At 59.2% G+C, this 56819-nt stretch carries 60 protein-coding genes (2 of these 60 cut by a window edge); 57 read left to right on the top strand and 3 right to left on the bottom strand.

Annotated elements, in window-relative coordinates:
* The 15 genes from bamA to ispD all read left to right on the top strand — a co-directional run.
* Window positions 1–372: the end of an outer membrane protein assembly factor BamA gene (gene bamA, locus AC5SEM_RS02245; RefSeq protein ID WP_495472088.1), read on the top strand. It extends 2004 nt beyond the left edge of the window; the window shows 372 of its 2376 coding nt (coding positions 2005–2376); its start codon lies off the left edge, out of view; it ends in the stop codon at window positions 370–372.
* 45 nt (window positions 373–417) lie between these two features.
* Window positions 418–921 (top strand): OmpH/Skp family outer membrane protein, encoded by a 504-nt coding sequence (locus tag AC5SEM_RS02250; RefSeq protein WP_007908849.1) that lies wholly within the window; start codon window positions 418–420, stop codon window positions 919–921.
* A gap of 3 nt (window positions 922–924) precedes the next feature.
* Window positions 925–1980 (top strand): UDP-3-O-(3-hydroxymyristoyl)glucosamine N-acyltransferase, encoded by a 1056-nt coding sequence (gene lpxD / locus AC5SEM_RS02255; RefSeq protein ID WP_077571322.1) that lies wholly within the window; start codon window positions 925–927, stop codon window positions 1978–1980.
* A 106-nt stretch (window positions 1981–2086) separates the two neighbouring features.
* On the top strand, window positions 2087–2527 hold the full coding sequence (gene fabZ, locus AC5SEM_RS02260) for a 3-hydroxyacyl-ACP dehydratase FabZ (RefSeq protein ID WP_003222142.1): 441 nt from the start codon (window positions 2087–2089) through the stop codon (window positions 2525–2527).
* Window positions 2524–3300, top strand: a complete 777-nt coding sequence (gene lpxA / locus AC5SEM_RS02265; RefSeq protein WP_007908847.1) for an acyl-ACP--UDP-N-acetylglucosamine O-acyltransferase — start codon at window positions 2524–2526, stop codon at window positions 3298–3300. Before fabZ ends, lpxA begins: the two co-directional genes overlap by 4 nt.
* Window positions 3301–3302: 2 nt before the next feature.
* Window positions 3303–4433 carry a lipid-A-disaccharide synthase gene (lpxB, locus tag AC5SEM_RS02270; protein WP_077571323.1) on the top strand — a complete coding sequence of 377 codons (1131 nt, stop codon included), beginning with the start codon at window positions 3303–3305 and terminating at the stop codon, window positions 4431–4433.
* An 11-nt stretch (window positions 4434–4444) separates the two neighbouring features.
* The gene (gene rnhB, locus AC5SEM_RS02275) at window positions 4445–5071 is read left to right on the top strand and encodes a ribonuclease HII (RefSeq protein WP_007908845.1); all 627 of its coding nucleotides are present in this window, start codon (window positions 4445–4447) and stop codon (window positions 5069–5071) included.
* 76 nt (window positions 5072–5147) lie between these two features.
* Complete coding sequence (gene dnaE / locus AC5SEM_RS02280) at window positions 5148–8669, top strand: DNA polymerase III subunit alpha (protein ID WP_077571324.1); 3522 nt, start codon at window positions 5148–5150, stop codon at window positions 8667–8669.
* A gap of 139 nt (window positions 8670–8808) precedes the next feature.
* Complete coding sequence (locus AC5SEM_RS02285; protein WP_038357918.1) at window positions 8809–9756, top strand: acetyl-CoA carboxylase carboxyltransferase subunit alpha; 948 nt, start codon at window positions 8809–8811, stop codon at window positions 9754–9756.
* Between the two features lie 132 nt (window positions 9757–9888).
* Window positions 9889–11217: a tRNA lysidine(34) synthetase TilS gene (gene tilS, locus AC5SEM_RS02290; RefSeq protein ID WP_495472089.1), complete on the top strand. Its 1329-nt coding sequence runs from the start codon at window positions 9889–9891 to the stop codon at window positions 11215–11217.
* Window positions 11218–11491: 274 nt separating this feature from the next.
* Window positions 11492–13123, top strand: coding sequence for a CTP synthase (gene pyrG / locus AC5SEM_RS02295; RefSeq protein WP_007908841.1), 1632 nt, complete (start codon window positions 11492–11494; stop codon window positions 13121–13123).
* Between the two features lie 5 nt (window positions 13124–13128).
* On the top strand, window positions 13129–13974 hold the full coding sequence (gene kdsA, locus AC5SEM_RS02300) for a 3-deoxy-8-phosphooctulonate synthase (RefSeq protein WP_008081720.1): 846 nt from the start codon (window positions 13129–13131) through the stop codon (window positions 13972–13974).
* A 156-nt stretch (window positions 13975–14130) separates the two neighbouring features.
* Complete coding sequence (gene eno, locus AC5SEM_RS02305; RefSeq protein ID WP_007908839.1) at window positions 14131–15420, top strand: phosphopyruvate hydratase; 1290 nt, start codon at window positions 14131–14133, stop codon at window positions 15418–15420.
* Window positions 15421–15591: 171 nt separating this feature from the next.
* Entirely contained in the window at window positions 15592–15870 is a 279-nt protein-coding gene (ftsB, locus tag AC5SEM_RS02310; RefSeq protein WP_007908838.1) for a cell division protein FtsB, read from the top strand.
* Complete coding sequence (gene ispD / locus AC5SEM_RS02315) at window positions 15867–16574, top strand: 2-C-methyl-D-erythritol 4-phosphate cytidylyltransferase (RefSeq protein ID WP_116028749.1); 708 nt, start codon at window positions 15867–15869, stop codon at window positions 16572–16574. The genes ftsB and ispD overlap by 4 nt, the downstream gene beginning before the upstream one ends.
* Window positions 16575–16717: 143 nt before the next feature.
* On the opposite strand, the gene AC5SEM_RS02320 is transcribed toward ispD, so the two are convergent.
* Complete coding sequence (locus AC5SEM_RS02320) at window positions 16718–17614, bottom strand: LysR family transcriptional regulator (protein WP_495472090.1); 897 nt, start codon at window positions 17612–17614, stop codon at window positions 16718–16720.
* Window positions 17615–17730: 116 nt separating this feature from the next.
* Between AC5SEM_RS02320 and AC5SEM_RS02325 the strand changes: the two genes are divergently transcribed.
* The 8 genes from AC5SEM_RS02325 (at window position 17731) to rpoS (ending at window position 24983) form a co-directional block, all read left to right on the top strand.
* Window positions 17731–18843 carry an S-(hydroxymethyl)glutathione dehydrogenase/class III alcohol dehydrogenase gene (locus AC5SEM_RS02325; protein ID WP_007908835.1) on the top strand — a complete coding sequence of 371 codons (1113 nt, stop codon included), beginning with the start codon at window positions 17731–17733 and terminating at the stop codon, window positions 18841–18843.
* Between the two features lie 90 nt (window positions 18844–18933).
* On the top strand, window positions 18934–19785 hold the full coding sequence (fghA, locus tag AC5SEM_RS02330) for an S-formylglutathione hydrolase (protein WP_495473437.1): 852 nt from the start codon (window positions 18934–18936) through the stop codon (window positions 19783–19785).
* A gap of 44 nt (window positions 19786–19829) precedes the next feature.
* Window positions 19830–20303: a 2-C-methyl-D-erythritol 2,4-cyclodiphosphate synthase gene (gene ispF / locus AC5SEM_RS02335; protein WP_038979164.1), complete on the top strand. Its 474-nt coding sequence runs from the start codon at window positions 19830–19832 to the stop codon at window positions 20301–20303.
* Window positions 20300–21358 (top strand): tRNA pseudouridine(13) synthase TruD, encoded by a 1059-nt coding sequence (truD, locus tag AC5SEM_RS02340; protein ID WP_495472091.1) that lies wholly within the window; start codon window positions 20300–20302, stop codon window positions 21356–21358. The genes ispF and truD overlap by 4 nt, the downstream gene beginning before the upstream one ends.
* The gene (gene surE, locus AC5SEM_RS02345) at window positions 21346–22095 is read left to right on the top strand and encodes a 5'/3'-nucleotidase SurE (protein WP_007908831.1); all 750 of its coding nucleotides are present in this window, start codon (window positions 21346–21348) and stop codon (window positions 22093–22095) included. The genes truD and surE overlap by 13 nt, the downstream gene beginning before the upstream one ends.
* A gap of 41 nt (window positions 22096–22136) precedes the next feature.
* Window positions 22137–22772 (top strand): protein-L-isoaspartate(D-aspartate) O-methyltransferase, encoded by a 636-nt coding sequence (locus AC5SEM_RS02350; RefSeq protein ID WP_171057346.1) that lies wholly within the window; start codon window positions 22137–22139, stop codon window positions 22770–22772.
* A gap of 212 nt (window positions 22773–22984) precedes the next feature.
* Entirely contained in the window at window positions 22985–23866 is an 882-nt protein-coding gene (locus tag AC5SEM_RS02355; RefSeq protein ID WP_495473438.1) for a peptidoglycan DD-metalloendopeptidase family protein, read from the top strand.
* A gap of 106 nt (window positions 23867–23972) precedes the next feature.
* Window positions 23973–24983: an RNA polymerase sigma factor RpoS gene (rpoS, locus tag AC5SEM_RS02360; RefSeq protein ID WP_016985073.1), complete on the top strand. Its 1011-nt coding sequence runs from the start codon at window positions 23973–23975 to the stop codon at window positions 24981–24983.
* 527 nt (window positions 24984–25510) lie between these two features.
* On the opposite strand, the gene fdxA is transcribed toward rpoS, so the two are convergent.
* Both fdxA and mutS read right to left on the bottom strand, forming a co-directional pair.
* Entirely contained in the window at window positions 25511–25834 is a 324-nt protein-coding gene (gene fdxA / locus AC5SEM_RS02365; protein WP_007908827.1) for a ferredoxin FdxA, read from the bottom strand.
* A 163-nt stretch (window positions 25835–25997) separates the two neighbouring features.
* A complete protein-coding gene (mutS, locus tag AC5SEM_RS02370; protein ID WP_495472092.1) occupies window positions 25998–28580 on the bottom strand; it encodes a DNA mismatch repair protein MutS in 2583 nt (860 codons plus the stop codon).
* Window positions 28581–28790: 210 nt separating this feature from the next.
* Here mutS and AC5SEM_RS02375 point away from each other — a divergent pair, with 210 nt between their 5' ends.
* From AC5SEM_RS02375 to AC5SEM_RS02540, 34 genes are all read left to right on the top strand, one after another.
* Complete coding sequence (locus AC5SEM_RS02375; RefSeq protein WP_007908821.1) at window positions 28791–29525, top strand: XRE family transcriptional regulator; 735 nt, start codon at window positions 28791–28793, stop codon at window positions 29523–29525.
* Between the two features lie 601 nt (window positions 29526–30126).
* Window positions 30127–30555, top strand: coding sequence for a tail fiber assembly protein (locus AC5SEM_RS02380; RefSeq protein WP_116028755.1), 429 nt, complete (start codon window positions 30127–30129; stop codon window positions 30553–30555).
* Between the two features lie 134 nt (window positions 30556–30689).
* On the top strand, window positions 30690–31028 hold the full coding sequence (locus tag AC5SEM_RS02385) for a phage holin family protein (protein ID WP_077571337.1): 339 nt from the start codon (window positions 30690–30692) through the stop codon (window positions 31026–31028).
* A 71-nt stretch (window positions 31029–31099) separates the two neighbouring features.
* Entirely contained in the window at window positions 31100–31621 is a 522-nt protein-coding gene (locus tag AC5SEM_RS02390; RefSeq protein ID WP_116028756.1) for a hypothetical protein, read from the top strand.
* A gap of 3 nt (window positions 31622–31624) precedes the next feature.
* A complete protein-coding gene (locus tag AC5SEM_RS02395; protein WP_116028757.1) occupies window positions 31625–32233 on the top strand; it encodes a phage baseplate assembly protein V in 609 nt (202 codons plus the stop codon).
* Between the two features lie 14 nt (window positions 32234–32247).
* Window positions 32248–32580, top strand: coding sequence for a GPW/gp25 family protein (locus AC5SEM_RS02400; protein ID WP_116028758.1), 333 nt, complete (start codon window positions 32248–32250; stop codon window positions 32578–32580).
* Window positions 32577–33572: a baseplate J/gp47 family protein gene (locus tag AC5SEM_RS02405; RefSeq protein ID WP_116028759.1), complete on the top strand. Its 996-nt coding sequence runs from the start codon at window positions 32577–32579 to the stop codon at window positions 33570–33572. The genes AC5SEM_RS02400 and AC5SEM_RS02405 overlap by 4 nt, the downstream gene beginning before the upstream one ends.
* On the top strand, window positions 33569–34204 hold the full coding sequence (locus AC5SEM_RS02410; RefSeq protein ID WP_116028760.1) for a phage tail protein I: 636 nt from the start codon (window positions 33569–33571) through the stop codon (window positions 34202–34204). Before AC5SEM_RS02405 ends, AC5SEM_RS02410 begins: the two co-directional genes overlap by 4 nt.
* Window positions 34205–36979, top strand: coding sequence for a phage tail-collar fiber domain-containing protein (locus tag AC5SEM_RS02415; protein ID WP_495472093.1), 2775 nt, complete (start codon window positions 34205–34207; stop codon window positions 36977–36979).
* 9 nt (window positions 36980–36988) lie between these two features.
* Complete coding sequence (locus AC5SEM_RS02420) at window positions 36989–37498, top strand: DUF4376 domain-containing protein (RefSeq protein ID WP_116028762.1); 510 nt, start codon at window positions 36989–36991, stop codon at window positions 37496–37498.
* 85 nt (window positions 37499–37583) lie between these two features.
* Window positions 37584–38006: a phage tail protein gene (locus AC5SEM_RS02425; RefSeq protein ID WP_495472094.1), complete on the top strand. Its 423-nt coding sequence runs from the start codon at window positions 37584–37586 to the stop codon at window positions 38004–38006.
* A 101-nt stretch (window positions 38007–38107) separates the two neighbouring features.
* Complete coding sequence (locus AC5SEM_RS02430; RefSeq protein ID WP_495472095.1) at window positions 38108–38293, top strand: hypothetical protein; 186 nt, start codon at window positions 38108–38110, stop codon at window positions 38291–38293.
* A 2-nt stretch (window positions 38294–38295) separates the two neighbouring features.
* A complete protein-coding gene (locus tag AC5SEM_RS02435; RefSeq protein ID WP_495472096.1) occupies window positions 38296–39462 on the top strand; it encodes a phage tail sheath protein in 1167 nt (388 codons plus the stop codon).
* Window positions 39462–39968, top strand: coding sequence for a phage major tail tube protein (locus tag AC5SEM_RS02440; protein WP_016985055.1), 507 nt, complete (start codon window positions 39462–39464; stop codon window positions 39966–39968). Before AC5SEM_RS02435 ends, AC5SEM_RS02440 begins: the two co-directional genes overlap by 1 nt.
* A 158-nt stretch (window positions 39969–40126) precedes the next feature.
* On the top strand, window positions 40127–40708 hold the full coding sequence (locus AC5SEM_RS02445; RefSeq protein ID WP_471894723.1) for a phage tail assembly protein: 582 nt from the start codon (window positions 40127–40129) through the stop codon (window positions 40706–40708).
* Window positions 40709–40837: 129 nt separating this feature from the next.
* The gene (locus tag AC5SEM_RS02450; protein ID WP_495472097.1) at window positions 40838–43099 is read left to right on the top strand and encodes a phage tail tape measure protein; all 2262 of its coding nucleotides are present in this window, start codon (window positions 40838–40840) and stop codon (window positions 43097–43099) included.
* A complete protein-coding gene (locus AC5SEM_RS02455; RefSeq protein ID WP_495472098.1) occupies window positions 43099–43482 on the top strand; it encodes a phage tail protein in 384 nt (127 codons plus the stop codon). Before AC5SEM_RS02450 ends, AC5SEM_RS02455 begins: the two co-directional genes overlap by 1 nt.
* Window positions 43475–43687: a tail protein X gene (locus AC5SEM_RS02460; protein ID WP_495472099.1), complete on the top strand. Its 213-nt coding sequence runs from the start codon at window positions 43475–43477 to the stop codon at window positions 43685–43687. Before AC5SEM_RS02455 ends, AC5SEM_RS02460 begins: the two co-directional genes overlap by 8 nt.
* Before the next feature lie 9 nt (window positions 43688–43696).
* Window positions 43697–44722 (top strand): phage late control D family protein, encoded by a 1026-nt coding sequence (locus tag AC5SEM_RS02465; protein WP_137217536.1) that lies wholly within the window; start codon window positions 43697–43699, stop codon window positions 44720–44722.
* A gap of 150 nt (window positions 44723–44872) precedes the next feature.
* Window positions 44873–45457 carry a phage tail terminator protein gene (locus AC5SEM_RS02470; RefSeq protein WP_495472100.1) on the top strand — a complete coding sequence of 195 codons (585 nt, stop codon included), beginning with the start codon at window positions 44873–44875 and terminating at the stop codon, window positions 45455–45457.
* The gene (locus AC5SEM_RS02475; RefSeq protein ID WP_034154909.1) at window positions 45454–45633 is read left to right on the top strand and encodes a DUF2635 domain-containing protein; all 180 of its coding nucleotides are present in this window, start codon (window positions 45454–45456) and stop codon (window positions 45631–45633) included. Before AC5SEM_RS02470 ends, AC5SEM_RS02475 begins: the two co-directional genes overlap by 4 nt.
* Window positions 45633–47129 (top strand): phage tail sheath subtilisin-like domain-containing protein, encoded by a 1497-nt coding sequence (locus AC5SEM_RS02480; RefSeq protein ID WP_495472101.1) that lies wholly within the window; start codon window positions 45633–45635, stop codon window positions 47127–47129. Before AC5SEM_RS02475 ends, AC5SEM_RS02480 begins: the two co-directional genes overlap by 1 nt.
* Window positions 47130–47196: 67 nt before the next feature.
* A complete protein-coding gene (locus AC5SEM_RS02485; protein WP_007908779.1) occupies window positions 47197–47544 on the top strand; it encodes a phage tail tube protein in 348 nt (115 codons plus the stop codon).
* Window positions 47541–47837: a phage tail assembly protein gene (locus tag AC5SEM_RS02490; RefSeq protein WP_007908778.1), complete on the top strand. Its 297-nt coding sequence runs from the start codon at window positions 47541–47543 to the stop codon at window positions 47835–47837. The genes AC5SEM_RS02485 and AC5SEM_RS02490 overlap by 4 nt, the downstream gene beginning before the upstream one ends.
* Before the next feature lie 130 nt (window positions 47838–47967).
* Window positions 47968–49743, top strand: a complete 1776-nt coding sequence (locus AC5SEM_RS02495) for a phage tail tape measure protein (RefSeq protein WP_495472102.1) — start codon at window positions 47968–47970, stop codon at window positions 49741–49743.
* A complete protein-coding gene (locus AC5SEM_RS02500) occupies window positions 49730–50965 on the top strand; it encodes a DNA circularization protein (RefSeq protein ID WP_495472103.1) in 1236 nt (411 codons plus the stop codon). The genes AC5SEM_RS02495 and AC5SEM_RS02500 overlap by 14 nt, the downstream gene beginning before the upstream one ends.
* Window positions 50966–50968: 3 nt before the next feature.
* Window positions 50969–52018 (top strand): phage baseplate assembly protein, encoded by a 1050-nt coding sequence (locus AC5SEM_RS02505; RefSeq protein ID WP_077571353.1) that lies wholly within the window; start codon window positions 50969–50971, stop codon window positions 52016–52018.
* Between the two features lie 137 nt (window positions 52019–52155).
* On the top strand, window positions 52156–52665 hold the full coding sequence (locus AC5SEM_RS02510) for a phage baseplate assembly protein V (protein ID WP_110720163.1): 510 nt from the start codon (window positions 52156–52158) through the stop codon (window positions 52663–52665).
* On the top strand, window positions 52665–53063 hold the full coding sequence (locus AC5SEM_RS02515; protein ID WP_003222234.1) for a phage GP46 family protein: 399 nt from the start codon (window positions 52665–52667) through the stop codon (window positions 53061–53063). Before AC5SEM_RS02510 ends, AC5SEM_RS02515 begins: the two co-directional genes overlap by 1 nt.
* A complete protein-coding gene (locus AC5SEM_RS02520; protein ID WP_495472104.1) occupies window positions 53053–54099 on the top strand; it encodes a baseplate J/gp47 family protein in 1047 nt (348 codons plus the stop codon). Before AC5SEM_RS02515 ends, AC5SEM_RS02520 begins: the two co-directional genes overlap by 11 nt.
* Entirely contained in the window at window positions 54087–54686 is a 600-nt protein-coding gene (locus AC5SEM_RS02525; protein ID WP_495472105.1) for a YmfQ family protein, read from the top strand. Before AC5SEM_RS02520 ends, AC5SEM_RS02525 begins: the two co-directional genes overlap by 13 nt.
* Before the next feature lie 13 nt (window positions 54687–54699).
* Window positions 54700–55851: a phage tail protein gene (locus AC5SEM_RS02530; RefSeq protein ID WP_495472106.1), complete on the top strand. Its 1152-nt coding sequence runs from the start codon at window positions 54700–54702 to the stop codon at window positions 55849–55851.
* On the top strand, window positions 55848–56363 hold the full coding sequence (locus AC5SEM_RS02535; RefSeq protein WP_495472107.1) for a phage tail protein: 516 nt from the start codon (window positions 55848–55850) through the stop codon (window positions 56361–56363). Before AC5SEM_RS02530 ends, AC5SEM_RS02535 begins: the two co-directional genes overlap by 4 nt.
* A gap of 138 nt (window positions 56364–56501) precedes the next feature.
* Window positions 56502–56819, top strand: the 5' portion of a protein-coding gene (locus AC5SEM_RS02540; protein ID WP_077571360.1) for a phage tail protein. Its footprint extends 780 nt past the window's final position; 318 of the gene's 1098 nt are visible here — the first part of the coding sequence; the start codon lies at window positions 56502–56504; the stop codon falls past the right edge of the window.

Here is a 56819-nt window from a genome sequence, read left to right on the forward strand (position 1 = left end):
AACCCGGGCACGCTGGCTGACCCGGACCAGGATCCACTGCCGTTCGGTGGTAACGTCCTGATCCAGGGTGGTGTCGAGGTTCTGTTCCCGCTGCCGTTCGTGAAAGATCAACGCTCCCTGCGTACCTCGGTATTCTGGGATGTGGGTAACGTATTTGACTCGCAGTGCAAGGACACTACCAATGCGAACGGCTCGACGTCGAACACCAAGTGTAACGACATCAGCCTGAGCAACATGGCCAGTTCCGTGGGTGTGGGCGTGACCTGGGTCACCGCACTGGGTCCTCTGAGCTTCGCGTTGGCCATGCCGATCAAGAAACCGGATGAGGCTGAAACTCAAGTGTTCCAATTCTCCCTCGGCCAGACGTTCTAAGTGTCTGACCCAAGATAACGACAATGGATTTTGTAGGAGTGCATCGTGCGTAAGTTGACTCAATTGGTTCTCCTGGCCTCCTTGATGGTGGCAGGCCCGGCATTTGCCGACATGAAAATTGCCGTTCTGAACTATCAGATGGCTTTGCTGGAATCCGACGCTGCGAAGAAATACGCCGTGGATGCCGAGAAGAAGTTCGGTCCGCAACTGACCAAGCTGAAAACGCTGGAAAGCAGCGCCAAGGGTATTCAGGATCGTCTGATGGCCGGTGGCGACAAAATGCAGCAAGGTGAGCGTGAGCGTCTGGAGCTGGAATTCAAGCAAAAGGCCCGCGACTTCCAGTTCCAGTCCAAAGAGCTGAACGAAGCCAAAGCTGTTGCCGACCGCGAAATGCTCAAGCAACTGAAGCCGAAGCTGGACAGCGCAGTGGAAGAAGTCATCAAGAAAGGTGGTTTTGACCTGGTGTTCGAGCGTGGCGCAGTCATCGATGTCAAACCTCAGTACGACATCACGCGCCAGGTAATCGAGCGCATGAATCAGCTGAAGTAACCCATGACCGTGACTATCAAGCTCGGCCAGTTGGCCGAGTTCCTCGGCGCCACCCTGCGTGGCGACCCTGAGACGAAAATTACTGGGCTAGCCACTTTGCAAGAGGCTGGCCCAGCTCAGTTGAGCTTTCTGGCAAACCCTCAATATCGCAAATATCTGGCCGGCTCGCAGGCAGCTGCATTGCTGCTCAAAGAAGCTGATGCCGAAGGTTTTGCCGGTAATGCGTTGGTGGTGCCGGATCCTTACCTGGCTTACGCGCGAATCTCGCATCTGTTCGATCCCAAGCCAAAAGCCACTGCGGGTATTCATCCGTCAGCGGTCATCGCGGCGGACGCGGTGGTTGATCCAACCGCCAGCATCGGCCCTTTTGTAGTGATCGAGGCCGGTGCGCGAATTGGTGCGCAAGTGACCTTGGGCGCGCATTGCGTTGTCGGTGCCCGCAGCGAAATCGGTGAAGGCGGCTGGCTTGCCCCGCGCGTGACGCTGTATCACGACGTGCGCATCGGCAAGCGTGTGGTGATTCAGTCCGGTGCCGTGCTCGGCGGTGAAGGCTTCGGCTTTGCCAACGAAAAAGGTATCTGGCAGAAAATCGCGCAGATCGGTGGCGTGACCATCGGCGACGATGTCGAGATTGGCGTGAATACCGCCATCGACCGCGGCGCTCTGGCCGATACCGTGATCGGCAATGGTGTGAAGCTCGACAACCAGATCCAGATCGCCCACAACGTTCAGGTTGGTGATCACACCGCCATGGCGGCGTGCGTCGGGATCTCCGGCAGCACCAAAATCGGCAAGCACTGCATGCTCGCTGGCGGTGTTGGCCTGGTCGGCCACATTGATATTTGCGACAACGTTTTCCTGACCGGGATGACCATGGTGACCCACTCGATTACCGAGCCAGGCGCCTATTCTTCCGGCACAGCCATGCAACCGGCGGCCGAATGGCGCAAAAGCGCGGCCCGCATCCGTCAGCTCGATGACATCGCGCGACGGTTGAAACAGCTGGAAAAGCGCGTAGGGGAAGTGACCCCTGACGGCAATGCTTCATCAGATGGCTGATACCATTTCCATATCAAGTGTGCACAGCCTCTAGACTGCCTCCTTGATTTGCTAGAGGAGTGCGCGTCAGTCGCGCTCCCAATCTTTACATAGGCTTCCCCCCGAAATGATGGACATCAACGAGATTCGCGAATACCTGCCTCACCGTTACCCGTTCCTGCTGGTGGACCGGGTGGTGGAACTGGACACTGAAGGCAAGCGCATTCGCGCCTACAAGAATGTCAGCATCAATGAACCGTTCTTCAATGGTCACTTCCCGGCGCATCCAATCATGCCGGGCGTACTGATCATCGAAGCGATGGCTCAGGCTGCCGGGATCCTCGGTTTCAAAATGCTCGATGTGAAGCCTGCCGATGGCACGCTTTATTACTTCGTCGGTTCCGACAAGCTGCGCTTCCGCCAGCCGGTGTTGCCGGGCGATCAACTGATTCTTGAAGCCAAGTTCATCAGCTGCAAGCGTCAGATCTGGAAGTTCGAATGCCAGGCTTCGGTCGATGGCAAGCCGGTCTGCTCGGCTGAAATCATCTGCGCGGAACGCAAGCTATGAGTTTGATTGACCCTCGCGCAATCATCGATCCATCGGCCGTCCTGGCTGATGGCGTCGAGGTCGGCCCGTGGTCGATCATCGGCGCAGGTGTGGAAATCGGCGAGGGTACCGTGATCGGGCCGCATGTAATCCTCAAAGGCCCGACCCGCATCGGCAAGCACAATCGCATCTACCAGTTTTCCTCGGTAGGCGAAGACACGCCCGATCTGAAATACAAAGGCGAAGAAACCCGTCTGGTGATCGGTGACCACAACGTCATCCGCGAAGGCGTGACGATCCACCGTGGCACCGTTCAGGACCGTTCGGAAACCACGCTGGGCGATCACAACCTGATCATGGCCTATGCCCATATCGGTCACGACAGCGTCATCGGCAACCACTGCATTCTGGTCAACAACACCGCGTTGGCCGGCCATGTGCACGTGGATGACTGGGCGATTCTCTCCGGGTTCACCCTGGTTCACCAGTATTGCCATATCGGCGCCCACAGCTTTTCCGGCATGGGCACCGCCATCGGCAAGGACGTTCCGGCGTTCGTCACCGTGTTCGGCAACCCTGCCGAAGCACGCAGCATGAACTTCGAAGGCATGCGCCGTCGCGGTTTCAGCGAGGACGCGATCCACACCCTGCGTCGCGCTTACAAAACCGTCTATCGCCAAGGCCTTACGGTTGAACAGGCATTGGCCGAGTTGGCCGAGCCTGCTGCGCAGTTCCCGGAAGTCGCGATATTCCGTGACTCCATTCAGTCGTCGACTCGCGGCATCACTCGCTGATCATGGCCAATCTGCGTATTGCGCTGGTGGCGGGTGAAGCTTCCGGTGACATTCTCGGCGCCGGCCTCATGCGCGCGCTCAAGGCACAGCATCCGGCGGTCGAGTTCATCGGCGTCGGCGGCCCGTTGATGCAGGCCGAAGGGCTGACGTCCTACTTTCCCATGGAGCGCTTGTCGGTCATGGGCCTGGTGGAAGTCCTCGGCCGTTTGCGTGAATTGCTCAAGCGCCGCAAGGACCTGATCGCCACGCTCATCGCCGAGAAGCCCGACGCGTTCATCGGTATCGACGCGCCGGACTTCAATCTCAACATTGAATTGAAGCTGCGTCAGGCCGGGATCAAAACCGTGCATTACGTCAGCCCTTCGGTGTGGGCGTGGCGGCAGAAGCGTGTGCTGAAGATCCGCGAAGGCTGTGACCTGATGCTGACGCTGCTGCCGTTCGAAGCAAAATTTTACGAAGAGAAGGGCGTGCCAGTGCGGTTCGTCGGTCACACCCTGGCCGATACCATTCCATTGGAGGCCGATCGTGCTGCGGCCCGTGCCGAGCTGGGCCTGCCCGACGGCCCGCTGGTGGCGTTGATGCCCGGCAGTCGCGGCGGCGAAGTGTCTCGACTGGGTGCGCTGTTCCTTGATACTGCCGAACGCCTGCGTGCGTTGCGCCCGGGTTTGCGCTTTGTCATCCCGTGCGCCAACCCGGAGCGCCGTGCGCAGCTTGAAGAGCTACTCGCCGGACGTGATCTGCCGGTGACCCTGCTCGATGGCAAATCGCATCTGGCCTTGGCGGCGTGCAATGCGGTGTTGATCGCCTCCGGCACGGCCACATTGGAAGCGCTGCTGTACAAGCGGCCGATGGTGGTGGCGTACCGCTTGGCACCGCTGACGTTCTGGATTCTCAAGCGCATGGTCAAGAGCCCGTACGTGTCCTTGCCGAACCTGCTGGCCCAGCGTCTGCTGGTCCCGGAATTGTTGCAGGATGATGCAACGGTCGAAGCACTGGCGCAGACCCTGTCGCCATTGATCGAAGGTGGCGAAGAACAGACGCGCGGCTTTGATGAGATTCACCGCACATTGCGGCTGGACGCCTCCAATCAGGCGGCGGACGCCGTCCTTAACCTGATCGGTCAGACACGATGAGCAAGACAAGCATGCAGATGGGCCTGGATTTCACCTTGGTCGCCGAAGTTGAAGAACTGGTGGCCGGCGTTGATGAAGTCGGTCGTGGCCCTTTGTGCGGTGCGGTGGTGACGGCGGCGGTGATCCTCGATCCGAACCGGCCGATCCTCGGTCTCAACGACTCGAAGAAACTCACCGAAGCCAAGCGCGAAAAGCTCTACGACGAAATCATCGAGAAGTCCCTGAGCTGGTGCATTGCCCGCGCCGAAGTCGAAGAAATCGACGAGCTGAACATTTTGCACGCAACCATGTTGGCCATGCAGCGCGCGGTGGCCGGCCTGCACATTCAGCCGAAGCTGGCGATGATCGACGGCAACCGCTGCCCGCAACTGCCGATGCGCGCCGAAGCGGTCGTGCAGGGCGACGGCAAGGTCCCGGCTATCGCTGCGGCGTCGATTCTGGCTAAAGTCAGTCGCGACCGTGAAATGGCTGCGTTCGAATTGATCTACCCGGGTTACGGCATCGGTGGTCACAAAGGCTATCCGACGCCCGTCCATCTGGAAGCGTTGGTGCGGCTTGGCCCGACGCCGATTCATCGGCGCTCGTTCGCTCCGGTGCGTCAGGCTTATGAAGCGCTGGAAGGTCTGACGCAGGTTTAGTCGCAAGGCTGATGTTTTGTTCGAGGCCCGGTACAATCCGGGCCTTGTTGTCTCTATGTAACTGGACAGGATCACTATGCCGGCTTCATTCGTTCATCTACGCCTGCACACTGAATACTCCCTGGTCGACGGGCTGGTACGGATCAAGCCGCTGGTCAAGGCGCTGACGGCCATGAACATGCCGGCGGTCGCGGTCACCGACCAGAACAACATGTGTTCTCTGGTCAAATTCTATAAAAACACCATGGGCGCAGGCATCAAGCCGATTTGCGGCGCCGACCTGTGGCTGTCGAACAAAGACCCGGACGCACCGCTGAGCCGGCTCAGCCTGTTGGTGATGAACGCCAAGGGCTATCGCAACCTCACCGAGTTGATCTCGCGCGGTTTCATCGAAGGTCAGCGCAACGGCATGATCATTGTCGAGCGTGAGTGGGTTGCTGAAGCCAACGAAGGCCTGATCATGCTGTCCGCCGCCAAAGAAGGCGAGATCGGCATGGCCATGATCGGCGGCAACCCGGCCGAAGCCGAAGTGCTGGCGCGTGAATGGATGGCGGTGTTCCCGGATCGTTTCTATCTGGAAATCCAGCGCACCAATCGTCCCAACGATGAAGAACAACTGCACGGTGCCGTCGCCCTCGCCGACAAACTCGGCGCGCCGCTGGTGGCGACCAACGATGTGCGCTTCATCAAGCAGGAAGACTTCGCCGCCCACGAAACCCGCGTCTGCATCGGTGAGGGCCGCGCCCTCGACGATCCGCGGCGTTCGAAGAATTACAGCGATCAGCAATACCTGAAAAGCGCCGAGGAGATGATCGAGCTGTTCAGCGATATTCCCGACGCCATCGAAAACACCGTCGAGATTGCCAAGCGCTGCAACATCGAAGTCAAACTGGGCACGCACTTTTTGCCCAACTTCCCGATTCCCGATGGCATGACCATCGATGAATATTTCCGCAAAGTCTCCTTCGACGGTCTCGAAGAACGCTTGTCGGTGCTGCTACCCAAAGACACCACCGAAGACTACGAAGCCAAGCGTCAGGTCTATGTCGACCGCTTGAATTTCGAGCTGGATATCATCATCCAGATGGGCTTCCCCGGTTACTTCCTGATCGTGATGGACTTTATCCAGTGGGCCAAGAACAACGGCGTACCGGTAGGTCCCGGCCGTGGGTCGGGTGCCGGATCGCTGGTGGCCTACGTGCAGAAGATCACCGACCTCGACCCGCTGGAATACGACCTGCTGTTCGAACGTTTCCTTAACCCGGAACGGGTCTCGATGCCCGACTTCGACGTCGACTTCTGCATGGACGGTCGTGACCGCGTGATCGACTACGTGGCCGAGAAGTACGGCCGCAACGCGGTCAGCCAGATCATCACCTTCGGTTCCATGGCCGCCAAGGCTGTGGTGCGCGACGTGGCGCGGGTGCAGGGCAAGTCCTATGGCCTGGCGGATCGTCTGTCGAAGATGATTCCGTTTGAAGTCGGCATGACCCTGGAAAAAGCCTACGAGCAGGAAGAGATCCTCCGTGACTTCATCAAAGTTGATGAAGAGGCTGCGGAAATCTGGGAGATGGCGCGCAAGCTCGAAGGCGTGGTGCGTAACGTCGGTAAACACGCCGGTGGTGTGGTAATCGCGCCGACCAAGCTGACTGACTTTTCGCCGATCTATTGCGACGAGGCCGGTGACGGTCTGGTAACCCAGTTCGACAAGGACGACGTTGAAGCCGCCGGTCTGGTGAAGTTCGACTTCCTCGGTCTGCGCACGCTGACGGTGATCGACTGGGCGCTGAAAACCATCAACCGCGACCGCGCCAAGGTCAACGAGCCGCCGTTGGACATTGCGTTCATCCCGCTCGACGACAAGCCTACGTATACGTTGTTGCAAAAAGCTGAAACCACAGCGGTGTTCCAGCTTGAGTCCCGAGGTATGAAAGAGCTGATCAAAAAGCTCAAGCCCGACTGCCTGGAAGACTTGATCGCACTGGTGGCCCTGTTCCGTCCGGGCCCACTTCAATCGGGCATGGTTGACGACTTTATCAACCGTAAGCACGGTCGCGCCGAGCTGGCGTATCCGCACTCCGATTACCAATACGAAGGCCTCAAGCCTGTGTTGGCGCCGACTTACGGCATCATCCTGTATCAGGAACAGGTGATGCAGATTGCCCAGGTCATGGCCGGTTACACACTAGGTGGTGCGGACATGCTCCGTCGCGCCATGGGTAAGAAAAAGCCCGAAGAAATGGCCAAGCAGCGCGGCGGCTTCATTGAAGGTTGCAAGACCAACAATATTGACGCTGATCTCGCGGGTAACATTTTTGACCTGGTGGAAAAATTCGCCGGTTACGGTTTCAACAAGTCTCACTCCGCCGCTTATGGTCTGGTTTCCTATCAGACCGCTTGGCTGAAAACGCACTACCCGGCGCCGTTCATGGCTGCGGTACTGTCGGCGGATATGCACAACACCGACAAGGTCGTGACCTTGATCGAAGAAATTCGCACCATGAAGCTGCGCCTCGACGCGCCGGATGTGAATACTTCGGAGTTCAAGTTCACGGTGAACGATGAGGGCCGGATCATTTATGGCCTGGGCGCGATCAAAGGCGTAGGCGAGGGGCCGGTTGAGGCGATCACTGAGGCGCGTCTGGCGGGGCCATTCAAGGACCTGTTCGATTTCTGCGCCCGGGTCGACCTCAAACGCATCAACAAACGCACGCTCGACGGCTTGATTCGCAGCGGCGCTCTGGATCGCCTTGGTCCGTACTTCCACGATGAGCAAAAAGCCTACCAGGCCAACATCGACCGCAACCGCGCGGTGCTGCTGACGGCCATGGAAGAGGCGATCAAGGCCGCCGAACAAACTGCACGCACTCAGGACAGCGGGCACTCGGACCTGTTCGGTGGACTGTTCGTCGAAGAAGACGCTGACGTTTACGCCAACCATCGCAAGGCCAAGGAGTTGACGCTCAAGGAGCGGCTCAAAGGAGAGAAAGATACCCTGGGCCTGTACCTGACCGGTCACCCGATTGATGAATACGAAGGTGAAATCCGTCGTTTCGCCCGCCAGCGCATCATTGATCTGAAACCGGCGCGTGATACCCAGACCGTCGCGGGCATGATCATTGCGCTGCGGGTCATGAAGAACAAGAAGGGCGACAAGATGGGGTTCATCACCCTGGATGACCGCTCTGGACGCATCGAGGCCTCGCTGTTTTCCGAGTCGTTCCATGCGGCGCAGTCGTTGTTGCAGACTGACGCGATGGTGGTCGTCGAAGGCGAGGTCAGCAATGACGACTTCTCCGGGGGGCTGAAGCTGCGGGTCAAGCGCGTGATGAGCATGGAAGACGCCCGGACCAACCTGGCCGAAAGCCTGCGTCTGAAGCTTCAGACTCAGGACTTGAAAGGCGATCAGCTACGCTGGTTGGGCGATCTGCTCAAGCGTCACCGCGGCGCTTGCCCGATCACCATGGAGTACACCAGTCCGGATGCGAAGACCTTGCTGCAGTTTGGCGAGACCTGGCGAATCGACCCGGCGGATGCCTTGATTCAGGCTCTGCGTGACCAGTTCGGGCGAGACAACGTCTTCCTCCAATACCGTTGACCGGCAAGTGCCATCATGGCGCTTGCCCGCAACCTGAATTTTTAATCTCGACCTCAGCGCGCCTCTCCCTTAAGGTAGGGCGCGAATAGACAACCGGCCGGCCCAAGCTCATTTGGGACACGACCCAAGACGGACGCCTATGAACCCGAATTTTCTAGATTTCGAACAGCCGATCGCCGACCTGCAAGCCAAGATCGAAGAGTTGCGCTTGGTCGGTAATGACAATTCGCTGAATATCGGCGATGAGATCTCCCGCCTGCAGGACAAAAGCAAAACGCTGACCGAAGACATCTTCGGCAAGCTGACCAGCTGGCAGATCGCACGCCTGGCGCGTCACCCGAAACGCCCGTACACCCTCGACTATATCGAGCACATCTTCACCGAGTTCGACGAACTGCACGGCGACCGTCACTTCTCTGACGACGCGGCAATCGTTGGCGGTATCGCCCGTCTGGAAGACCAGCCGGTGATGATCATCGGTCACCAGAAAGGCCGTGAAGTCCGTGAGAAGGTGCGCCGCAACTTCGGCATGCCGCGTCCGGAAGGCTACCGCAAGGCTTGCCGTCTGATGGAGATGGCCGAGCGTTTCAAAATGCCGATCCTGACCTTCATCGATACCCCGGGCGCCTATCCTGGTATCGACGCTGAAGAGCGTAACCAGAGCGAAGCGATTGCCTGGAACCTGCGTGTGATGTCGCGTCTGAAGACCCCGATCATTGCCACCGTTATCGGTGAAGGTGGTTCCGGCGGTGCACTGGCGATTGGTGTCTGCGATCAGCTGAACATGCTGCAATACTCGACCTACGCGGTGATCTCGCCGGAAGGTTGCGCTTCGATTCTGTGGAAAACCGCTGAAAAGGCGCCGGATGCTGCTGAAGCGATGGGTATCACCGCTGAGCGTCTGAAAGGCCTGGGCATTGTCGACAAGGTGATTGGCGAGCCTCTGGGCGGCGCGCACCGTGATCCGGCTGCCGCCGCTGCATCGATCCGTGCCGAGCTGAGCTCGCAACTGGCGATGCTGAAGAAGTTCGATAACGAAGCGCTGTTGAAGCGTCGTTATGATCGACTGATGAGCTACGGTCTCTAAGTCGAACGCAATACCTCTGTAGGAGTGAGCCTGCTCGCGATGAGGGCGTAACATTCAACCAATGTGTTGGCTGTCACACCGCTATCGCGAGCAGGCTCACTCCTACATTTGTTTTGGGGCAAAGAGTTAGATATGGGTCAGTCCATGATTGATTTGCCTTCCCGGCTTCTGCGCAACCTTGAGCCTTGGCGCAATGCCGCTCATTGGCGCATTGCCTTCTCTGGTGGTCTCGATTCCACCGTCCTGCTGCATCTGCTCGCCGATCTCGCAAAAACCGAATCTCTCCCCCCGTTAAGCGCTGTTCATATCCATCACGGTCTTCAGGCTGCGGCTGATGCGTGGCCACAACACTGCCAGTCTGTCTGTGATGCGCTGGGGGTGCCGTTGCTGATTGAGCGGGTGAAGGTGCAGCCGGGTGCGAGTCTGGAGCGAGCGGCGCGGGATGCGCGGTACGCCGTGTTCGGTTCACTGACGCAAGCCAATGATCTGTTGCTGACAGGTCAGCATCGCGATGATCAGGCGGAAACGCTGTTGTTTCGACTCATGCGTGGTGCGGGTGTGCGCGGATTGGCGGGGATACCTGCACAGCGGCCAGTGGGGCAGGGCATGCTGATTCGCCCGTTGCTGGACGTCTCTCGTTCCGAACTGGAGGCGTATGCGCAGGCTCATCAATTGCGCTGGATTGAGGACCCGTCGAATCAGGATCGACAGTTTTCGCGCAATTACCTGCGGCATCAGGTCATGCCGTTGCTGACCGAGCGCTGGCCGCAAGCGCAGGCGAGCATGGTCCGCAGCGCCGCGCATCTGCGTGAGGCCAAGGGACTGCTTGATGAGTTGGCGCAGATCGATCTGACAACCGCCGCCACCGCGCATGATTTCGAATGGCTGGGGCTGCCTTCGCTGGAACTGGCGCCGCTGGCTGCGCTGTCTGCTGCGCGTCAACGAAATGTAATCAGCCATTGGCTCGAACCGCTGACCCGTTTGCCCGACACTGACCATTGGTCGGGTTGGACCGATCTCTGCGAAGCCGGCCACGACGCTTCACCCGTTTGGCGCCTGGCCGACGGTGAGTTGCACCGAAGCGCCGGTCGTGTGTGGTGGCTCAGCGGTGACTGGCTGCGTTCACCAGTGATCGGGTGCGAGTGGCAGAGCCCGGCGTCAGCGCTACGCTTGGCCGATAACGGACGTGTCATGCTCAGCGGGCAGACTCCTTCCGTGCCGCTGCGCATTGCCTATCGTCAGGGCGGCGAAGTCATGCAGGTCGCGGATCGCGGTCACCGTGATCTCAAGCGCCTGCTCAATGAGCGCGCGGTGCCGGGCTTCGTCCGTGGCAGATTGCCGCTGCTGTTTCGCGGCGATGAATTGCTCGCGGTGGCGAACCTGCCGGGGCTTGATGGCAATGAGCTGGACGGCTGGAAATTGCATTGGCAGCCAACAGACGAAGATCAAGGTTTGAGCTGAAAGGAGCATTCCGGTAGACTACGCTCCCTTCTTGATACAACTTCTGTGGATTCGCCTGAATTGCAGGAGTTGCCGATTACCAAGCAGTCTTTGCTGGGCGATTCCAAAAAATGTGTAGCGAGCAACGTACCGGTGTTTCACCTGCCGGTCTGTCCCAACGCGGCGGTTTTTTTGAAAGGTGCACTGTGATTAATGCAGGTGATCGGGGGCTTCGGCCTTCCTTCGCTTTCCCCGGCGGCTCGTACCGCTTTAACGCAGACTTCTAGGGTTTTTCATGACGCGCTACATATTCGTCACGGGCGGTGTTGTTTCTTCATTGGGGAAAGGCATTGCATCGGCTTCATTGGCAGCCATCCTGGAGGCGCGGGGACTTAAGGTCACCATGCTGAAGCTGGATCCGTACATCAACGTCGATCCGGGCACCATGAGCCCGTTCCAGCACGGTGAAGTGTTCGTCACCCACGACGGCGCCGAAACCGACCTGGACCTGGGTCACTACGAGCGGTTCATCCGCACGACCATGACCCAGAACAACAACTTCACCACTGGCCGTGTCTACGAGCACGTGCTGCGCAAAGAGCGCCGTGGTGACTACCTGGGTGCGACCATCCAGGTGATCCCGCACATCACCGACGAAATCAAGCGCCGCATCATCAAAGGTGCCGGTGACGCTGACGTGGCGATGGTTGAAATCGGTGGCACTGTTGGTGACATCGAGTCGCAACCGTTCCTCGAAGCCATCCGCCAACTGCGTTTCGAAGTCGGCGCCAAGCGCGCGATGCTGATGCACCTGACGCTGGTGCCGTACATCGCCACCGCTGGCGAGACCAAGACCAAACCAACTCAGCACTCGGTAAAAGAGCTGCGTTCGATCGGCCTGCAGCCGGACGTGCTGGTATGCCGTTCCGATCACCCGATCGATATCTCGTCGCGTCGCAAGATCGCTCAGTTCACCAACGTTGAAGAACGTGCGGTGATCGCGCTGGAAGACGCCGATACCATCTACAAGATCCCGGGCATCCTGCATTCGCAAGGTCTGGACGATTTCGTCGTTGAGCGTTTCGGTCTGCAATGCGGCAGCGCTGATCTGTCCGAGTGGGAAGCGGTGGTTGACGCCAAGCTGAACCCGGAACACGAAGTGACCATCGCCATGGTCGGCAAGTACATGGAGCTGCTGGACGCCTACAAGTCGCTGATCGAAGCGATGAGTCACGCCGGCATCAGCAACCGCACCAAGGTCAACCTGCGTTACATCGATTCCGAAGACATCGAAAACCAGGGCACTGCGCTGCTCGAAGGTGTCGACGCGATCCTCGTACCGGGCGGCTTCGGTCTGCGCGGCGTGGAAGGCAAGATCACTGCGGTTCAGTACGCTCGCGAAAACAAGGTTCCGTACCTGGGTATCTGCCTCGGTATGCAAGTGGCGGTCATTGAGTTCGCCCGTAATGTGATGGGCTGGAAAGACGCCAACTCCACCGAGTTCGATCGCGCCAGCGGCCATCCGGTTGTCGGTCTGATCACCGAGTGGGAAGACGCGACCGGTGCCGTTGAAGTGCGTACCGAGTCGTCCGACCTGGGTGGCACCATGCGCCTCGGCGCTCAGGACTGCCTGCTCGAAGCCGGCTCCAAGGTGCACGACTGCTACGGCAAGGACGTGATCGTCGAGCGTCACCGTCACCGTTACGAAGTGAACAACAACCTGCTGCCACAACTGATCGAAGCCGGCCTGAAAATCTCTGGTCGCTCCGCTGATGCTGCGCTGGTTGAAGTGGTAGAAGCAGCCGATCACCCATGGTTCGTTGCTTGCCAGTTCCACCCAGAGTTCACCTCGACACCACGCGATGGCCACCCGCTGTTCAGCGGTTTCGTCAAAGCAGCGTTGGCTCAACACCAGAAGAAGGCGTAACCCCGATGGCACAGAAGATCATCCGCGTCGGCGACATCGAGATTGCCAACGACAAACCCATGGTGCTGTTCGGCGGCATGAACGTGCTGGAAAGCCGTGACATGGCCATGCAGGTTTGCGAAGAGTACGTAAAGGTCACCGAAAAACTCGGTATCCCTTACGTGTTCAAGGCCAGTTTCGACAAGGCCAACCGGTCTTCTGTGCATTCGTATCGTGGCCCTGGCCTGGAAGAGGGCATGCGCATCTTCCAGGACATCAAACAAGCCTTCGGCGTACCGATCATCACCGACGTCCACGAGCCTGATCAGGCCGCGGTCGTCGCTGAGGTCTGCGACATCATTCAACTGCCGGCCTTCCTGTCGCGCCAGACCGATCTGGTCGTCGCGATGGCCAAGACCAACGCAGTGATCAATATCAAGAAAGCCCAGTTCCTCGCGCCTCAGGAAATGAAACACATCCTGAGCAAGTGCGTGGAAGCGGGTAATGACCAACTGATCCTCTGCGAGCGTGGTTCGAGCTTCGGCTACAACAACCTCGTGGTCGATATGCTCGGCTTCGGCATCATGAAGCAGTTCGAGTACCCGGTTTTCTTCGACGTGACCCACGCGCTGCAAATGCCTGGCGGTCGTTCCGACTCCGCCGGCGGTCGCCGTGCGCAGGTTCTGGATTTGGCCAAGGCCGGCATGAGCCAGTCGCTGGCGGGTCTGTTCCTCGAAGCACATCCGGATCCGGACAACGCCAAATGCGACGGCCCTTGCGCCTTGCGTCTGGACAAACTGGAGCCATTTCTGGCCCAGCTCAAAGCTTTGGACGAACTGGTGAAGAGTTTTCCGACGGTAGAAACCGCGTAACACTCAATTCTCCGGTAAAGTACCGCACGATTTGTCGCACATGCCTTCGGGCATGTGCGTTGTCGTCTGCAAGCTGCCCGCTGCACACCACTTGCCGACGGTAAAAAGATTTCCTCTAGCTGCGTCGTTTTCGTCAACTTTGGAGTGTTTACAACAATGGCAAAAATCGTCGACATCAAAGGTCGTGAAGTTCTCGACTCCCGTGGCAATCCCACCGTGGAAGCGGACGTGCTTCTCGACAACGGCATCATCGGCAGCGCTTGCGCGCCGTCCGGTGCATCCACTGGCTCGCGTGAAGCGCTCGAGCTGCGTGATGGCGACAAGAGCCGTTATCTGGGCAAGGGCGTGCTCAAAGCGGTAGCCAACATCAACGGTCCGATCCGCGATCTGCTGCTGGGCACCGACCCAAGCGACCAGAAAGCCCTGGATCACGCGATGATCAAGCTCGACGGTACTGAAAACAAGGCAACTCTGGGCGCCAACGCCATCCTCGCGGTGTCCCTGGCTGCGGCCAAGGCTGCTGCACAGGACCAGGACCTGCCGCTGTACGCACACATCGCCAACCTCAACGGCACTCCGGGTGTCTACTCGATGCCGGTACCGATGATGAACATCATCAACGGTGGCGAGCACGCCGATAACAACGTCGACATCCAGGAATTCATGGTGCAGCCGGTTGGCGCCAAGTCTTTCTCGGAAGGTCTGCGCATGGGCACCGAGATTTTCCATCACTTGAAAGCTGTGTTGAAGGCCCGTGGCCTGAGCACTGCCGTTGGCGACGAAGGCGGTTTCGCACCGAACCTGGCGTCCAACGAAGACGCGTTGAAAGTGATCTCCGAAGCTGTGGCCAACGCCGGTTACAAGCTGGGCACCGACGTGACCCTGGCGCTGGACTGCGCGGCCAGCGAATTCTACGAAGACGGCAAGTACAACCTGTCTGGCGAAGGCCAGGTGTTCACCGCTGAAGGTTTCGCTGACTACCTGAAAGGTCTGACCGAACGTTATCCGATCATCTCGATCGAAGACGGTCTGGACGAGTCCGACTGGGCTGGCTGGAAAATCCTCACCGACAAGATCGGCGAGAAGGTTCAACTGGTAGGCGACGACCTGTTCGTGACCAACACCAAGATCCTGAAAGAGGGCATCGATAAAAACATCGCCAACTCGATCCTGATCAAGTTCAACCAGATCGGCACCCTGACCGAAACCCTGGAAGCCATCCAGATGGCCAAGGCTGCCGGTTACACCGCAGTGATCTCGCACCGTTCGGGCGAAACCGAAGATTCGACCATTGCCGACCTGGCTGTGGGCACCTCGGCTGGCCAGATCAAGACCGGTTCGCTGTGCCGTTCCGACCGCGTTTCCAAGTACAACCAACTGCTGCGTATCGAAGAGCAGTTGAATGGCAAGGCCAAGTACAACGGTCGCAGCGAGTTTCGCGGCTAAGTACAAATCGATGGAAGGACACCGGATTGTGTCGAAAAAGTCGTGACAGCGATGGATTTGCCACTAATCTGATGCCTTAACAGCACAAGCCTGGGTCTTCCAGGCTTCGTGCTATCAGATGCTTCAAAGTTTTGGCGTGGCTGTCTTTTTTCACTGGATACCTGATATTCGATGCGCAGTCCTTACTGGTTGTTTCTCGTTTTGCTCTTGCTACTGGCCGGTCTGCAGTACCGCCTGTGGGTGGGCAATGGCAGTCTGGCGCAAGTCGCCGAGCTGAATCAGCAGATTGCTGATCAACACGCCGAGAACGAAGGTTTGCTGGAGCGCAACCGAGTGATGGACGCTGAAGTCAGCGAGTTGAAAAAGGGCATGGAGACCGTTGAAGAGCGGGCTCGTCACGAACTGGGCATGGTCAAGGACGGCGAAACCCTTTACCAGTTGGCCCAATGATCAATTCCCTGCCGGCCTTCTGGGCCGTGATTCCTGCCGCGGGCGTCGGTGCCCGAATGGCTGCGGACCGTCCCAAGCAATATCTGCAACTGGGCGGGCGCACAATTCTCGAACACAGCCTCGGCTGTTTCCTCGATCACCCAAGCCTTAAAGGGCTGGTGGTCAGTCTTGCTGTTGATGATCCTTATTGGCCGAACCTGGCGAGCGTCAACGATCCGCGTATTCAGCGGGTTGATGGCGGGGCCGAGCGTTCCGGTTCGGTGCTCAATGCCTTGCTGCATTTGCATGCGCAGGGTGCCGATGATGAGGATTGGGTACTGGTGCACGATGCGGCACGACCGAATCTGAGTCGCGAAGATCTCGACAAGTTACTGGATGAACTGGCGGATGATCCGGTCGGCGGTTTGCTCGCCGTCCCTGCGCGCGACACGTTGAAGCGGGTCGACAAGCACGGTCGGGTGGTTGAGACCGTGGATCGCAGCGTGATCTGGCAGGCGTATACGCCGCAGATGTTCCGCCTCGGTGCGTTGCATCGGGCGTTGGCGGACAGTCTGGTGGCGGATGCGGTGATTACTGACGAAGCTTCGGCGATGGAGTGGGCTGGCCTGGCGCCGCGCCTGATTGAAGGGCGGGCAGATAACCTGAAGGTGACCCGGCCGGAAGATCTGGAGTGGTTGCGCCAGCGTTGGGCTAACCGCCGCTGAGTGCAGTGGCGCCTTTCAGATTGCATTCGCGAGCAGGCTCGTTCCCACCTTTGATTTGCGCCTGACCCCAAATTTGCATTCGCCGCCGATCCCCTGTGGGAGCGAGCCTGCTCGCGAAAGCGGTAGTTCAGGCAACCCATCACTCAGCTTCGATACTCCGGCTGCTCAGCCAACCCTTCCTTGAGAAAATCCACTAACTTGCGCACCTTCGGCGACAAATGCCGCTGCTGTGGATACAACGCCCACACCGCCGTATTCGGCGGCTGATGCGCCTCCAGCAACGAAATCAACGCACCGCTGTGCAGATGCTCCAGCACGTAATAGTCCGGTAGCTGACACAACCCCACGCCTTGAAGCGCCGCATCCAGCACCGCCTGCCCACTGTTGCAGCGCCAGTTGCCCTGCACCCGTTGGGAAAATTCCCGCCCGTTTTGCTCAAGCTGCCAGATGTCCGAGCTGCCGATCAGGCAATTATGGCGACTCAACTCCGACAGACTGTGTGGGCGACCGTACCGCTCAACGTAGGACGGTGACGCGCAGAGATACATTCGTCGTGGCGCCAGGCGCGTAGCGACCAACCGCGAGTCCTGCAAGCGGCCCAAGCGAATCGCCAGATCCAGACCTTCATGCACCAGATCCAATTGGCGATTGCTCAGTTCGATATCGATGCGCAACTGCGGATACAGGCCCATGAAGCGCGTCACCAGCGGCACGATAAAACGTTCGCCGTAGGCGACGGCGCAGGTCATGCGCAGCATGCCTTTCGGTTCGCTGGTCAGATCGCCGACGGCGCGCAATGCTTCCTCGCGACCGTCCTGCAAGCGTTGGCAATGTTGCAGAAAGGTCTGCCCGGCCTCGGTCAGCGTCACCCGGCGGGTGCTGCGATAGAGCAGGCGCGTCTGAAGTCTTTCTTCCAGCCGTACGATTTGTCGACTGACGTGCGAGGACGAAACCCCGAGACGTTCGGCGGCGGCAGTGAACTGGCTGCATTCAGCAACGGCGACGAACTCGTCGATGCCTTCCCAGCGGTTTTTGGACATTGGGATTATCCCTGTATGGCAATAATGTTTTGCTTTTGTCCGGATTATTCATCGTAAAGCCATGTATTACACTCCTTGTCTGGTTTTTTATTCATTGGATTCACTGGAGAGTCAGCATGATCAAGTCGCGCGCCGCCGTTGCCTTCGAGGCCAAGAAGCCGCTGGAAATCGTAGAAGTCGATGTCGCCATGCCCAAGGCCGGTGAAGTGTTGCTGCGCGTAGTCGCTTCCGGTGTTTGCCACACTGACGCTTACACCCTGTCCGGTGCTGATCCGGAAGGCATCTTCCCGTCGATCCTCGGCCACGAAGGTGGTGCCATCGTTGAAGCCATCGGCGAGGGCGTGACTTCGGTTGCCGTAGGCGATCACGTTATTCCGCTGTACACCCCGGAATGCGGCCAGTGCAAATTCTGCAAGTCGGGCAAGACCAACCTGTGTCAGGCGATTCGCGCGACTCAGGGCAAAGGCTTGATGCCGGACGGTACTTCGCGTTTCTCCTACAAGGGCGAAACGATTTTCCACTACATGGGCACGTCGACCTTTTCGGAATACACCGTGTTGCCGGAAATCTCTGTGGCCAAGATTTCCAAGGATGCACCGCTGGAAAAGGTTTGCCTGCTCGGCTGCGGCGTCACCACCGGTATCGGTGCAGTGCTTAACACCGCCAAGGTCAAACCGGGTGACACCGTGGCCATCTTCGGTCTGGGCGGCATTGGTCTGTCTGCGGTGATCGGCGCGGTGAAAGCCAAGGCTGCGCGCATCATCGCCATCGACATCAACCCGGCCAAGTTCGAGATCGCCAAACAACTCGGCGCCACCGACTGCGTGAACCCGAAAGACTTCGATCGCCCAATCCAGGAAGTGATCGTCGACATGACCGATGGCGGCGTCGACTTCTCCTTCGAATGCATCGGCAACGTGCAACTGATGCGCGCCGCGCTTGAGTGCTGCCACAAAGGTTGGGGTGAGTCGGTGATCATCGGTGTGGCCGGTGCTGGCCAGGAAATCGCGACCCGTCCGTTCCAGTTGGTCACCGGTCGCGTCTGGCGCGGTTCGGCATTCGGCGGCGTGCGCGGTCGTACCGAGTTGCCAAGCTATGTCGACATGGCTCAGAGCGGCGAGATTCCGTTGGATACTTTCATCACCCACACCATGGGCCTGGAAGACATCAACAAGGCCTTCGACCTGATGCACGAAGGCAAGAGCATCCGTACCGTCATTCATTTCTAAAAGCAGCCCCAAGTTACAAGCTTCAAGCTGCAAGCAAAGGCGCTTTTGCCTTTTCTTGACGCTCGAAGCTTGCCACTTGCAACTGGGAGAATCCCCATGAGTCTGGAAAACATCTCCTGTCAGAAGAGTTTCGGCGGTTGGCACAAGCGCTATCGCCATCGCTCTGATGTGCTCGGCTGCGACATGGTGTTTGCCGTGTACCTGCCGCCGCAGGCGGAGCAGGGCGGCAAGCTGCCGGTGTTGTACTGGTTGTCGGGCCTGACCTGCACCGATGAGAACTTCATGCACAAGGCCGGCGCAATGCGCATGGCTGCCGAATTGGGTTTGATCATCGTTGCGCCGGACACCAGTCCGCGCGGCCCTGATGTGCCGGGCGATCCGGATGGTGCGTGGGATTTCGGTCTCGGCGCCGGGTTTTATCTGAATGCCACGCAGGAACCTTGGTCGCGCCACTATCGGATGCATGACTATGTCGTGCAGGAATTGCCTTCACTGGTTGAAGCGCATTTCCCTGCTTCGGATAAACGCAGCATCAGCGGCCACTCCATGGGCGGTCACGGTGCGTTGGTCTGCGCACTGCGAAACCCAGGTCGCTATCAATCGGTGTCGGCGTTCTCGCCAATCAACAATCCGATGGATTGTCCGTGGGGACAGAAGGCATTTTCGCGTTACCTGGGCGAAGACCGTTCGAAGTGGAAAGAGTGGGATGCCTGCGCACTGATCGCCGAAGCGCATGAAAAACTGCCGCTGCTGGTCGATCAAGGCGATCGCGATGACTTCCTCGCTACCCAGCTCAAACCCGAAGCCTTGCAACAAGTGGCAAAACAAGCGGGCCATCCGCTGACGTTGCGCCTGCAACCGGGCTACGACCACAGCTATTTCTTCATCTCAAGCTTTATAGACGACCACTTGCAGCATCATGCACGCGCCCTCAAGGGTTAATGCAGGTAGAATCACGCCCTGACAAAAATCGGGGCGTTTTTTTTATGCGTATTGGCCACGGCTATGATGTGCACCGTTTCGCTGAAGGCGATTTCATTACTCTGGGCGGCGTGCGCATTGCACACAGCTTCGGGCTGCTCGCTCATTCCGACGGTGACGTCCTGCTGCACGCCTTGAGCGATGCCTTGCTCGGCGCTGCGGCGCTGGGTGATATCGGCAAACACTTCCCGGACACCGACCCGCAATTCAAGGGCGCCGACAGCCGTGTGCTGCTGCGGCACGTGGTCGCGCTGATCCATGCCAAAGGCTGGAAAGTCGGCAACGTCGACAACACCATCGTTGCCCAGGCACCGAAAATGGCCCCGCATATCGAATCGATGCGCGCGCTGATCGCGGCGGATCTTCAAGTTGAGTTGGATCAAGTGAACGTGAAAGCTACCACCACCGAAAAGCTTGGCTTTGTCGGTCGCGAAGAAGGCATTGCCGTGCACTCCGTTGCCTTGTTGCTGCGCGCATGAATGAACTGCAATTGCTCGGCCCGCGCGCCTATGGCGAACCCCTCGGCAGTGCGGTACTGAAAGCCATCGCTGAAGATTTTCAGGTCGATGAAGTCCTCGATATCCCGTTCAGCGGCGACGGTGAACACCTGTGGATCTGGGTAGAGAAACGCGGCCTGAACACTGAAGAAGCTGCGCGGCGTATCGCCAAGGCTGCCGGCGTGCCGTTGCGCACGGTGAGCTATGCCGGCCTCAAGGATCGTCAGGCGCTGACCCGCCAGTGGTTCAGCGTGCAATTGCCGGGCAAGGCAGATCCGGATCTGTCGGCGGCGGAAAACGATACGCTGAAGATCCTCAAGACCACCCGCCACAAGCGCAAGCTGCAACGTGGCGCGCATTCGGCCAACGGTTTCACGCTGCGCCTGACCCAATTCGCCGGCGACAAAGCTGCAATCGAAGAGCGTCTGCAACTGATCGCTAAACAAGGCATCCCCAATTATTTCGGCGCCCAGCGTTTCGGTCATGACGGCGGCAACGTCGTTGATGCGCGTGCGTGGGCCGCACGCAAAGCTTTGCCGGAGCAACGCAATGTGCGTTCGCGCCTGCTCTCGACCGCACGCAGTTTTCTGTTCAATCAAGTGCTCGCCGCGCGGGTTGCTGATGGCACTTGGCAAAAAGCCCAGGTCGGCGATCTGCTGGCGTTCACCGACAGCCGCAGTTTTTTCCCGGCTGGTGAGGCTGAGTGCAGCGACCCGCGTCTGGCGATTCTTGACCTGCATCCGACCGGTCCGCAGTGGGGCGAAGGTGACTCGCCGACCGCAGGCGCTGTCCATGATCTGGAGCAGGGGATCGCCGCACGCGAGGCGGAGCTGCGCGATTGGTTGGTTCATGCCGGCATGAGCCACGAACGTCGCATCCTGCGGCTGCCCATTGGCGGGTTGACGTGGCATTATCCCCAGCCTGACATTCTGCAACTGGAATTCGTCCTCCCGGCCGGATGCTTCGCCACCGTATTGGTGCGCGAACTCGTTGATCTGGTGCCGGTGGGGCAGACGGACAGCCCATGCGTATTCTGATTTCTAACGACGATGGGGTAACCGCACCCGGTCTTGCCGCGCTTTATGCTGCGCTGGCGGATTACACCGAGTGCGTGGTTATCGCCCCGGAGCAGGACAAAAGCGGCGCCAGCAGTTCGCTGACGCTCGACCGTCCGCTGCACCCGCAATACCTGGCCAACGGCTTTATCAGCCTTAATGGCACACCGACCGACTGCGTGCACCTGGGCCTGAACGGCTTGTTGGAGCGCGAGGCGGACATGGTGGTTTCCGGCATCAACCTCGGCGCCAACCTTGGCGACGATGTGCTGTATTCCGGGACAGTGGCGGCCGCCCTCGAGGGACGTTTTCTCGAGCGTCCCTCGTTCGCTTTTTCGCTGGTTTCGCGGCAGGTGGATAATCTGCCGACGGCGGCGTACTTTGCGCGCAAACTGGTCGAGGCCCATGCCGGGCTCGATCTGCCACCGCGCACGGTGCTCAACGTGAACATCCCCAACCTGCCCATCGACCATATCCGTGGCATCCAGCTGACCCGACTGGGCCATCGTGCCCGCGCGGCGGCGCCGATGAAAGTGGTCGATCCGCGTGGCAAGGCCGGTTACTGGATTGCCGCTGCCGGCGATGCCGAAGATGGCGGTCCGGGTACGGACTTTCACGCGGTGATGCAGGGCTACGTTTCCATCACGCCGTTGCAACTCGATCGCACCTTCAACGATGCGTTCAGAAGCCTCGACGGCTGGCTGGAGGGACTGCGCTGATGGCCCGTGAACACGAAGACCGGCTGCGCAGCGGCATCGGCATGACCTCGCAGCGTACCCGCGAGCGTCTTATCCAGCGCCTGTACGAAGAAGGCGTGTCCAACGCCAAGGTGCTGGAAGTGATTCGGCGTACACCGCGTCACCTATTCGTCGACGAGGCACTGGCACACCGCGCTTACGAAGACACCGCGCTGCCGATCGGCAATAACCAGACCATTTCCCAACCTTATATGGTGGCGCGCATGAGCGAGCTGCTGTTGGAAGCCGGGCCGCTGGATAAAGTGCTCGAGATCGGCACCGGGTCCGGTTACCAGACTGCGGTGTTGTCGCAACTGGTTGAGCGAGTGTTCTCGGTCGAGCGCATCAAGGTGCTGCAGGACCGTGCCAAGGAACGTCTGGTCGAACTGAACCTGCGCAACGTGGTGTTCCGCTGGGGCGATGGCTGGGAAGGCTGGCCGGCGCTGGCGCCGTATAACGGCATCATCGTCACCGCCGTGGCCACGGATGTACCGCAAGCCTTGCTCGATCAATTGGCTCCAGGCGGGCGCATGGTGATTCCCGTGGGCTCGGGAGAAGTGCAGCAATTGTTGCTGATCGTGCGTGAGGAAAACGGTTTTTCCCGACACGTTCTGGGGGCTGTTCGTTTCGTGCCGTTGCTCAATGGGCCGCTGGCCTGAGCATTTGTTTGCGTGTGCTGAATTCCTTTCGTTCGCCTGTGTCTTACTTCGGCGACGATGGTTTAAACGCAGCAGATTGTCAGCTGGCAAACGTGTGCGCGAAGCGATTTCGCTTCATTAAAGGTAAAGCCGATCCGGCCCGTTATACTTGCGACACTTCATGCCGACATCCGGCATTTCACATTTTTCAGCCACCACAAAGGGAGCGGCGGGTGAGTCTCACAGTCATTGCGCAGCGTATGGGTAACACGAGCTTTCAGCGCCTGGTGACTGGCCTTGTCTTGAGCACCTTGCTGGTCGGTTGCTCCAGCACCAAATCGAACAATGTGCGGGTGGTCGATCGCAACAACGCGGTGGCCCAGCGTCCTACCGTGACGACCGGTCAGTATGTAGTCCGTCCGGGCGATACGATGTTTTCGATCGCGTTTCGCTACGGTTGGGACTACAAAGCCCTCGCTGCCCGGAACAATATTCCTACGCCCTATACGATCCATCCGGGTCAGACAATTCGCTTCGATGGCCGCACCGGTTCAACGCCGACGGCGGTGGTGAGCAACAGCAGTTCTTCGCCTTCTTCGTCGAGCAAAACCACGGTAATCCGGCGTCAGGCAAATGGCACGACGACCACCACAACCACCGGTTCTACGGGTGGTTCTGCTGGCGTTGCACCGTCCGTCGCCAACAAGCAAGCACCCGCTCCACTGCCTCCGGCAGGCCCGGCCCCGACCGGCTGGGGATGGCCATCTAATGGCATTCTGATTGGAAAATTCTCTTCAAACGGTAGTTTGAATAAAGGAATTGATATCGCCGGGGATTTGGGACAGCCTGTTTTAGCTGCGTCTGATGGGACGGTGGTATACGCCGGGAGTGGCTTAAGGGGCTACGGCGAATTAGTCATCATCAAACACAGCGAAACCTACGTCAGTGCCTACGGACATAACCGCAGGCTGTTGGTTCGGGAGGGACAGCAGGTCAAGGTCGGACAGACAATTGCCGAAATGGGGTCAACGGGTACAGACCGGGTGAAACTGCATTTTGAGATTCGCCGCCAAGGTAAACCTGTAGATCCGCTGCAGTTCCTGCCAAGACGTTGATTTGTAAGCCAGCCTGTTCCGTCACGTAGAGGGGACAGGCTCCAGCGCTGCCAAGGATAAAGGCGCCGCTTGAGCTTGGGGTCGAACTCACCAAAGGACTATAACAATGGCTCTCAGTAAAGAAGTGCCGGAGTTTGACATCGACGATGAGGTTCTCCTTATGGAGGCCGGCATCGATTCGGAATCTTCGATGTCGAATGATGAAGGGGCTGCTCCACCTTCCGTTCGTTCCAAATCCAAACACTCCGCTTCACTTAAACAACATAAGTACATCGACTACACGCGGGCACTTGATGCCACGCAGCTGTATCTCAACGAAATCGGCTTTTCCCCACTGCTCTCTCCGGAGGAAGAAGTTCATTTTGCGCGACTGTCGCAAAGTGGCGATCCGGCCGGACGCAAGCGCATGATTGAAAGTAACCTGCGGCTGGTGGTGAAAATCGCCCGGCGTTACGTCAATCGGGGGCTGTCGCTGCTGGATCTGATCGAAGAGGGCAACCTCGGGCTGATCCGCGCGGTGGAAAAGTTCGATCCCGAACGCGGCTTCCGCTTCTCGACCTACGCGACATGGTGGATTCGTCAGACCATCGAGCGCGCGATCATGAATCAGACCCGGACCATCCGGTTGCCGATTCATGTGGTCAAGGAACTCAATGTGTACCTGCGGGCTGCACGGGAGCTGACGCAAAAGCTCGACCACGAACCTTCACCCGAAGAAATTGCCAACCTGCTGGAAAAACCGGTGGGCGAGGTCAAGCGCATGCTGGGCCTGAACGAACGGGTTTCTTCGGTCGACGTCTCGCTGGGTCCGGATTCGGATAAAACCCTGCTGGACACCCTCACTGATGATCGTCCAACCGATCCCTGTGAACTGCTGCAGGACGACGACCTGTCGCAGAGCATTGATCAATGGCTGTCGGAGTTGACCGACAAGCAGCGCGAGGTGGTTGTACGCCGCTTCGGTCTGCGCGGCCACGAGAGCAGCACGCTGGAAGATGTAGGCCTGGAGATCGGCCTGACCCGGGAACGGGTGCGGCAGATCCAGGTGGAAGGCCTCAAGCGCCTTCGTGAAATCCTCGAGAAGAATGGCCTGTCGAGCGAGTCGCTGTTCCAGTAAGCGCCTCACACGCTCGCCCGCAAGAAGCCCCGACTGGTTCGGGGTTTTTTGTTGGCCTCGATTTAATGCTCATCTCGCAAGCCTTTTTCATTGTCAGACGTACGGTTGGCATTTCCATCGTTTGTAGTCTCGCGGTGTAAGCCTTGGCTTACTCTTTCGTAAGTGTTCACTATCTTTACAAGACGGCAGACGTCGATTGCTCTCCATGTTGCTGCATAACATATTGATTTGTATATTTATTTTTTATTATGAAGTGCTTATTACAGCGCTTTCCCAGACTCAGGGCCGATTGCTCTCGCCGGGGAATTCTCTAGTATCTGGGTTGTGTCGACGGACAGACACGCCCTTCAAGGAAGAGGGGAACGGACATCGCAGGAAGCGATTCATCAGGACGATGAAAAGGAATACAGGGAATAGGGAAAAAATGTGGGCGGGTCATACCGCCCCTTTTTTTTGCCCGTAGAAAAGTAAAAGACAGAAAAGCAAAAAGGCCCGCAAGGGGCCTTTTCATTCGAGCGCGCGACAGATCAGCGTTCGAGATCTTTGATCTTGCCTTTGACGCCATCCCACTCTTCAGCATCTGGCAGCGATTCTTTCTTCTCGGTGATGTTCGGCCAGATTTCAGCCAGCTCAACGTTGAGTTGAATGAACTCCTGCATCTCTTCCGGAACTTCGTCCTCGGAGAAAATGGCTACGGCCGGGCATTCCGGTTCGCACAGGGCGCAGTCGATGCACTCATCCGGGTGAATCACCAGGAAATTCGGGCCTTCGTAAAAGCAGTCCACCGGACAGACTTCTACGCAGTCGGTGTACTTGCACTTGATGCAGTTGTCGGTGACGACGAAGGTCATTTCTAATTTTCTCCTCAGGCGGCGGCAGCGTTGCCCCTTCACGGTTGGGGTCGCCAGGTTCGGGAGCGATACCTGCTGGCCAGGCTATTAGCCAGCAGCATCCCAAACCGCGCGAGATTCTAACAGCTTGAAGCCGTTTGCGTTATATCCGCTTCTTCAGTGCTTATATCCGGTTCTTCAATGCATAGAGCATTTCGAGCGCACGACGCGGGGTCAGGTCATCCAGATCCAGTTTAGCCAGCTCATCGAGCACCGGGTGCGGCAGGCTGGCGAACATGTCGCTCTGCTGTGGCGTCGCCGGTTTGCCCTTGGCGACCGGTTTCGGCGCTTCATGCGGCAAAGCGGTTTCTTCCAGTCGGCTCAGGTGCTCGCGGGCGCGCACGATCACTTCGCTTGGCACGCCGGCCAGTTGCGCCACTGCCAGGCCATAGCTTTGGCTGGCAGGGCCGGGCAGCACGTGGTGCAGGAACACGATGCGTTCGTTGTGCTCGGTGGCGTTGAGGTGGACGTTGGCCACCAGTGGCTCGGCTTCCGGCAACACAGTCAGTTCGAAGTAGTGCGTAGCGAACAGCGTATAGGCGCGCAAATGAGCCAGACGCTCGGCCGCCGCCCATGCCAGCGACAGACCGTCGAAGGTGCTGGTGCCGCGACCGACTTCGTCCATCAACACCAGGCTGCGCTCGGTGGCGTTGTGCAGGATGTTCGCGGTTTCGCTCATTTCGACCATGAAGGTCGAACGACCACCGGCCAAGTCATCACTGGAGCCGATGCGGGTGAAGATGCGGTCGACCAGCGACAGTTCGCAACTGGCCGCCGGTACGAAGCTGCCGATATGCGCCAGCAGCACGATCAATGCGGTTTGACGCATGTAGGTGGATTTACCGCCCATGTTCGGGCCGGTGATCACCAACATGCGCGTGTTGTCGTCCAGGCTCAGGTCGTTGGCCACGAACGGCGTGGTCAGCACTTGCTCGACCACCGGGTGACGACCCTGGGTGATGCGCATGCACGGCTCGCTGACGAAGCGCGGGCAGTTCAGGTCGAGGTTCAGCGCACGCTCGGCGAGGTTGCTCAACACGTCCAGTTCCGCCAGTGCGCCGGCGGTGTCCTGCAACGGCGGCAACTGGCTGATCAGATCTTCCAGCAGCGCTTCGTAGAGCATCTTCTCGCGGGCTAGAGCACGGCTCTTGGCCGATAGCGCCTTGTCTTCGAACTCTTTCAGCTCAGGCGTGATGAAACGCTCGGCACCTTTCAGCGTCTGGCGACGGATGTAATCCGCCGGGGCGGATTCGGCCTGCTTGCTCGGCAACTCGATGAAGTAGCCGTGAATGCGGTTGTAGCCGACTTTCAGGTGGCTCAGGCCGGTACGGGCCTTCTCGCGTGCTTCCAGGTCGATAAGGAATTGGCCGGCGTTTTCGCTCAGCGATTGCAGCTCGTCGAGTTCGCTGTCGTAGCCGGTTTTCAGCACGCCGCCGTCACGGATCACTGCGGGTGGGTTATCGATGATGGCTTTTTCCAGCAGTGCCGCCAGCTCCGGGTAGGTGCTGGTGATGGTCGCCAGACCTTGCAGGTGCGGCGCTTCCAGGTCGGTCATTGCCACTTGCAGTTCAGGCAGGGCACCGAGGGCGTCACGCAGGCGCGCCAAGTCACGAGGACGTGCGTTGCGCAGGCCGATCCGCGCAAGAATCCGCTCGATGTCGCCGATTTCCTTGAGCTGCGGTTGCAGCTTTTCGAAACGGTAGCGATCGAGCAGGCAAGTGATCGAGGTCTGGCGCGCCAGCAATACCGTCAGATCGCGCAACGGGCGATTCAGCCAGCGAGTCAGCAAACGGCTGCCCATGGCGGTCTGGCAGCGATCGACCACCGATTGCAGGGTGTTGTCGCGACCACCGGCCAGGTTGGTGTCGAGTTCAAGGTTGCGACGGCTCGCACCGTCCAGCACCACCGTGTCATCCAGACGTTCGTGGCGCAGGCTGCGCAGGTGGGGCAGGGCGGTACGCTGAGTTTCCTTGGCGTAGGCCAACAGGCAACCGGCAGCGCCGATGGCCAGGGTCAGGTTCTCGCAGCCAAAGCCCTTCAGGTCTTGGGTGGAAAACTGTTGGCAGAGACTTTTCAGCGCCGAGTCGCGCTCGAAATCCCACGGTGCGCGACGACTGACGCCACGGCGTTTTTCCGCTGGCAAGTCCCTCGGCCAGTCATCCGGGATCAGCAGCTCCACCGGATTGATCCGCTCCAGTTCCGCCAGCAGGTTCTCCCAGCCTTTGATTTCCGACACGCTGAAACTGCCGCTGGTGATGTCCAGCACGGCCAGACCGAACAGGCGCTCGTCACCCAGCAGTGCAGCGATCAGGTTGTCGCGGCGCTCGTCGAGCAGCGCCTCGTCACTGACCGTCCCCGGCGTGAGGATCCGCACCACCTGACGCTCCACCGGGCCTTTGCTGGTCGCTGGGTCGCCGACTTGCTCGCAGATCACCACCGATTCGCCAAGCTTGACCAGTTTCGCCAGATAGCCTTCCGCTGCGTGGTAAGGAATGCCACACATCGGAATCGCCTGCCCCGCCGACTGTCCGCGCGCGGTCAGGGTGATGTCGAGCAACTTGGCCGCCTTCTTCGCGTCTTCGTAGAAGATCTCGTAGAAGTCGCCCATGCGGTAGAACATCAGCTGATCTGGATGCTGATTCTTCAGTCGCCAGTACTGCTGCATCATCGGAGTGTGGGAGAACAGGTCGGAGACGGCTTTATTCATCGGATTGTCAGGCAACTCGTTAAAAAATGTAGGGCAAAAGCGGGGCATCAGCCGGGCTTTTCCGCGATGGGCGCAAGGTTACCATGGGCAGTCTGTCGGGCGCAGGCGTCGCAGCCCGGTGACGGTTTTCTTCATCGAAATGTGTGCTTATGCATTATTTATGCAAATCAGCATTTGTCTTAACGAATAACTTCAAGCACTATGCGCGTTATGCAAAAACGCAACGTAGCCTCCGTCTTAAGAGCACTGCTCGACCAGCACGGGATCTCCCCCACGGAGCTCCACCGTCGCACCGGCGTGCCCCAATCCACTCTCTCGCGGATTCTCAGCGGGAAGATCGTCGATCCCTCGGATAAACACATTTCGAAGATCGCCGAGTACTTCGCCGTGAGCACCGATCAATTGCGCGGGCGCGCAGATGTCGCGCCGTCGGCCGGTGCCGCGCGTGATGATGTACACGCGGAACTCAAGGACATAATGCTGTGGGACGACGATACGCCGGTCGATGATGACGAAGTATCGGTGCCGTTCCTTCGCGAGGTTGAATTGGCTGCTGGATCAGGAAGATTCGTCATCGAAGAGAGCGAGCGCTCTAGCCTGCGCTTCGGCAAGCGCAGTCTGCGCCATAACGGTGTGCAGTTCGACCAGGCCAAATGCGTGACAGTGCGCGGCAACAGCATGTTGCCGGTGTTGCGTGATGGTGCCACCGTCGGCGTCAACGCCGGTAAATGCGGCATCGGCGACATCATTGATGGCGACCTGTACGCGATCAATCACAACGGCCAGTTACGCGTAAAGCAGCTTTACCGCTTGCCTACCGGCATTCGTCTGCGCAGCTTCAATCGCGATGAGCATCCGGACGAGGACTACAGCTTCCAGGAAATCCAGGAAGAGCAGATCGTCATCCTCGGTCACGTCTTCTGGTGGGGCATGTACGCCCGCTAACCCGACCCTCTTCAGACAAACCCGCCCATTGGCGGGTTTTTTTTCGCCTTGATGAAACCGCCAAACCCTTGAGTTGCGGGGCTTTCATGCGTTTGCGCATTTATAATGCATAAATAAATGCATTTTTGCATTGACTGGATATGCATACATGCATATTCTTGCCACCAAGCCGCTCGACAAAGCGGCTGGCAAGAAAGCTCTTTAGTTCCACAAGAACAGGCAGCGATGAACCGGCCTCAACGGTTCAGAGGGTTGGCAACTGACCCGGGTGTGCAGCGTAAAGCACCAGAAGCAGTTATCCGGCGGGCAGGGACCGCGGTCGGAAAAAAAACTTGAACGGACTCGTACCGCGCCAGTAGCGCCGAAAAGTCAGCTTCCTTCTCGAACACAGGATTTGAAGGAAGGCGAAGGACCGCATTACTGAAAAGCCTGGTGCATCGTCGCCGGGCTTTTTGGAATGCCTTCCTGAGGCTCAAGCGTCGGCCCGGCAATCATCGTCTGGCCCGTCGCACTTTATCGAGTGGGTCAGCGCATTGCTTGTCCCTACACGCATGGCTGGCCCCTCTGTCTGCACCCCAATAGCCGATCCAAGGAGAAACACATGAATCGATACGCGTTTATCTCATTTACCACTTTCAAGGTTTATCAAGTTCTTGAGACCGATGAAGGAACCCCTGGCAGTCCTCCCGATGGTTTGTGGGGGCAATGGGTGGATGTCACCGGCAACCCTGACGTCGCGGTCGGTTGGAATGCCAGATCGGTCAACAACCAGTGGGATTTGCATGCACCTACCTATGACGAGGTGGCCGCTGAAGTCAAAGTCGTGGCGACTCAACGGCTGTCCGATGCTAAAGGTTGGCTGACCTTCAACCCATTCGATTACAAAAAAGATCTTGGTATCGCAACGCCAGATGAAGAAGCGGCGTTACTGGCTTACAAGCAATACGTCATTGCCGTGTGCGATTTCAAGAATCAAGCGGGTTATCCATATACCGTCGTTTGGCCAACCGTACCTTTTTCCCTGGCCTGAGTCGTCGGTCTGATTCATCTGGTCTGTATTACTGAAAAGCCCGGCCCAGCGCCGGGCTTTTTGGAATGCCTACCTCAAGAGAAACCGATTGAACCCAACACACACCACTCATCCATCACACCAGGAGGCGTGACATGACAAACGAGCAACAAGCGTTGGCGGACATGCCGATCTGGCTGGTCATCCTCCTTGCCGTCGTCGGCGGGGTGTCCGGCGAAATGTGGCGCGCCGACAAGGAGGGCGCGCGTGGCTGGCCGCTGCTGCGCCGCCTGGCCCTGCGCTCCGGCGCCTGCATGATCTGCGGCGTGTCGGCGATCATGCTGCTGTACGCCGCCGGGATGTCGATCTGGGCGGCCGGCGCGTTCGGTTGCCTTACCGCAATGGCCGGGGCTGACGTGGCCATCGGGCTGTATGAACGCTGGGCCGCCAAGCGCATCGGCGTTTGTGAAGTACCACCGCGCGACCAGCCTTAACCTCGACTGTTTATCCGTGCCGCCATAACGGCGGCAGGGTTTCGCGTGGACGATTGAAAAGGAGGTCATGTATGCCCACACCGATTCAGCAGCCGTCGCAACTGTTCACCGCCATCGCGGCGACGCTGCGCAACACCGCCGGGCTCAATATCAGCGTCGGCAATCACGACGATTTCACCGCGCCAGGCGATCAGGCTTGGGTGCTGATCGACTTTGATCGCAATGCACCGGGAGCGCGTGCCGCTGACGGGCGTATCGCCCATGTCCTGACGCTATCGCTGCAAGTCGTCCCGGCGCTATCGGCCAGTGCTTTTGCCGCGTGCGATCTGATCGCCGTGCTGAAAAACCTGATCACCGACAACCGCTGGGGTCTGCCCGGCGATCAATGTGATCTGCCGATCAACATCGATGGTTTGCCGTCGCTACTTGTCCGCGCCAACCAGCAATACAAAGCCTGGACCCTGACGTTCAATCAGACCCTCTACCTCGGCCCGATCTTGCTTGACGACCCGCTGGGCACGCCGAAATTCGCCCGCACCTGGGAAGTCAGCAACATCGACGACCCCGACCAATACACCGCGCTGGAGGGCTGACCAATGTTCGACGCATTACTGCGCATGCAACTTGGCCCGATCATCGAACGGCTGGCAGAGATGGAAGCGGAAATCGACGACCTGCACCGCCGCGCTGAAAGCTTCTGTCGCATTGGTATCTGCCAGACAGTCGACGCTGCGAAAAATACCTGCCAGGTCAGTCACGGTGGCTTGCTCACGCCAGCCATCAAGTTTTTCAACCCGAGTGCCGGGGCGCAAAGCGAATCGCGCATCCCTACGGTGGGCGAGCAGTGTCTGCTGTTCAATTACGGCAGCGGCGAAAGCGGTGCACAGAGTGTGGCGTTGTTCGGCTTGAACAGCGACCGCTTTCCGCCAGCCTCCACGGTGCCGACGCTGACCCGGCGAGTGCATCACGATGGCAGCGAAAGCGGTTACGACGATGCTTCACACACCTTGCACTGGCAAAACGGCCCGGCAGCCTTCAGCGGCTCGCGCGAATCACTGGAACTGAGCATCGGCCCGGCCCGGTTAGCGATGACACCACAAATCATCACCCTGCAACTCGGTGCAGTCGGCCTGACCATCGACGCTTCTGGCGTGCATTTCAGCGGCCCATTGATCGATCACCAGGGCCGCGTCATCAGCCCCTGATTCAAGAGCCTCCCATGATCGGAATTGATAGAGACAGCGGGGCTACGGTCGACGACTGGCTGCAGTTTGTGCAGCGCGCGACCCGGGCCCTGACCACGCCGCTGGGTACCCGGCAAAAACGGCCCCTTTATGGCTCGCTGATCCCCACGTTGTTGGGCCAGAACCTCGGTGACGACGTTCTGCTTCTGGCCCAGAGCCACGCGGCGCAAGCGTTCTACAACAAGCAAAACGGCATCGATGATTTTCAACCGCAAGTGATCGTCGCCAGCCGTCAGGGCGCCGGTCTGCTCCTGCGTTTCGCCGGTACCTGGAAAAACCGCCAACAATCCTTCGAGGTCGTCACATGAGCATGTTGATCCCCGGCCAGAACCAATTGGCCGAACCCGCGCTGATTACCGTCGAAGCTTTTGAAGATCTGCTCGCCGAGTTCAAGGCTTTCGTCATCGAATACGTCGGCGCGCGCTCGCCGGACAGTGCCGCGAAACTCAAGACCAGCCTGGAAAACGAGAGCGAACTGCTGGCTCTGGCGCTGGAGGCTTTCTGTGTCCGGTTGCAAACCCACGAGCGCAAATACAACGCTCGCATTAAACAGATGCTGGCGTGGTGGGCGACGGGCAGCAACCTCGATGCGCGGCTGGCGGACATGGGCCTTGAGCGGCAGTTGCTTGATCCGGGAGATCCGGCGGCATTTCCGCCGGTGCCAGCGATTTATGAAAGCGACGACGATGCTCGCTTGCGTTACTACCTGGCGCCCCATGCGCCGGCAGCAGGTTCGCGGATGCAGTATCGCCGCGAGGTCTTTACGCTCGGCGAGCGTCCGACGGTGCAGGTCGAATCCACCGAGGCGGGTGTGGTGAACGTCACGTACACCTTCGACCCGGACGGCCTCGCTGCGCAGGTCAAGGATGGCAACGGGCGCCGCACGGCACCAGGCGAAGTGCAGGTCACGGTGCTGTCCCGCGACGGCGATGGCACGCCTACCCAAACATTGCTTGACGGCGTTCGTCAGCACTTCTCGCGGCCTGATGTGCGACCGGAAACCGACCTTGTCACGGTCAAGGCTGCCGACATTCAGCGCTACAAGATCCGCGTGATCGCCAAGATCAATTCCGGCCCCGATTCGGGCCTGACCAAAGTCGCCGCGCAACAGCAATTGCAGGCCTACGCCGACAGTTGTCATCGCCTTGAAGGCCGGGTCGATCCGAGCTGGATCGACTACACGTTGCACAGCGCCGGCGCTGTGCAACTGCAGATTCTCGAGCCGCTGACGCCGATCGTGACGACGGCGTTTCAAGCGCCATATTGCACGGCGGTCGAGGTTGAGGTGCTGACGCTATGAGTGAAAAAAATCAGCGCCCGACGTTGTTGCCTGCGAACAGCTCGGCACTCGAACGTGGACTGGATCTGGGTTTCGGCGCACTGCTTGATCGCATCGCGCCGCCGTTTCCGGAACTGATGAACCCGAGCGAAACACCGATCGCCTTTCTGCCGTATCTGGCAGCGGATCGCGGTGTTGCCGAGTGGAGCACCGCCGCGCCGGAGGCAGAAAAGCGCCTGACCGTCGAACTGGCCTGGCCCACTGCGCGCCAGGCCGGCACTCGCAAGGCGTTGGAAAACGCTGCCAAGGGTTTGCAGTTAAGACCCGAGATCCGCGCCTGGTACGAACAGACACCGCCCGGTGCGCCGTACAGCTTTTCCGTACGAGCCTTCAGCGACCAACCCTACAGCGAAGAAATCGACGCCCGTCTCGACCGACGCTTGGCTGATGCCAAGAGCGAACGCGATGTGCTGACGGTCTCCGTTGGCTTGAGCGCTTTCGGCAATCACGTCATCGCCGCCGCGACGTTTTGCGGCGAACTGACCACGGTTTATCCGGTGTTCATCGAAGGGCTGGAAACCTCGGGAGAGGCGTTCATGGCTGCCGGTATGTACACCGTCGAAACATCCACAATTTATCCTCAGGGGGCCTGAATGGCTGACTATTACACCCTGCTCACCAACGCAGGGATTGCCTACGAAACGGCGTGCAAGGCCGCGGGCACGCCGATCAAGTTGACGCAGATTTCCGTCGGCGATGGCGGCGGCACGGTCTACAACCCGGCCGCGACCGCCACCGCGCTGAAACGCGAAGTCTGGCGCGGGCCGCTGAATGCGCTGTTCCAGGACGAGAAGAACCCGAGCTGGCTGCTCGCCGAAGTGACCATTCCGCCGGATGTTGGTGGGTGGTATGTGCGAGAGGCGGGGCTTTGGACTGATACCGGGATTCTTTACGCCATCGTCAAATATCCGGAGTCGTTCAAACCGGTTCTGGCCACGTCGGGTTCGGGGAAAGAGTTCTACATTCGCTCGATTTTCGAGACGAGTAATGCGTCGCTGGTGACGTTGTTGATTGATGACACCGTTGTTAAGGCCACGCGTGCCTGGGTCATGAGTTATCTCGCCGAAGAACTCGGCAAACTCGATGGCAAGCAGTCGGTGCGTGTTGCGGCATCCAGCAACATCGTATTGAGTGGTGCGAAGCAAATTGACGGTGTCGCAGTGATTGCTGGCGACCGCGTGCTTGTTGCGAATCAGACGCTGGCCAAGGACAACGGCCTGTGGATTGTCGCCAATGGTGACTGGGTGCGGGCGACCGATGCCAACAGCAGCGCCAAGGTGACGCCGGGCCTGACGGTGATGGTGGAGGAGGGTACGGCGAACGGTGATTCGCTTTGGCATCTCACGACTAATGCACCTATCACTTTGGGCACTACTGCACTGACCTTCAAGATGCTGGCTGGGCGTACCGGGATTGCTGCCGGGACTTACAAGAGTCTGACGGTCGATGAATATGGCCGCGCGACGGCGGGGGGCAACCCTGAAACGTTGGCCGGGTTCGGCATCAAGGACTCGTACACCAAGGCTGAAGTTGAAGCGCTGATTGCCAAGGCGTCGGCGTTGCCGGTGGGATCGATCGTCGCGTTTCCGGTTGATGCACCACCGCCGGGGTTTCTTGAACTGGATAACAGCGTCAAGAGCAGCGCGACTTACCCGGACTTGAGCGCTTATCTGGGTAGCAAGTTCAACAAGGGTGATGAGGGGGTTGGTAATTTCCGCTTGCCCGAGACGCGCGGGGAATTCTTGCGCGGTTGGGATCATGGACGTGGAGTAGACGCCGGACGTGGTCTCGGCAGTTGGCAGGCCGACGACAACAAGGCGCATGCTCATACCGTCACCCGCATGCAGGCATTCGCCAATGCCACCGGCAGTAATCCGAGTGCCGTAGTGGTAGACAACGGCAATACGGCCGTAATCACCAATTTCGCGGCTGGCTTCAATAGTTCTGGTGGCGCGGAAGCACGACCTCGCAACATCGCCGTCATGTGGTGCATCAAAGCCTGGAACGCCCCGGTCAATCAGGGAACTATCGATGTAGCCGCACTGGCCAAGGAAGTCGAACGGTTAAAATCCGCTGTCCCAGTTGGCGCTGTTCTGGCCTTCCCGACTGGCATCGTCGCTCCCGGTTATCTGGAGCTGGACGGCAGTGTGCAGAGCATTGCGACTTATCCGGATCTGGCCGTCTATCTCGGTACCGCTTACAACAAGGGCAATGAGGGCGCGGGTAACTTCCGCTTGCCGGAGTCGCGTGGCGAGTTTCTCCGTGGTTGGGATCACGGGCGTGGTGCTGATCCAGGAAGGGCAATTGGCAGTTGGCAGAAGGGCAGTATTGCTGCAATCGATACCAATGTTCCGGCCACACAGACGATTGCCTCCAATCTCGCTGATTATGAGGCTTCAAGGATTCGAACCGGCTATGACAGCGGTGACCCGGCGCTTTACGCCGGCGTAACACTCATGGGCGTGAATCCTCAGGCGAACTTCCCATTGCCCGGGGGTCCTGAGGTCACTTATGGCATTACAAGGCCGAACAACCTGGCGGTGATGTGGTGCATTAAAGCCTGGAACGCACCGATCAATCAGGGAAGTATCGACATCGCTGCGTTGGCTGCAGACATTAAAAGTTGGCGGCTCAACGGTTCCGAGGTTGGAGCAACTCGTAATTTGCGAGTATCGCTTCCAAGTGCGGCATCGGTTGCGACACTCACTGCTGATCAGTTGATTGTTGAGCAACCCGGTACCGCTCAATACAAACTGTCGAGCGTCAATCTATCTATAGATTTGACGACCATTGGTGCTGGCGGGATGGATGTCGGGGTTGCCCCGGCGCTCGGCAGTGTCGGGATTTACGTTATCTATAATCCTGTGCTGCGTATTGCCAAGCTACTCGGCGTCAATGCGTCCTCGACGTTGATTCCTGAGGTTTATTCCGGCGCTTACATGCCGGCCGGATACACCGCGAGCGCGCTGGTCAGCGTTTGGCAAACCGACACCAATCGATTGATGGTTACCGGTGTTCAGCATCAACGATCGATATCCATCCCCAGAGCGCAAGTCTTGTCTAACGGGGCGTCTTTGACATGGACACCTGTTTCCCTGGCGTCGATTGTTCCAAAAAACGCAAAAACCGTTGGCGGCTACGTTCACTACATCAGTAGTGCTGAAAACGCTGCGGGTGGTTATCTGGGACTTGCATCCGATGCGCTCGGAACGGGATTAAAAACGGTCGGTATTGGAGGAATGCTGGGGCTGGGAACTCTCAGTTCATTCTCCGACCTGGTTATGACTACGCCACAAACGATTCACTACATTCTGGACTCAATTTTGTCCCGAGCTAATTCCGTCCATATTTCCCAATACACGTTTTAGGGGATACCTATGTTGAGAGCGTACTCAAAAGAGGGAACGGCCTTTCGAGGTGTCGCCCCTGACTGGCCACTGGCAGAGGGTGAAATTCTTTTTGACCATGAACCTACTGAAAAAGAACTGGAAGACGCCTTTGGTTTCACCTCTGGCGAATTAGTCAAAAGCCGCCAGTTGAACTTGATTACTGCAGAGCGATTCCGCCGAGAAGGTTCGGGAGTCATGGTCGAGGGTGTGGCCATTGATACTTCCCGAGACAGCCAGTCGCTGATCGCTGGAATGGCTGTTTCTGCGATGTTGGACCCGGCCTATAAATGCAGTTACAAAGCTGTCGACGGTTTTGTCGAGCTGACCGCTTCGCAAATTCTTGCGGTAGCAACGGCTGTTCGATCTCATGTACAGACCTGCTTTGACCGGGAAAAGGCATTGTCGGAAACGGTGGTTGCCGGCACCTTTATCGAGGCCATGCTTAAGTCCGGTTGGCCGGACTCACTCTTAGCTACATCCACCGCAGCGAATCAATAAACGCCCACACCGTGGGGCGTTTTCATATCTATCCATCCCACGAGGGTGGTCTTAGAGTCGTTACTTATCAAACAAGGAAGAACCTATGTTTTATTCGAAATCTACTGGTGGTTTTTACAATCCAGCCATTCATACAAACATTCCAGTAGATGCAGTTGAAATCTCGGAAGAGTATTGGAATGAACTACTGGATGGGCAGGCCATCGGCAAAATGATTGTCGCGAATGATGAAGGCTATCCAGTGCTGGTTGATCGGCCGGGACCGACGACTGCAGAACTTGAAGCAATCGAACGCTCCTGGCGCAACATGCAGATTGCGACTACTGATCCGGTCGTAACCCGTTACCGCGACGAAGTGGAGCGTTGGCCGACGCTGCTGACACCGGCGCAGTACATCGAGTTGCAGACGTATCGTCACGTGCTTCGTATCTGGCCGGTGGGCGGTGAGTTGCCTTTGAGCGCACATCGCCCGCTAGCGCCGACATGGCTCGCTAGCCTGCCCGCATAAAAATCGCCCCGCACCGTCGGGACGTTTTCTTATCCGCTGATCAGCAAATTACAGCCCCTTGTTTGAAACCAAGGGGCTTTTTCGTCTCTGGAGAAACCTAAATGGCAGAACGCCAAACCTACACCGTGCTCGTCCCATTCCCCACCGGCGGTGGGCACTGGTCGAGCATCGGTCAAGAACTCGATCTGCTCGACGTCGAGGCCAGTGCCTTGCACTTCGCCGGTCGACTGGAACTGAAAACCCCCACCACCCAGGCCAAAAAGGCCGCTGCCAAGAAGGCTGACTGACTATGGCTGAAGTTCTGAACTTCGAGCACAACGGCATTACCGTCAATGCCACCGAATCCCCCGAGGCCATGGGTGGCCTGGGTGACAACGTCATCGGTCTGGTCGGCACTGCGCCGAAAGCCGATCCGCTGATTCCGCGCAACGCACCGTTCCGCATCAACAGCTTCACCACCCACGCGCAGCTCGATCCGACCGGCTCGGAAGAGGGCACGCTGTACCACGCGGTTTACCAGATCCTCAAAGTGGTCAAGGTGCCGGTGTACGTGGTGATCGTCGAAGCGGGTGCGACCCCGGCCGACACCGTCAACAACGTGATTGGCGGCGTTGATCCACTGACCGGCCGCAAGCTCGGTCTGGCTGCGCTGGGCAGCGTTCCGGAAGACCTGACCATCATCGGTGCTCCGGGCTTCACCGGCACCAAAGCGGTGGCCAGCGAGTTCGCCTCGTTCGGCAAGCGCATCAAGGCCCGAGTGGTGCTGGACGGCAAGGATGCCTCGGTCGCCGATCAAGTGCTGTACAGCCAGGAACTCGGCGGCGCCGATCTCGGTTTCGACCGCTGCCTGGTGGTCCACAACATGCCTGCCGTTTATTCGAAAGCGGCGAAGAAAAACGTCTTCCTGTCGCCTTCCAGTCTGGCGATTGCCGCACTGGCCAAGGTCAAGCAGTGGGAGAGCCCGGGCAACCAGGTGACCTACGCCGAGGACGTTTCGCGAGTCGTTGAATACAACATCCTCGACACCTCCACCGAAGGCGATCTGCTCAACCGCTACGGCGTCAGCTACTACGCCCGCACCGTGCTCGGCGGTTTCTCGCTGCTGGGTAACCGCTCGATCACCGGCAAGTTCATCAGCTACGTCGGCCTCGAAGATGCGATCAGCCGCAAGCTGGTCAAGGCCGGCCAGAAGGCCATGGCCAAGAACCTGACCAAATCCTTCATGGATCAGGAAGTCAAACGCATCAACGACTGGCTGCAAACCCTGGTCGCCGACGAAACCATTCCTGGCGGCAGCGTCTATCTGCACCCGGAACTCAACAGCGTCGAGAAGTACAAGAACGGCACCTGGTACGTGGTCATCGATTACGGCCGCTACGCGCCGAACGAACACATGGTTTATCAACTTAACGCCCGCGATGAAATCATCGAGCAGTTCCTGGAGGACGTTCTCTAATGTTTACCAACCGCGTAAGACAGGCCATCGCGGCCACCCTGCAAGGCCTGCCGCTGTCGGCGACCGTTGAAGAATTCACTCCGCCGAAGATCGAATTCGATGTGGAAGAAATGCGTGGCGGGCGCTTCATCGTCGAGGAAATGGCCAAGGGCGGCAAAGCGCTCAACGCCAAGCTGACCCTGCAAGGTCTCGGCGCCGAAGTCATGCTCGCACTGGGTGTGAAGCTGGGCGACGACATCCTGCTGAACGTGCGTGAAGCCGGTCAGGATCAGGACGGCAATACCTGGTTCACCTACCACACCGTTGGCGGCAAGCTGAAGTCCCTCGAAGAAACCGCGGTGAAAATGGGTGAAAAACCCAAGACCAATCTGGAGCTGTCCTGCCGTACCTATAACCGCTTGGAAAACGGCGTGCCGGTGATCGATATCGACGTGCGCACCCAGAAGTTCGTGCTCAACGGCGTCGACATCCTCGGTGATGCCCGGCGTGCGGTGCTGATGCCGTAACCCTCGGCACAACACAAAACCCTGTAGGAGTGAGCCTGCTCGCGATGAGGTCAGCACATGCAACATCAATGTGCTTGAAAGACCGCTATCGCGAGCAGGCTCACTCCTACAAGGGAATAGCGATACCCCCTAAAAAAGAATCACCAAGGAATTCATACATGTCGTGGATGCCACCCCAGCATGACCTGCTGTCGCCGATCACCGGCGACGACGGTTCGCAGATCGCAACAATCCAGCTCAAGCCGCTGTTCTACGCCGCGCAAAAAGAAGCGCTGGAACGCGCCGGCGATGACGAAGACGATCAGTTCTTCGAACTGGCGTTGCTCGCCACTGGCCTGTCGGTCAAGGAACTCGACCAGCTCAAGCGCCCGGACTACGTGAGCATCGCCCAGTATGTGCACGAGATGTCGACACGCCCGGCTTCGTACTTTCTCGACCAGGTCGAGGACGCGCAAAAGTCCGACGATCCCGATCAGGTGCAACTGCTGCAACCGCTCGCCGTGACTGGCCGCACCGTGACCTCGCTGTCGCTGGAAATGCCAGTACTGCGCGCCACCAAAGTGATGAAAAAACTGAAAACGGCCAAGGAGCGCGCCGAGTTCATCACTGCCCACTGCACCGGTCTGATGATTCCCGATCTGGCCCTGATGAGCGTCCCGGACTGGACGCAATTGCAGGTGCGCATCGACGATTTTTTAAACCAGCCGGCGGCCTACTTTCGGAACGCGACATCGAAGTAATCCTCGATATCGTCCCGCTCATTTACCCGGTAAGTGAAGCGGAAATTCTCGAATGGGACGCCGAAAAGGCGTTGCGCCGCTACGACATAGCGATCACTCGCCTTGGCGTGAAACAGGAGTAGAGCGGCAATGGCAGAGAGTAAATATGCGCTCACATATGCCGGTGAGAGCGGCAATGCAGCGGGCGGACTATCGCTGCCCGATAACTTCGGTAAACCGCTGCAGGATCTGAACGTCACATTGGCGTTGGCAAGCGTGGATATTCGTTTGCTGACTCAGGAGCAGGTCAAGCTGCGCGAGCTACTGGTCAGCCAGCAGTCGTTGTTCAAGGCTGGCGCCGCCGCCCCCGCCACGAGCGAACCAAAGTCAAAACTCAACGCCGAGATCGAGCAGCGTCCGCCGCCGAAACTGATGCAGCCGGCGATGGTCAACGAGACTGCGCTGGTTGAACTCAATCAGTTGCTCAAGATGAGCAACGACCAACTGCAAACGCATTCACAGAGCACTCTGGAACTCGCCAGCGAGAAACAGGTGGCGGCCAGTGGGGCAACCAACGCTGACCTATTGCAAGTTCAAGTCGCCGGAGCACGATCCGGTATTGCCGATGGAGCCAAGGGTGACCAACGGGCGAACGAGCTGAAGTGGTTCTCCCGTGATGCCGCGATCAACGCATCGGCCTTCAGGATGGACGTCAAAACGGCTGGCGAGATGTTGGCGGCCTGGCGTTCGTCGCTGAAGCTTGATCGCTATCAGAGCCAGGATCTGGCCGATGCGACGAGCTATCTCGGCAACAGTGGCCTGGATGCCAAGGCCGCCGACATCGGTTCGGTCGTGCAACGATCCGGCGAGACCGCAATCACTGCCGGAATGACCCCGGAACAGGTGGCCGCGTTGGCGGCTGCACTGCTTAACAGTGGCGCGGACAAGGAGGGCGCCAGCGCCGCGTTGAAGGGCATTACTTCGGTGCTGGCGAAGGGCGCCGATGCATCGACAGAGCAACGTACGGCTCTGAGCGAGTTAGGGTTCAATCCCGAATCGTTGGCAGGAGAGATGCGCAAGGACGCTCCCGCTGCCATCAACTCGGTGCTTGCTGCACTCAATAAACAACCGCTGCAAGAACGGGCAGCACTGACGAAGACGCTGTTTGGCGAAAACGACGTCAGGGTTCTTGAACTGCTGAAGAAGCCCGATGATGTAAAAAACGCCTTCTCGCAGGTAGCCGACAAGGGTAAGTACGCGACGTCGGAACTTGGCGCCGATTCGGGTGCAGCCGCGAAATCCGCCGAGGCGTTTGGCAATACGTCGCAAGGGCGTTGGAATGCGCTCGATGCGAGTCTGACCCGGCTGACCACCGCATTCGGCACCGCACTGGCGCCGTTGGCCGATGGTGCCGCAGTGGTGCTCACCGCGCTGGCCAATGGCGTGAGTACTGCGGCGGAGGCTTTCCCGGCGCTTACTGCAGGATTGGTTCTGCTTGGTGCCGCTGCTCTTCCTTTTGTGGGAGGGGCGCTGAAAACCGGCGTTGCCTCAGTCCTCGACACCGCTTCCGCGAAGCTGTTACGTCTGGCGACGACGCGACTTCCCCCCGATATTGCTGATGCCATCGTCGGTGACGATGTCTCTGATGGCGGGCGAAAAAACAAACGATCGGGTCGTCGATCGGGTCGACGCCCGCAGGCCAGAACAGCGTTGCGCACGACAGTTCCGCGCGCCAGTGGGGGCAGTCGTTTGGGGGGGCTCACGGCTAAGGTCGCGCCTCTGTTCGATGACATCAAAATGGGTTTCAAACTGTTCGCCGATCGCCTGGGCAACAGCGAGATGACATCCCGACTCAAAGGGCCAGTTGCCAAGCTTATGCCCTTGGTCGAAAGCGTCGGCGCCAAGGTCATGCCCAAAATCGCCCAAGCGCTGCCGGCGGTAAAACTGGGCGCGCCACTGGCCATTGCGCACGCGGCCTATACCGGACTGAAAGGTTGGCGCGAAGGCGATGACCAAGCGGTCAAAGGTGCCGCCGGCGAGCTGGCCGGCACTGCCATTGGCGCCACGATCGGTACGTTCATTGCGCCCGGTATTGGGACATTCATCGGTGGGACTGTGGGCGCAATGCTCGGTTCTTACGTCGGTGAACAATGGGGCAAGCCTGCCGAGGACAAACTCGCGCCTCCCTCGCAAGTGGCCAAGGACCTGAGCAACGCTCAGACGCAAAACCAGCAGATCACCTATGCGCCGTCGATTCAGATCAGCGGCAGCGAAATAGCCAGCTCGGAAAAGGTGGGCGCAGTGATCTCGCAAGTCATGCAAAACCATTTCAATGGTCAGTTCATGACCTCAATGAGTACCAACCCCCTCGCCACCCGCCGTGACGCAGCCCTGACCGATGGAGTCGCCTGATGAAACAACAAATGGCATTGGGCAGTTTCATCTTCGGCCTGTCGCGCGACTTTGCGTACCACTCGTTGTTGCGCAAGTCCGATGGCGGCTGGACGGAAATACAGATTCTCACCAGCAAACCGAAATCCAGCCAGACCGGGCAGAAACCGGAAACCCTGACCATCACCGGCAAGTCGATGTACGCCGTGGCCATGGATCGGCTGGATGAATTGCGCGACTTGCAGGCGCTGCGTATACCGCTGCCGCTGATCGATGGCATCGGTCGCAACTGGGGTCTATGGCGGATCAACAACGTTCAGGAAACCCAGACCCAGATCATCGATGACGGCACGGCGATGGTCGTCGATTGGGTTATCGAATTGGCGGAGTTCAATAATGCGTAAGGTTCGAAGCGTGGCCGGTGATTCGGTGAATCTGCTGCTCTACCGCGAAACCGGGCGCAGCGACGATGCCGCTGAAGAAGTCCTGTGGAAACTCAACCCGACCCTGGCCGAACACGGCCCGGTTCTGCCCGCTGGCATCTGGATCGTGCTGCCTGAACTCGACAGCAAACCCGCCGCGATCAAAGCGCTCACGGCCTGGGATTAAGGAGGTTGTATGGCATTGGGTTTTACCCCGGTCGTGCAGATTTATGGCGCAAACGCGGATCTGCTCAACCAGCGTCTGATCAGTTGGGAGCACATCGATGCCGCTGGTATCGAGTCGGATCAACTGACCCTGACCATTGATCTGGAAGGCCTCGAAGGGCTGCCGAACCTCGGCGGGAAAATCGGCCTGCTGGTGGGTTACCTGGAAATGGAAGAGATGGTCGACAAGGGCCAGTTCAAAGTCACTCGCCTGACGCCGACGCTGTTTCCGTTTCGCCTGACCCTGGTGGCCACTGCAGCGCCGTTCAGCAAGGATGACGAGACCGGCTTCAAGCAGCGCCGCACCGCCAGTCATGGACCGACGACGCTCGGTCAATTGTTTAGCCAACTGGTGTCGCAGCACGGATTTTCATCGCGTGTCGCTGCGGACGTGTCGATGATCAAGATCGCTCACGTCGACCAGTCCAATGAAACTGACATGGGCTTTCTGACGCGGCTGGCAAAGAAGTACAACCTGGTCGCCAAACCTTATGGCGATGCGTATGTGCTGGCGCGGCCCGGGCAGATCAAATCCATCTCGGGGCAGAAACTGCAGGATGTGACGTTGTCGGTCACCCACAACAATCGTCCCGGCGATCACGCCTTCATCAGCGCCACGCTGGAAGAGGCCGCCCGCGAACAGGCCAAGGGCTGCAAGACCTGTTTTGTCGATGCTGTTACCGGCGTTTTGCACTGGGTCGAAACGGGACTTGCGCCGTTCAAGACCATCCGCCAGAAGCAACCCAATGAAGCCGACGCCATTGCCGTCGGCGAGGGCGAAGTGCGCAAAATGCTCCGGCAAAAGTACAAGGTGAAGATCACCTGCCCCGGCGATCCACGGCTGGCGGCTGAAGGCCTGGTGCTGCTCGATGATACCTGGCCGGATTTCATGCGCGGACGCTGGTCGATCGACAAGGTCACCGCCAGCGGTAATCGCGAGAACAGCTATCGCTGCCTGATCGATGCCAGCGGCCTCGATCCAAAGGCTGAAGACTGATCTCTCAACACCACCAATCCCTTGTAGGAGTGAGCCTGCTCGCGATTGCGGTGTGTCAGTCACCATCGATTCTGACTGTAAGTCCGCTATCGCGAGCAGGCTCACTCCTACATGAGTCCTGCGGTAACTCCCACTATTTGGAACACCCCCATGAAGATCACCCCGATCCTCACGCAGCTGCGTGGGCAATGCCCGAGCCTGGCCAATCACATTTCGGTGGGTGTCGATCTGGCGCTGCTACAAGGCAACCCGGATCTGCCAACACCCTCGGCCTACGTGCTGCCAATTGCCGATCTGGCCAGCAACAGCACCTCACAAAACCTCACCACCCAACCGATCCGCGACCGCTTCGAAATCGTCCTGGTGCTTGACGCCACCGACGCTACAAAAGCGCTGGATCTGTTGCACGACCTGCGTGCCGAGTTGTGGCGCGCGCTGGTTGGTTTCAAACCTGATTCCACCTACAGCGCCATCGTTTACGACGGCGGCGAAATGGTCTCGATCAACAGCAGCCGCGCCTTCTACCGGCTGCGCTTTTCTGCCGAGTTCCAGCTCGGCCGCAATCTGCCGAGTCAGCCTGCGGAGAGTTGGCACGAACGCGAACTGGACGGTTTGTCGTCCTTTACCGGGGCCACCGTGCGGGTCGATGCGATCGACCCGGCCGATCCCAACCTGAAACGCCCGGGCCCCGATGGGCGCGTGGAAATGACTTTCTCTGGAGACGTAACCCCATGAGCAATCGCATCACCGTACTGCCGGCCGCTGGCCGCGTTGTACCTGACCCGGAGGCCGGCGATCTGCTGCCGCTGGAAGGCCGTGAAGTGCTGGACAGCGCCTGGTGGCGCCGACGTCTGGCCGACGGCGACATCACCCTCAAAACCGCACCAGCCAAACAAAAGGGAGCCAAATAATGGCGATCGGATTCAGCAACATCCCCGCGGACATTCGTGTACCGCTGTTCTATGCCGAAATGGACAACTCGGCTGCCAATAGCGCGAGTTCGACCCTGCGTCGTTTGATCGTCGCTCAGGTCAACGACAACATTGCCCCGACCGAAGTCGGCAAACTGGTGTTGGTCTCCAGTGTTGCGCTGGCCAAGAGCATCGGCGGCCAAGGCTCGATGCTCGCCTCGATGTACGAAACCTTCCGCAAGGCTGACCCGATCGGCGAGATCTGGTGCCTGCCGCTGCACAACACCGAAGGCGCGATCGCCAAAGGCGTGCTGACCCTGACCGGCACCGCGACTCAGGCTGGCGTGTTGAATCTGTATGTCGGCGGCGTGCGTGTGCAAGCCACTGTGGTCAACGGTGCCACCGCTGCACAGGCGGCCACCGCCCTGGCGCAGAAAATCAACGCCACCGCCGACCTGCCGATGAGCGCTGCTGCTGCCGAAGGTGTGGTCACCCTGAGCGCCAAATGGACTGGCGACAGCGGTAACGACATCAGCCTGCAATTCAATCGCCTGGGCAAGAGCAACGGCGAAGACACCCCGGCCGGCCTGACCACTGCGATCACCGCCATGACCGGCGGCGCCGGCGTGCCGGATCAAGTGGCGGCGATTGCCGCACTGGGCGACGAGCCATTCGAATTCATCGCTCTGCCATGGTCCGATCTGTCGACGCTCAACACCTGGCAAGCAGTGATGGATGACAGCACCGGTCGCTGGTCCTGGGCCAAGCAATTGTTCGGTCACGTCTACAGCGCCAAACGCGGCACTGTCGGCACTCTGGTTGCTGCCGGCCAGGCACGCAACGACCAGCACATGACCATTCAGGCGCTGGAGCCGGGCGTTCCGCAACCGTTCTGGGTACAAGCGGCGGCACTGGCTGCACGCACCGCGGTGTTCATCTCTGCCGACGCTAGCCGTCCGACCCAAAGCGGCAGTCTGCCGGGTGTTGATCCGGCACCGGCCAGCGAACGCTTCACCCTGACCGAGCGTCAGTCGCTGCTCAACTACGGCATCGCTACCGCGTACTACGAAGGCGGCTACGTGCGCATCCAGCGCTCGATTACCACTTACCAGAAAAACGCTTACGGTCAGGCCGACAACTCCTATCTGGACAGCGAAACCATGCACCAGTCGGCGTTCATCGTGCGTCGTCTGCAAAGCGTGATCACCAGCAAGTACGGTCGCCACAAACTGGCCTCCGACGGCACCCGTTTCGGCGCCGGCCAGCCGATCGTGACGCCAGCGACCATTCGCGGTGAACTGATCGCCCAGTACGCCAAGCTCGAACTGGAAGGCCACGTGGAGAACGCCGAGCTGTTCGCCGAGCACCTGATCGTCGAGCGCGACGTGCAGGATCCGAGCCGCGTGAACGTGCTGTTCCCGCCGGATTACATCAACGGTCTGCGCGTGTTCGCACTGCTCAACCAATTCCGTCTGCAGTACGACGACGCGGCTTGATCCGCGCGTTTGACGGCAAGTTTTCAGCCCACCTCGCGTGGGCTTTTTCATTCAAGGGAGTAACACCATGGGTCAACTGATTGCAGGCACCTGCTACGTCAAGGTCGACGGCGCACAACTGACCATCAATGGCGGCTGCGAAGCCCCGCTGATGGCAGTCAAACGCGAAACCGTCGTACCCGGTTTCTACAAGGAAACCGACATCGCGCCGTCGTTCAAAGTGACCGCGCTGCACACCGCCGACTTCCCGCTGAAGAAGTTGATCGAAGGCACCGACATCACCGTCACCTGCGAATTCAGCAACGGCAAAGTCTACGTACTGGCCGGTGCGTATCTGGTCGAAGAGCCAGTCTCCAAAGGCGATGACGCCACCATCGAACTGAAATTCGAAGGCATCAAGGGGACCTGGCAATGAGCGGCGCCGTGAAGCTTCAGGTTGCGATCGAAGCTCACGGCGAGCCCCTGACCGAACTCGTCCTGCGCCGTCCGACGGTGCAGGAGGTGCGAGCGATCAAGGCGCTGCCGTACAAGATCGACAAGAGCGAAGAAGTCAGCCTCGACATGGACGTGGCGGCCAAATACATCGCCGTGTGCGCCGGCATTCCGCCGTCGTCGGTCAACCAGCTGGATCTGGCTGACCTCAATGCGCTGAGCTGGGCCGTTGCGAGTTTTTTCATGAGTGCGGCGTCGGCGCCATCACCGACCTGATCGCCGTCGCATATGACCTGGCCTGGTTCTGGAAGGTTGACCCCGAACAGATGATGGCCAGGCCACTGGATGTGCTCCGCGAATCGCTGGAGCACGCGCAACGGATCAATGCGATGCAGCAGGTGCAGTGATGGCAGACGAAGAAACGAAAGTAAAAACTCCGGTGCTGATCACGGGCATCGATGAGCTATCGCCCAAGCTCGGCGCCCTTCAGGCCAAGGTCGGGAGTTTCAAGAAAAATCTCGAGCAGGTCGGCCTCGACAAACTGGACATCAGCGGACTGTTCAAGGGCGGCAGCGTGATCACGCCGTTCGTGGACGGGATCAAATCGGCGGCAGCATTTCAGGGCAAATTGACCGACGTCAGCGACACGGCAAAAACCGTCGACCTGCCCGCCACACCGAAAGTCGCAGCGCAGAACATGAACGTGTTCAGTGCATCGATGGAAAAGGTTTCGGCCGCCGTCGACGCCGCGCTGGTACCGGCGGTAGGGGCATTGGTGGTCGGCCTGGAACCGATGCTGACCCAGGTCGGCAGCCTGCTCGCCGACAACCCGAAACTGGTCGAAGGCCTGGCGGCGGGGGCGATTGCCTTCTCCGCCATGCAAACCGCTGTCACCGGTATGACCCAGGTGATGGACGTGATGAGCATGGTGCTCAAGACCAATCCGATCATGTTGATCGCGATGGGCATCGCGGTGGCGGCCGGTTTGATTTATGCCAACTGGACGCCGATCAGCGCTTTCTTCAAGGACATGTGGGAGGGCGTGAAAAACATCGGTGTGAGTGCGATGGGGACGTTGCGCTCGATCCTCGATTGGCGACCGCTGGATGCACTGGCGGCGTTGTGGTTACCGGTCGCGGGATTTTTCTCCGGGATCTGGGACAAGGTCAAAGCGGTCACCGCGCCAGTGATCGACTTTTTCAAATCGGTGTTCTCGTGGACGCCCGCCGGCATGATCCTGGAAAACTGGGCGCCGCTGACCGGTCTGTTTTCGGCGATCTGGGACTTGCTCAAGGCCTTGAGTGTGCCGGTGATGACGTTCCTCAAAGGTCTGTTCGACTGGACCCCGTTGGGGATGATCATCAACAACTGGGGATCGATCACCGGGTTCTTCGCCTCGATCTGGACGGCGCTGCAACCGGCGGCACAAGCCATCAAGGACTTTTTCGGCACGTTGTTCGACTATTCCCCACTGGGGATGATCGTCAACAACTGGGGCAGCATCGTCACGTTCTTCGAACCGATCTGGGCCGCATTGCAAGCGTCGGCACAGCAGATCAAAAGTTTCTTCCAGAGCCTGTTCGAATGGTCGCCGCTGGAACAGATCGCGATGTACTGGCAACCGATCAGCGAAGTATTTTCGGCGCTGTGGGGCGTGGTGCAAGCGTTGGCCGCACCGGTACTCGAGTTTTTGCACAACATGTTCGAATGGACGCCGTTGGGGCAGATCATCAAGAACTGGGGGCCGATCACCGAGTGGTTCGGCGAGTTGTGGCAAAAACTGCAAACCGTGATTGCGCCGATCAAGGAGTTGTTCGACGGTGGCTTTGCCGGACTCATCGCCAAGGTCACCGGCAAGGTTGAAACCTTCACCGAAGCCCAGCGCCAGACCAACGCCGAAGGCAAAGGGGAGTTGGCGCCGGCGTTCTTCGGAACAACGCCGCAAGCAGCGGGTAACGGTGCACTGCAAAGTGGTTCGTTGCCACAGACTTCCGGCGCACTGATTCAACAAAGCTCAATCAACAACCGCACACAACTCGAAGGCGGCCTGACCGTGCGCTTCGAAAATGCGCCGGCCGGATTGCGCACCGATCAACCGCAAAGCAATCAACCGGGCCTGGCGCTGTCTTCGCGCATCGGCTATCGCTCGCTGTCGGCAGGAGGTTCCAATGAACTGGCGTGACCGTTTGTTGCCGGCATCCTTTCGCGGTGTCGGGTTCTGGATCGATCAGGCGAAAACCCCGGTCGGTCGCAAAGGTCAGTTGCACGAGTATCCGCAGCGCGACCTGCCGTATTTCGAAGATCTTGGCCAGCAGGCCAGGATTCACGACGTCACGGCGTTCATCATCGGCGCCGATTGCCTGGAGCAGCGCGACAAACTGCTCAAGGCGCTGGAGGCGGGCAGTGGCGAGTTGGTGCACCCATGGCTGGGACGCCTGCAAGTCAGGGTCGGTGAATGCGACATGACCCATACCCGCCAGGACGGCGGGTTGGTGACCTTTACCCTGAAGTTTTATCCCGATCAGCCGTTGCCGTTTCCGACCGCTACCGTCAGCACACAGAAAGTGCTGCTGGCCAAGGCCGACACGCTGTTGGGGTCTGCGGTGGCGCGCTTCGAGCAGGCGATGACGCTGATCAAGGCCGCGCGGATCGGCATTGCCAATCTGCGTAACAGCCTGACCGGCGTTTATGAGGTGATCAAAGAACAGCTCAAGCCGCTGATCGAGCAGTACCGGCAGATCACCGAACTGGTCAAAGCGGTCAAGGAGTTGCCCAAGGAAGTGGCGGCGGAGTTCAAAGGCCTGCTCGGCGATATCAAGGAACTCAAGGAGTTTGCGAAGGAGGGCTACCGTGGCGTGATTGCCGACGTGTCGCAACAACTCGAAGCGATCCGCAAGGCGGATGCGCCAAAGATCACCACCGGCAAGGACACCAACGCCGCAGCGCAAGCCATGGCCGATCTGGTGCAGGACACGATGCTGGTCAAAGTGGCGCAGTGGGTGGCGTCGATGCCAGTGGCGACCCCCGCAGTGAAACTGTCGTCGACACCTTCGGTGGCGCAGCAGGCGGATCAACCCGTGACCCGTCCGGAAGTACCGGTGACCGATGAAATGAAAGCACTGCAGAAGGCGGTCGGGGTGGCCATTGATCCGATGCTGGACAAGGCCGATCCCAAGCACCACCAGGCAATCAACGATGTCAAGGAAGCGCTGCTGGCGCATCTCAAGGCAGTGGCGTCATCCGGTGTGCGCCAGGTCACCAAATCGTTCCAGGAAAGCTTGCCGGCGCTGGTTGTGGCCTACAAGCAATTTGCCGATGCCACACGGGTGACCCAAGTGACTCAGAGCAATGCGATGAACCATCCGGGTTTTTCACCCAACGACGTGAAAGTGTCCAGGGAGTGAGCCATGAACGAGATGGATAACCGCGTCACGTTGACCGTCAACAACATGGAATACGGCGGCTGGAAAAGCGTGGAAATCACCGCCGATCTGGAGCGCCAGTTCCGCACGTTCAAACTTGACATCACCTGGCAGTGGCCGGGGCAGGCGGTGGACCAGCGGATCAAGCCGGGTGACCCCTGCGAAGTGAAAATCGGCCAGGACCTGGTGCTCACCGGCTACGTGTTCAAGGCGCCGATCAGCTATGACGGACGCCAGATCAGCCTGAGCATCGAGGGCAGTTCCAAGACCCAGGATCTGGTCGATTGCGCCGCCAGAAACCAGCCGAATCAATGGCAGGAGCAACCGCTGCTGAGCATCGTGCAGGCGCTGGCGATGGAGTACGGGCTGATGGTGGTCAATGAAATTCCCGAGACTGCGCGGCTGACCAAGCACACCATCGTGCCGGGTGAAACCGTGTTCCAGTCGATCGACCGTTTGCTCTCGTTGCTGCGGGTGTTTTCCACCGATGACGAGCAGGGCCGGCTGGTGCTGGCCAAACCCGGCAGCGGTGGGCGGGCCAGTGATGCGCTGGAGCTGGGCAAGAATATCCTGTCGGCCAACGCCCCCATGGATCAGAGCCAGGTGTTCTCCGAATACCGGGTGATCGGCCAGCAGAAAGGTTCGGACAAGAAGAGCGGGGCGGCGGTCAGCGAGGTTGAATCCAGTGCGACCGATCTGAGCTTCAAACGTCGACGCACCACCATCATCAACGAGGGCACCGCGCTGACGTTCGAACTGGCCCAGCAACGCGCCCAGTGGGAGTGCGCCACCCGTATGGGGCGGGCGCAGACCACCACGTATCGGGTGCAGGGCTGGCGCCAGGCCAACGGTGATCTTTGGCGGCACAACACGCTGGTCAAAGTCACGGATCCGGTGCTTGGGTTTGATGGCGACATGCTGATTTCCAAGGTCACGTACTCGCTGTCGGCACAAGGCTCGGTGACCACGCTGCAAGTGGCGCCGCCGCATACCTTCGATGCCAATCCAATGCCACCGAAAAAATCCCCGGCCTGACACCGAACCCTGTAGGAGTGAGCCTGCTCGCGATAGCGTCGGCAGCCTCAACATCACAGTGCCTGACCCACCGCCATCGCGAGCAGGCTCACTCCTACAGTTGATCGCGTCGTGGCCGCCTCTTTGAAGGACACCCCATGAGCCTACTGACACGCCTGCTGGCGCGCGGCACTGTCGTGCTCGCCAACTCGGCATCCAAGCTGCAATCGCTGCAAATGCGCCTCACCGCCGGCGAAGTGAACGACGACATGGAGCACTTCGAACCTTACGGCTTCACCAGCCACCCGCTGGCCGGCGCCGAAGGTGTCGTTACGTTCATCGGCGGCGACCGTTCCCACGCCATCGCTCTGGTCATCGCCGACCGCCGCTATCGCCTGCAAGCGCTGGCCGCTGGTGAAGTGGCGATCTACACCGACGAGGGCGACAAGATTCATTTCAAGCGGGGGCGGATCATCGACATCGAAACCGCCACGCTGAACATCCGCGCCAGCAGCGCGGTGAACTTCGATACGCCGGTGATCAATCAGACCGGCAAGATCGTGTCCACCGGCGATCAACTCGCCGGTGGCATCAGCCAGATCAAACACGTGCACGTCGGTGTGCAGGCCGGCAGCGGCCAGACCGGCGCGCCGGCAGGAGGCAAGTGATGCTGATCAGCCAAAACCTCCACGCTGCACTGACCCGCGCCGTGCTCATCAGCCTGTTCACCTGGCGCCGCGCCGCCGATGACGACGCCCTCGACGACGAAGAGCGTTTCGGCTGGTGGGGCGACAGCTTTCCTACCGTCGCCGATGACCGTATCGGCTCGCGGCTGTGGCTGTTGCGCCGGGTCAAGCTGACCCGACAAACGCAGATGGACGCCGAGTTCTATGCCCGCGAAGCCTTGCAATGGCTGATCGACGACGGCCATTGCAGCGCCATCGACATCATCAGCGAACGCCTCGACGCCCAGCGTCTGAACCTGCGCACGGTCCTGACCCTGGCCGACGGCGAACGTCTGGACATCAACCCCGATAATAGTTGGCAGGTGATCTATGCCGTTTGAAACCCCTTCGCTGCCGGTGCTGATCAAGCGCACCCAAAGCGACCTGGCCGGCGATTCGCTGCGCCAGTCCGATGCGCAAGTGCTGGCCCGTACCCTCGGTGGCGCGGCTTATGGTCTGTACGGTTATCTCGACTGGATTGCCGAACAGATCCTGCCTGACAAGGCCGACGAGTCGACCCTTGAACGCATCGCCGCACTGCGCCTGAACCAGCCACGTAAACCCGCGCAAGTCGCCACCGGTAGTGTCAGTTTTACCGCTACTGCCGGCGCGGTGCTCGACGCCGATACGCTGCTGCAAACCAATGACGGCCGCACCTACAAAGTCACCGCCGCACGCACCACGGCCAATGGCAGCAACACCACCAAGATTGCCGCGCTGGATGCCGGCAGCCTCGGCAATGCCGACGCCGGGCTGGCGCTGACACCGGTGCAGCCGATTGCCGGTGTGGTCGGCAACAGCTTTGTCGTGCTGGCGCCGGGACTCAGCGGCGGCGTGGCGCGGGAAAGTCTGGAGTCGCTGCGCTCGCGGGTGATTCGTTCCTACCGCGTGATTCCCCATGGCGGTTCGGCCAGCGACTACGAGACCTGGGCACTGGAAGTGCCGGGCGTGACCCGCGCCTGGTGTCGTGGCGGCCTGCTCGGGCCGGGCACGGTGACGGTGTTCATCATGCGTGATGAAGACCCGCAACCGGTGCCCAACGATGAGCAATTGGCGGAGGTTCAGGCGTACATCGAACCGCTGCGTCCGGTGACCGCGGAAGTGCACGTGCAGAGGCCGATTCAGGTGCCGGTGGTGTATCGCTTCAAGAGCGTCAACCCGGACACCAGCGCCGTGCGCGCTGCGGTTGAGGCGCAACTGCGCGACCTGCACAACCGCGAGGCCGATCTGGGTGTGCCGTTGCTGATCAGTCATATCCGCGAAGCCATCAGCAGCGCTGGTGGTGAGTACGATCACACGCTGACCGCGCCGGCTGCTGACGTGCCTGCCGGGCAAAGCGAACTGCTGACCTTCGGAGGTTGCGTATGGGGGGCATGAGAACCGCCGCGCAATATCAGGCGCAATTGCGCGCCTTGCTGCCCAGCGGCCCGGCGTGGGACCCGGAGCGCGTGCCGGAACTGGAAGAAGTGCTGCAAGGCGTCGCCGTCGAACTGGCGCGCCTCGATGCGCGTGCTGCCGACCTGCTCAATGAGATGGACCCGGCCGGCGTCAGCGAACTGGTGCCGGACTGGGAACAGGTGATGAACCTGCCCGACCCGTGCCTGGGCGCCACACCGCTGTTCGACGACCGCCGCCTCGCCGTACGCCGGCGCTTGCTCGCGGTCGGCAGCCAAGCCGTCGGTTACTACCTCGAAATCGCCAAAAGCCAGGGCTACCCCAACGCCACCATCACCGAACTCGAAGCGCCGCGCATGGGCCGTTCGCGTTTCGGTTCGGCGCACTGGGGCACGTGGGAGGCGCAGTTCATGTGGACGCTCAACACCGGCGGGCGCTTGTTGCTCGGTCGGCGTTTCGGCGCGAGCTACTGGGGCGAGCGCTTTGGCGTCAATCCGGGGTCGGCGCTGGAATGCCTGATTCACCGCAGTGCGCCGGCGCACACCAAGGTGCATATCAATTATGACTAGGGAGGAATAAGCCATGGATTATCCGAACAGTGTGCCCAGCGCCGGTTTGGTGAATGGGAAGTTTGTCGATGAGAACCCAATGACCGGAACCCCGGGATCGTTGATTCCGGCGGATTGGGGGAATGGGGTTACGCAGGAAATTCTCAACGTGATCAATGCCGGGGGGCTGACCCCGGACGAGAAGAAATACGATCAGTTGTTGCAGGCGATTCAAAGCGTTTCGGCCAAGGGCTGGAATCTGGATTCGGCGTTGCCGATTGGCGCCTTGCCCACCGCTACCGTGGCTACGGCAGACGGGCGATTGCCGATCACGCCGACCGCGTTTGCTACCAGTGGCGGGCGCTTGTCGATTCTGCCCGGTGTGCTGGTCAGCTTGGGCCAGGAAGTGCTGGCAGGTCAGTTGGGTCGTCCGCGTACCTTCACGACCCAAGCCTGGAGCAGTGCCGATCTGTTGCCGAATTCCGGCTACTTTTTGCGCGCACAAGTGGTTGCTGGCGTGCTGACCTTCTATACGCAACGCGGCACGATCTACGACGCTACACCGGAAGGCTTGAAGGGCACGATCAATGGGGCGGCGGGAGGTGGTTTCCAGTCGACACCTCTGGATCTCTGTCTGGCGTGGGTGGTGACAGCCGGACCCGGGTCGGTACCGATTGTCAGGTCGATCTACAACCGGAGCCGGTTGACGTGGACACAGACAGTCAACGGCAATGGTGTGGTTTACCTGCCACTCGATCCACATGCGCGGGCAGCGCGGCTGGTGGTGGGCAATCCGACGCCGCATCCGACGGCTATCAGTGCAGTCGGGTTTGCACCCGCAGGATGGCTCGGCGGCAATTACTGTTTTTTGAACCCGACGATTGGAACATCCAGTAATTGGGACGGCTGGGCAACCGCCAATGCACCTGTATTGATTTTCTCCAGCAACGTGGTGAGCGACACGACTGTTTCGTCCCTCACTGCCAGCTTCGACCATGCTGAATTGCGCTCGCTTTGGCAGAGCTACCAGACAGAACACACTTGGGGCGCGAGCAACGCCGCAAGCGATGAGCTGCTATTCAGCATGGGGCTCAAAAGTCACGGTTTGTCTGACTATGCATCGGGTATCGCTGTCAATTTCACCGCGGCGGTCAATATCAGTTTTTCCTGGGAGTTGATCCGATGATCATCATTCAAGAACTGCATCAGTTCGAGGACGGCTTGCGCCCGGCACAACCTTCTGTTGCTCATGATTGGGACGGCGAGAAGTGGCAGCTGAATCCCGCCAGAGTCGCCGAACTGGAACAGCAGGAAGCCGAACGCCTGTGCAACACAGTCGATGCCGCCGCTGACAAAGCTCGTACCGAACTGGCCGGCGACCCGCTCAAAGCCATGGAATACGCCCAGGCCGCCGCCGACGCGCAGGCTTATCAGGACGCCGGTTACCCGAAAAAGGAAGTGCCGCTGTCAGTCGCCGCGTGGGTGGTCAAAGGGCGCACTGCCAAACAGGCCGCCGAGCAGATTCTGAGCAAGGCCGATCAACTGACCGACCATTTGCTGGCGCTGCGTACGCTGCGCCTGAAGGCCAAAGCGCAAATTCGCGCGCAGGCTGCCAAGGGCAACATGGACCTGGCGCGCAGCGCTGGTGACGAAGCTTTGGTCGCCATTCGCGAGTTGGCCAGCGGCCTTTCCAGCTAAGCCGAAACCCTTCATTCAGCGTCACCCAAGCCCACTTCGTTGTGGGCTTTTTATTTTCAGAGAACGGACCGTGGACAGGCACGCAGAAGACGCTGTGTCGACGCCGGTCATTTGTCATTTCAAAGGAACGAACAACCTATGGATTATCCAAAAAGCGTCCCCAGCGTCGGCCTGGTCGATGGTCGCTTCGTCGATGAAAACCCGGTGGCGGGTACGCCGGGGTCGTTGATTCCGGCGGTTTGGGGCAACAGTGTGACTCAGGAAATTCTGAGTGTGATCAGCGGTGGCGGGCTGGTGGCTTCCGAGGCGGATACCAGCCAACTATTCAAGGCGATTCAATCGATTGTTGGCAGCGCTAGTCCGATGCGTTCGGTGATTACCCGGCTTGCAGCTTCCAAGTCACTGGCTGAGCAGGAACTCGGTCTCGTTTTGATCGATGGCAGTCCCGCTCCCGTG

This window comes from Pseudomonas sp. CH61 (assembly GCF_059429415.1).

Coding starts and splice junctions, on each gene's coding strand:
- lpxD (WP_077571322.1), top strand. CDS start 925: ATGACCGTGACTATCAAGCTCGGCCAGTTGGCCGAGTTCCTCGGCGCC.
- fabZ (WP_003222142.1), top strand. CDS start 2,087: ATGATGGACATCAACGAGATTCGCGAATACCTGCCTCACCGTTACCCG.
- lpxA (WP_007908847.1), top strand. CDS start 2,524: ATGAGTTTGATTGACCCTCGCGCAATCATCGATCCATCGGCCGTCCTG.
- lpxB (WP_077571323.1), top strand. CDS start 3,303: ATGGCCAATCTGCGTATTGCGCTGGTGGCGGGTGAAGCTTCCGGTGAC.
- rnhB (WP_007908845.1), top strand. CDS start 4,445: ATGCAGATGGGCCTGGATTTCACCTTGGTCGCCGAAGTTGAAGAACTG.
- dnaE (WP_077571324.1), top strand. CDS start 5,148: ATGCCGGCTTCATTCGTTCATCTACGCCTGCACACTGAATACTCCCTG.
- AC5SEM_RS02285 (WP_038357918.1), top strand. CDS start 8,809: ATGAACCCGAATTTTCTAGATTTCGAACAGCCGATCGCCGACCTGCAA.
- tilS (WP_495472089.1), top strand. CDS start 9,889: ATGGGTCAGTCCATGATTGATTTGCCTTCCCGGCTTCTGCGCAACCTT.
- pyrG (WP_007908841.1), top strand. CDS start 11,492: ATGACGCGCTACATATTCGTCACGGGCGGTGTTGTTTCTTCATTGGGG.
- kdsA (WP_008081720.1), top strand. CDS start 13,129: ATGGCACAGAAGATCATCCGCGTCGGCGACATCGAGATTGCCAACGAC.
- eno (WP_007908839.1), top strand. CDS start 14,131: ATGGCAAAAATCGTCGACATCAAAGGTCGTGAAGTTCTCGACTCCCGT.
- ftsB (WP_007908838.1), top strand. CDS start 15,592: ATGCGCAGTCCTTACTGGTTGTTTCTCGTTTTGCTCTTGCTACTGGCC.
- ispD (WP_116028749.1), top strand. CDS start 15,867: ATGATCAATTCCCTGCCGGCCTTCTGGGCCGTGATTCCTGCCGCGGGC.
- AC5SEM_RS02320 (WP_495472090.1), bottom strand. CDS start 17,614: ATGTCCAAAAACCGCTGGGAAGGCATCGACGAGTTCGTCGCCGTTGCT.
- AC5SEM_RS02325 (WP_007908835.1), top strand. CDS start 17,731: ATGATCAAGTCGCGCGCCGCCGTTGCCTTCGAGGCCAAGAAGCCGCTG.
- ispF (WP_038979164.1), top strand. CDS start 19,830: ATGCGTATTGGCCACGGCTATGATGTGCACCGTTTCGCTGAAGGCGAT.
- truD (WP_495472091.1), top strand. CDS start 20,300: ATGAATGAACTGCAATTGCTCGGCCCGCGCGCCTATGGCGAACCCCTC.
- surE (WP_007908831.1), top strand. CDS start 21,346: ATGCGTATTCTGATTTCTAACGACGATGGGGTAACCGCACCCGGTCTT.
- AC5SEM_RS02350 (WP_171057346.1), top strand. CDS start 22,137: ATGACCTCGCAGCGTACCCGCGAGCGTCTTATCCAGCGCCTGTACGAA.
- rpoS (WP_016985073.1), top strand. CDS start 23,973: ATGGCTCTCAGTAAAGAAGTGCCGGAGTTTGACATCGACGATGAGGTT.
- fdxA (WP_007908827.1), bottom strand. CDS start 25,834: ATGACCTTCGTCGTCACCGACAACTGCATCAAGTGCAAGTACACCGAC.
- mutS (WP_495472092.1), bottom strand. CDS start 28,580: ATGAATAAAGCCGTCTCCGACCTGTTCTCCCACACTCCGATGATGCAG.
- AC5SEM_RS02375 (WP_007908821.1), top strand. CDS start 28,791: ATGCAAAAACGCAACGTAGCCTCCGTCTTAAGAGCACTGCTCGACCAG.
- AC5SEM_RS02380 (WP_116028755.1), top strand. CDS start 30,127: ATGAATCGATACGCGTTTATCTCATTTACCACTTTCAAGGTTTATCAA.
- AC5SEM_RS02385 (WP_077571337.1), top strand. CDS start 30,690: ATGACAAACGAGCAACAAGCGTTGGCGGACATGCCGATCTGGCTGGTC.
- AC5SEM_RS02390 (WP_116028756.1), top strand. CDS start 31,100: ATGCCCACACCGATTCAGCAGCCGTCGCAACTGTTCACCGCCATCGCG.
- AC5SEM_RS02395 (WP_116028757.1), top strand. CDS start 31,625: ATGTTCGACGCATTACTGCGCATGCAACTTGGCCCGATCATCGAACGG.
- AC5SEM_RS02400 (WP_116028758.1), top strand. CDS start 32,248: ATGATCGGAATTGATAGAGACAGCGGGGCTACGGTCGACGACTGGCTG.
- AC5SEM_RS02405 (WP_116028759.1), top strand. CDS start 32,577: ATGAGCATGTTGATCCCCGGCCAGAACCAATTGGCCGAACCCGCGCTG.
- AC5SEM_RS02410 (WP_116028760.1), top strand. CDS start 33,569: ATGAGTGAAAAAAATCAGCGCCCGACGTTGTTGCCTGCGAACAGCTCG.
- AC5SEM_RS02415 (WP_495472093.1), top strand. CDS start 34,205: ATGGCTGACTATTACACCCTGCTCACCAACGCAGGGATTGCCTACGAA.
- AC5SEM_RS02420 (WP_116028762.1), top strand. CDS start 36,989: ATGTTGAGAGCGTACTCAAAAGAGGGAACGGCCTTTCGAGGTGTCGCC.
- AC5SEM_RS02425 (WP_495472094.1), top strand. CDS start 37,584: ATGTTTTATTCGAAATCTACTGGTGGTTTTTACAATCCAGCCATTCAT.
- AC5SEM_RS02430 (WP_495472095.1), top strand. CDS start 38,108: ATGGCAGAACGCCAAACCTACACCGTGCTCGTCCCATTCCCCACCGGC.
- AC5SEM_RS02435 (WP_495472096.1), top strand. CDS start 38,296: ATGGCTGAAGTTCTGAACTTCGAGCACAACGGCATTACCGTCAATGCC.
- AC5SEM_RS02440 (WP_016985055.1), top strand. CDS start 39,462: ATGTTTACCAACCGCGTAAGACAGGCCATCGCGGCCACCCTGCAAGGC.
- AC5SEM_RS02445 (WP_471894723.1), top strand. CDS start 40,127: ATGTCGTGGATGCCACCCCAGCATGACCTGCTGTCGCCGATCACCGGC.
- AC5SEM_RS02450 (WP_495472097.1), top strand. CDS start 40,838: ATGGCAGAGAGTAAATATGCGCTCACATATGCCGGTGAGAGCGGCAAT.
- AC5SEM_RS02455 (WP_495472098.1), top strand. CDS start 43,099: ATGAAACAACAAATGGCATTGGGCAGTTTCATCTTCGGCCTGTCGCGC.
- AC5SEM_RS02460 (WP_495472099.1), top strand. CDS start 43,475: ATGCGTAAGGTTCGAAGCGTGGCCGGTGATTCGGTGAATCTGCTGCTC.
- AC5SEM_RS02465 (WP_137217536.1), top strand. CDS start 43,697: ATGGCATTGGGTTTTACCCCGGTCGTGCAGATTTATGGCGCAAACGCG.
- AC5SEM_RS02470 (WP_495472100.1), top strand. CDS start 44,873: ATGAAGATCACCCCGATCCTCACGCAGCTGCGTGGGCAATGCCCGAGC.
- AC5SEM_RS02475 (WP_034154909.1), top strand. CDS start 45,454: ATGAGCAATCGCATCACCGTACTGCCGGCCGCTGGCCGCGTTGTACCT.
- AC5SEM_RS02480 (WP_495472101.1), top strand. CDS start 45,633: ATGGCGATCGGATTCAGCAACATCCCCGCGGACATTCGTGTACCGCTG.
- AC5SEM_RS02485 (WP_007908779.1), top strand. CDS start 47,197: ATGGGTCAACTGATTGCAGGCACCTGCTACGTCAAGGTCGACGGCGCA.
- AC5SEM_RS02490 (WP_007908778.1), top strand. CDS start 47,541: ATGAGCGGCGCCGTGAAGCTTCAGGTTGCGATCGAAGCTCACGGCGAG.
- AC5SEM_RS02495 (WP_495472102.1), top strand. CDS start 47,968: ATGGCAGACGAAGAAACGAAAGTAAAAACTCCGGTGCTGATCACGGGC.
- AC5SEM_RS02500 (WP_495472103.1), top strand. CDS start 49,730: ATGAACTGGCGTGACCGTTTGTTGCCGGCATCCTTTCGCGGTGTCGGG.
- AC5SEM_RS02505 (WP_077571353.1), top strand. CDS start 50,969: ATGAACGAGATGGATAACCGCGTCACGTTGACCGTCAACAACATGGAA.
- AC5SEM_RS02510 (WP_110720163.1), top strand. CDS start 52,156: ATGAGCCTACTGACACGCCTGCTGGCGCGCGGCACTGTCGTGCTCGCC.
- AC5SEM_RS02515 (WP_003222234.1), top strand. CDS start 52,665: ATGCTGATCAGCCAAAACCTCCACGCTGCACTGACCCGCGCCGTGCTC.
- AC5SEM_RS02520 (WP_495472104.1), top strand. CDS start 53,053: ATGCCGTTTGAAACCCCTTCGCTGCCGGTGCTGATCAAGCGCACCCAA.
- AC5SEM_RS02525 (WP_495472105.1), top strand. CDS start 54,087: ATGGGGGGCATGAGAACCGCCGCGCAATATCAGGCGCAATTGCGCGCC.
- AC5SEM_RS02530 (WP_495472106.1), top strand. CDS start 54,700: ATGGATTATCCGAACAGTGTGCCCAGCGCCGGTTTGGTGAATGGGAAG.
- AC5SEM_RS02535 (WP_495472107.1), top strand. CDS start 55,848: ATGATCATCATTCAAGAACTGCATCAGTTCGAGGACGGCTTGCGCCCG.